This window comes from Haloferula sp. A504 (assembly GCF_044385805.1).
Taxonomy (GTDB): Bacteria; Verrucomicrobiota; Verrucomicrobiia; order Verrucomicrobiales; family Akkermansiaceae; genus Haloferula.
Genome location: NZ_JBISBU010000010.1, coordinates 1 through 57671, shown reverse-complemented (window position 1 = coordinate 57671; position 57671 = coordinate 1). Strand labels below are relative to the sequence as shown.

The window sequence follows — 57671 nt, the reverse complement described above, 5'->3', positions numbered from 1 at the left end:
TGCGCAGGAGCGAATCGTTTCCATACTGGCCTAATCCCAGAAGGTGCCCTCACTGGCGACGGAATCGAGGAAGGCCTGGCGGAGGGCCTGGAGTTCCGCGACCTCGGCGGAGTGGCTGCCGGCCACGTTGAATCGCTCGTGGGGATCCTGCTCGACGTTGAACAGAAGCGGATTGGCCACGGAGGCGGAGAAACCGTAGTCGTCACCGGTCTGGGAGTAGAGCTTGGTGTGGAGTTTCCACGGTCCCTTGCGGGCGCCATAGACCTGGTTGTTGGAGGCGCCGGTGTAGATGAACTCGAAGTCGGACACGCTCCCCGGGAAGGTGGACGGATTGAGGTAGGGCCGGATGTCGCGGCCGTCGAGGGTGCGGTCGGTCGGCAGCGGCTCACCGGCGAGCGTGAAGGCGGTCGGCAGGATGTCGAAGGTGGAGGCCGGTTGGCGGACGACCGAGGCCGGCGGGATGGTGCCGGGCCAGTACCAGACGCCGGGCACCCGCACCCCACCCTCCCAGGTCGATCCCTTTCCGTCGCGGAACGGCAGCGCGGAGCCCACCAGCAGGCGGGCCTCGCCGTATTTCGTATGGCTCGCGGTGTCCTGAAAACGAATCCACGGGCCATTGTCGGAGGTGAAGATGACGAGAGTGTTCTCGGCAATGCCTTCGGCCTCGAGCGTGGCGAGGAGAGTGCCCATCATGGCATCGATCTCCTCGATGCAGTCGCCGTAGAGCCCGCGCAGCGAGATCCCCTTGAATGCATCGGAGGCATGGACCGGGAGGTGCGGCATGTTGGGCGCCACGTAGAGAAAAAACGGCTCGTCCTTGTGGTCCTGGATGAACTGGACCGCGCAGTCCCGGTAGCGGCGGGTGAGGTCCTCGTGGATGGCGGTCTTGAAGCAGATGTTCTCCTCGATCATCTCATAACCGGCGATCGGGTCGGTGCCGCCGGGGTTGGTGCGGATCAGGTTGGCACCGGGATTGTAGTCGTTGGAAACGTTGGTCCCCTCCCAGAGGTCGAAGCCGTGAGCGAGCGGAAAGCTGTTCGGGGTGTTGCCATTGCTCGGGTTCGGGTTGCCGAGGTGCCACTTGCCGAAGAAGCCGGTGGCGTAGCCGCGGTTCTTCAGCCCCTCGGCCAGGGTGATCTCGTCCGGGTGGAGGTGCTTGGCGGCGTTGGGGTTGAGCACCCAGGTTCCAAGTCCCGAGCGGGCGGGATTGCGGCCGGTGAGCAGGGCGTAACGCGCCGCCGTGCAGGCGGGCGAGGCGGTGTAGAACTGGGGGAAATTGAGCCCTTCCCGGACCATTCGCGAAACATGGGGCGTGTGGATGGTCGGGTTGCCGGTATGGGAAAAGTCACCGTAGCCGCAGTCATCGAGGAAGACCACGACGAGATTCGGCTTGTCGAGGGCCGGGCGGGCGGCGAGCGGGGCGACGAGAAGCAGGAGCAGCAGGAGCTTTCGGATCATGGAGGCCTGGCGCGCGGGGGCGAGTGGTCGTACTACAGTTTCTGCCCGTCGTCCAGTAGTTGAGGTTCGAGGTCGGCGTAATCGACGGCCTGGACGGAAATGCCGCTGTCGCTGGCGATGGCCGCGGCGGTCCCGGCACTCTGGCCGAGGATCATGAACACCGGTTCCATGCGGATCGACCCGTAGGCGACGTGCGAGGCGGAGAGGCAAACGGGCACCAGCAGGTTGTCGCACTCGCTCTCCGTGGGGACGATCGAGCGGTAGGAAATCGGATAGGGTTGGGGGACGGCCTTGATCAGGAAGCCTTCGTTGCGGACGGTGGTGACCCCGTCCTCCTCAACCACCACCCGCTGGCAGATGTGCGAATCCATGGCGTAGGATCCGAGACCCACGGAGTCGGCGACGGTCACCGTCGATTCGCAGTTCGCCTGGGTCATGACGTAGTCGGAAACCATGCGGCGCCCTTCGCGGATGTAGAGCTGGTGCGGCCAGTTCGCGGTCTGCACGAACTCGTCCGCCCGCAGTCCCCAGGCATTGACCCGATCCTGAAGCTCGTCCGGAACCTGCGGGTCGTTGGCGAGAAAATACATGTATCCCTGCTGGTAGCGGAGATGCTCCTGGAAAAGGTCCTCGCGCAGGAGATAGAGTTCATGGAGCGCAACCGGCAGGCCGCGCCGCGGTGCCGGGAGCGTGGAGAAGGCGGCGGAATCGAAAGTGCCGTCGGGCCAGCGGTTGCTGCCGCCCGCGTAGTCCGAGGAGAAGCTGCCGGCGTTGTTCGAGTCGCCGTTGCGCATCTGCACCGGACCGTCGGTCATGGGGGCCCGCGTGGGGGAGAGCGTCCAGGTGATGCCCGGTTCGTTGAGAAAGCGTGCCAAGAGGCCGTAGCGGGCGGGGTCGTAGCCCGCAGGTTGCGGGAAAGGGACGCGCCCGGCCGCGTTGGAGAGATGCATGCGGAAGTTGTAGGCCTGCACCCGGTGGTCGCCCTGCCCTGGGGTGCCGGCCGGGTCGGTCATGATCTCCGGCAGCAGGCCGGAACCCGGGTCGCCGGCGACCACGTAGGGGCTGATCGGCAGGCGGCAGAATTGGTACACGTCCTCCATGTTGGCATCGCCGAATTTCCAGTGGCCCGCGAACGATTCGCCGTAGGTGGCCTCCGGCTCCCGGCCCACGTGGTGGGAGACGTTGGCCGCCCCCAGCAGGTCGCCTTCGTAGGTGGCGTCGATGAACATGTCCGCCCCGATCGTTTCCCCGGTCTCCATGGTGATCGAACCGATATGGTTGCCCTGCATCGCCACCGACTCGAGACAGCGGCGGAAGAGCACGGTCACGCCCGCCTCGTCGAGCATGGTGAGATAAAGGGCCTCCGCCGCCGAGGGGCTGAAATCCTTGAACACGCCGATGCGGGTGTAGAACTCGTGCGCCAGCCCTCCGATCGAGGTCTGGTCACCCAGGTCGGTGGCGGTCAGTCCACCGGAGGTCAACCCGCCGACGTGCCGGTTGAAGGAAAGCAGGACCACGCTCTTGCCCATGTCCGCAGCCTGGATGGCCGCGGTCACCCCGGCCGAGGTGCCGCCATAGACGGCCACATCGTAATTCAGCGTCACGGGATCGGCGGCGGCGACGGGCATGTAGTATTTCGGCCCGGCGATGCCGACCTCTTCCGCTCGGATGAAATCCCTGCTCTTGCCCGTCGCGAGCCGGAAGGACACCTGCGCGCGGCCCGTCGCATCGGTGACAACCTGGTCGCCGCTTACCTCGAGGGTGCCCGCCGTGGCCCCGGTGAGAAGCACGGTCGGCAGGTCCGGGCGGCTGAAATCGAGGTCCTCGGACTCGACGAGTTGGTAGCGGGTGTTGGGTTTCCCCAGGATCTCGACCTGCGAGTTGCCATTGGAGGGGTCGTGGGAAAAGTTCGCCAAGCGCGGTGCCGGAGGATCCGGAATCGTCGGAGCCTCCGACTTGGACAGCTCGAAGGAGGCGAAATCCGCGCCGGTGGTTCCGCCGCCGATGCCCACCGAGCGGAAGGTCGAGTTGGTGGCGTCGAGTTCGCCGGCTGCGATCTCGGTGTAGGTCGAGTCCGAAGACAGCTTGGCGAAATAGGTCACGCTGCCCCAGTTGTCGGTGCCGTTCCAGTCGGTCAGGTCGAGGACGACCTTGAAGTCCAGGGTTCCGGCCACGTTGTTCGGCGAGGCCGTGGACTCGGTGAGTGTGCCACCTAAACCGACGCCCCTGAAAACACGGATCTGAGCGTTCTCCCGGCGCAGCATCCAGGCGGTGCCCTCCGCGGTGTTCGACCCGCTGACGTTGCTGCCGAAATTCTCGGCCGGTGTGTCATTGTTCCAGAAACCGATGGCCTCCCAGGCGGTACCGGTCCCGGACGAAACGCCGAGGGTCGCCGAAAGCGTGTAGATCGCGTCGGGATTGCCGCGGTTGCCGTCGATCAGGTTTCCCAGAGTCAGGTAGGCGCGGCGCGATGCCTGGCCGGACGTCGCCGAACCATCGGCCGCATATTCGGCATCCGCCACCCAGGAGGCGGCACCCTGGGTGATGTCGGGGGCGGTGCCGTTCAGGGGGCTGGTGCCCGAGCCGCTGAAGTCATCCTGGACAAGGATCTCGTCTCCATTGGCAAGGGCGAGCCCGGCGAGCAGGCTCGCCAAGACGAGGCGGGCGGATGGAATTCGGCGTGGCATCTTGTGGGGTATGGCGAATGGCGTTGCTGTGAAAAGACGGCCCAGGGCCGAAGGCCTTGCGGCTCGGCGGACAAGGGAGCCTCAGGGCTGTTCCTCAGCCCGAATGAACGCGGACGCCCCGGTGCCAAGGTTGAATTGCACCGTCGCATTGCCGCCGGGGTCCGTGATCACTCCACCGCCATCGAGGCCGCCGACCGTCGCGCCGGTCAAGGGCAACGGGTCCTGGTCCGGGGTGGCGAAGTCGAGGTCGTCGGCACGGACCAACTTGTAGCGGGTATTGGCCGCCCCGATGATCCGGACCTCCGCGTTGCCGGTCGTGCCGTCGTAGGAAAAGTCGGCGAGTTCCGGCGGCGCGAGGCTGAGCTTCGTCAGCTCGAAGGAAGAAACCTGTGCTCCCACCGTGCCGCCGCCCAGGCCTACCGCCCGGAAGGTCGAGTTCGCAGCGTCGAGTTCGCCGGCGGCGATCTCGGTGAAGGTGGAGTCCGTGGACAGCTTGGCGGAATAGGTCACGCTTCCCCAGTTGTCGGTGCCGTTCCAGTCGGTCAGGTCGAGGACGACCTTGAAGTCGAGGGTCCCGGCCACATTGTTCGGCGAGGCCGTGGACTCGGTGAGTGTGCCACCCAAGCCGACGCCCCTGAACACACGGATTTGAGCGTTGTCCCGGCGAAGCATCCAGGCGGTGCCGCGCGGTTGGCCGCCCAATTCGCCTCCGCCGGTACCAAAATTCTCGAGCGGTGTGTCATTGTTCCAGAAGCCGATGGCCTCCCAGATGCCGGTGGTGCCGGGCGGGACGTTGATCGTGGCCGAGAGTGTGTAGAGCGCGTCCGCGTTGCCACGGTTGTCGTCGATCAGGTTTCCCAGAGTCAGATACGCACGCCGCGATGGATTCTCCGTGTTGATCAACGCCGAGCCATCGGCCTCGTATTCGGCATCCGCCACCCAGACCGTGGAGCCCTGGGTGACATCCGGCGTGGTGCCATCGAGAGGACTACCGCCTGCGCCGTCGAAGTCATCCTGGAAGATCAGGGTGTCGGAGACGGATGGAGGAGCCGCCGGAGGCCCCAGCACCGCCTGCAGCTCAGGAAAAAGAACCTGGTCCTGTCCGAGTGGGTTGGGGTGCACGGCATCTTCCATGTAGCTTTGCCAGGTCGCGAGGTCGTTGGTGTAGAGGTCCAGCCAGTTCGGATAATGGTCGATCAGGATCGCGCCCCGGGCCGCCGCGACGTCGCGATAGATTTGATAGTAGCCGTTCAGGTTGACCCGTGGGCTGAAGGGCGAGGTGTCCGGAGGCAGGTTGTTCATCGTCTGCAGGACGATGATGACGTCCGGGTTCTGGGCGACGAAGGCGTCGATCATCGCGTTCAGGTTGTCCTCGGACTGCTGCAGGGTGATGTTCTTCGAGGTGGCCGCGTCATTCATCGAAAACTCGATGAACACGCAGTCCGGGTTGTCCAAAAGGGCGGCGGGCGTCTGTACGGCGAGGCCGTGATCCGAGGCCTCGCCGCCCGCGGCGCGATTGACCACGGTGACCGTTCCCGGCCCGGGCGACTCGCTGGTGAGCCAGGTTTGGAGGGACGCCGGCCAGGTCCCGTTGTCCGTGAGACTGGTGCCGAGCAGGACGACCTTCACGTCATCCCCGTCCCGCACCTTCGCCAGCAAGGCGCTTTCGGCATGCGCCTGCGGCGTCAGGCCTGCCAAGGCGATCAGCGTAAAGGCGAGCCGAAACACCACAACGGAAAGGGTCTGGGTTCTCACTGCGGCACGGGATCGCGGCAGGTCAGCGTGTCTGCCGCCGGCGACGCATCAGCAGCGAGACCCCGGCGATGCCCAGCAGGCCAAGAGACGAGGGCTCAGGGATCTGTGAGAGTTCGAAGGAGTCGAAGTCAGCAGCAACAAGCCCACCCCCGATGCCTACCGCCTGAAAGGTCGAGTTCGCGGCGTCGAGTTCGCCGGCTGCAATCTCGGTGTAGGTGGATACCGATGACAGCTTCGCGAAATAGGTCACGCTTCCCCAGTTGTCGATGCCGTTCCAATCGCTCAGGTCGAGGACGACCTGAAGATCCACGGTGCCGGCAGCGTTGTTTGGCGATGCCGTGGACTCGCCGATTCCGCCACCTGTACCAACACCTCTGAAAACGCGCAATTCAGCGTTGTCCCGGCGAAGCATCCAGGCGGTGCCTTCCGCGGTGCCAGACCCGCTGACGTTGCTGCCGAAATTCTCGGGCGGTGTATCGTTGTCCCAGAAGCCGATGGCGTGCCATTGCCCGCTCGTCCCTGCCGTGACGCTGACTGTGGCCGAGAGCGTGTAAATGGCGTCGGCGTTGCCGCGGTTGTCGTCGATCAGGGAGCCCAGCGTCAGATAGGCGCGGATCGAGGGGTTCGTATCCGGCGTCGCCTCCCCGCTGCCATCCGCCTTGTATTCCGTATCGGCCACCCACGCGGTGGTCCCCTGCGTGACGTCCGGAGTCGTGCCGTTCAAATTGTCACCGACCAAGCCGCTGAAATCGTCCTGGAAAAGCACTGCGGCGTTGGAGCATAGCGAGCCGGCGAACAAGGCGGCGGCGATGGCTGGAAGGCGGTTGGTGGTCTGGAACATGGTGTGCCGTGGGGTTTGTGGTTTGCCGTGGGGTTCGATTGACAGGAAACTATGGCGTGGTGACCGGAAACAAGCGGACTCTCAATCCAAAAGCTCCGAGGTATCTGTTGCCATTGTTAGCACAGGCAATCGAAGTATCGCTTTCGCCTCTCCTCCAAGCACCTATCGCAGGTGCTGGAAGACACGGTGCGTCACACTGCAGCACTCCGCGTTGCTGCCGAAAGCGTCGTCCACGCAGGGGATCGCGGCGACTGCGGTGACCTCGCAACAGGCCTCGTGAAAGGCCGACCAAAGCCCGCAAAGGGTGCCGCCGGTCCCCAAGCTTCCTCCCACCCCGGGAGCCCCCTTAAATTGGGTGGGGAATCCCATCATGATTTGATCATCCGCCTGGTCGGTGGTGGCATGTTACCTTGCTCTTCGTTGCCACGTTTCGCCTCCGGGGTGCGCGACGGCGGAGTCGATGAGTTCGTGGAGGTTGTCTCCCGGCGTGTCGGGAGCCAGGGTGCATCCGGAGCTGAGAACGAATCGCTTGCGCCCCGTTCTCCGTGCCGCCTCGAGCGCCTGCCCGGCGGCGGCCCGCACCTCCACGGGCGACCCGTTGTAGAGCGGGGAAACGGCGTTGATGTTCCCCCAGATCGCAATGCTCTCCGGCAGAACATCACAGGCGTGGCCGAGATCGACACCGTAGTCGAGCTCAAGCACGTCGGCTCCGGAGCTTGCCATGTCGGTCAGGATCTCGGTCGAGTCGCCGCAGATGTGGAGCGAGAGCCTGCAGCGGGTCGTGTCGCGAAGGATTTCGAAGACACGCTGCTCGAAGGGCAGGGCGTATTGCCGGTAGGTGGCCGGCCCGAGCATGACGGCGGGCGAGTCGCCGGTGCTCAGCATGTCCGCACCTTCCGCCGCGAGAGCCTGCGCGTAGGCAACGACATGCTCAGTGCATTTCTCAAGCAGCGCCCGCGCAAAGTCGGGGTCGGCGACCGTCGCCATCATCATCTCGTTGATCCCGCCCAGGGCGCAGGCGAGCGAGAAGGGCGCCTGGTCGATGCAGGCGACCACGAAGGTCTCGTCGCCGATCTCCCGGACCACCTTGCGCAATGCCTGACACATGAGCGGCTGCCGGCCGAGGCTCGTGGGATCGGGAGCGGGGATCTTGGCGAGTTCCTCGATGCTGCGGTAGGTCGGCTCGGGATGGCCGCACATCGGTTGATCGTCACCCGGAAAATGGACCGCAGCTCCCATGGCCTCCGCGGTGATCCAAGTGTCGGCCGAGATCCAGACCGCATCAGGGCGGAACTCATGATGGTAGCGGATGACGCAGTCGGCCAGGGTGTCGGCGTTGAGCGTGTAATCCTTGAGCGGGACGCCGTAGTAACGCCCGCAGAAATGGCAGGCAAGCGGGCCGCACACGGGTCGCGGCACGCTTTCGCCGCGGAGGGTGGCGTGGATCAACTGTTTGGAGTTCATTCCGTCGCCTTGTTGCGATTCCGGCGGGTGTTGTCACTCTTCCCGTGATCGAACCCGAGTTCACGTTCGAGCCGGATCATCTCCGTCGGCCGGAAGTTGAGGATCAGGGCGCGGCGGTGGCCGGGAGTGGTATTGCCGCGACTGTAGTGGAGGGTGGCCCCCTCCTTGCGGTCGGTTCCTGCGCCGAGGTCGGCCCGCATCGAGCCGACTTTGATCGAACCGTCGAGGAAGCGGTCATACAAGGCAAGCAGGCGATCCACCTCAGCGGCCTGCAGCAGGGCATTGACTTTCACGAAACCGTCGCGGGCGAAAGCAGGGGCGTGATTGGATGAGTTCATGGGTTGATGCGCTATTTGACTGCCGAAAATGCATCCGAGATCGACATGAGGAGCTCTGACGACCGGGATTGGAAGGGGGGTGCCAAGGATCCGCACGATGACAGCCGTGGCGAAAGGCATCGGCGTGGACCAGACCACCACCCGTACTGGTGATCAATCCGGAACCCCTCCATCAACTATTTCCATTTCCAGGACAGCTGATTCAGTGCCCCTCGTCGACCCCCGCCCACCCGGCAGGCGGGATTCCTTCCCCCGTTCCTTGAACCTGCGTTCGTGCCAGCGGGACAAGCTGCGGAGCTTCAGCCCCATCCTCCCCTCCCCGATCTCAGGTGCTGGAACACCCGGTGCGAGAAGTAGCGCTCCATGCGGTCGGGAAACACCGTCACGACCCGGGCCTCGCGACCGTGGCGGCGCTTCGCCTCCAGCGCCGCCGCGTAGTTGAGCCCCGAGCTGGGGCCCACCGGGAAGCCCTGGCTCCAGAGCCGCCGGGTGAGTTCGAGGCACTCCCGCTCATCGATCAGCACTTCCTCGAGTCGCCCCGGCGGGCATTTCGCCTTCCAGTCATCGTAGAGCTTCGACAGGCACTCGATGACGCCCGGGACTTCCTTGCTGAAGGTCACGCTGCAGCACTCCGCGTTGCTGCCGAAGGCATCGCCCTCGCAGGGGATCGCGGCGACTGCGGTGACCTTGCAGCAGGCCTCGTGAAAGGCCGACCAAAGCCCGCAAAGGGTGCCGCCGGTCCCCACGCCGCTCACCACCACGTCCACGCACCCGCACTCCATCTGGCTGAGGATCTCGGGGCCGGTGGCGCGCTGGTGGGCCTCGGCATTGTCGGGATTCTCGAACTGCCGGGTCGCAAACCAATGATTTTCGGCGGCGGCTTCCATGGCGGCGTCGAGGACCTGCCGCATGCCGCCTTCGACCCGTCGCACCTCCCCTCCGTAGGCCCGGATCATCAGGCCACGCTCGGCGCTGGCCGAATCCGGGATGAAGGCCACGAAGCGCAGCCCCATCTGGGCGCAGGCCAGCGCGAGGGCGATGCTGGTCGAGCCGCTGGAGGCTTCCACCACCGTGTCGCCCTCGTTCAGCTCACCCCGTCGCCACGCCTTCTCGAGCATGTGGCGCGCGATGCGGTCCTTGGTCGAGCCGCTCGGGTTCAGGAACTCCAGCTTGCAGAACACCGGCCCGAGCACGGGGTCGAGTTCCACCGGCACGAGCGGCGTCGGCGGCACCTGCCGGATCATCCGGCCGCTGGCCGGGAAAATGCGAAGAGAGGAATCGTGCATGCTCCGGGTTGGCTCGTCGGCGAAGTGGGCGATCGCCGAATGAGGAGGATGGAACCGCCAAGACGCCAAGGACGCAAAGCCTCGACCGATGGCTCTTCGATTCTTCCTACCTTTGCGACCTTGGCGTCTTGGCGGTGAATTCCATTTCGTCGGGCAATCGGGAAAAGCCGGTATGAGAAGGCCGAAAGACCGGACCTCACTCGGAGCTCTTTTCCTTCTCAAGCTGGCCCTTGATTCCTTCCAACAGGCGCACCCATTTGCCATCGGGAGCGATGGCCACCGCTTCCTCCGCCGCCTGGATGGCTGCGTCGTTCTTCTTCATCGCCCGCAGGACCCGGACCTTCTCGTAGCCGACCTGCTGCTTGATCTCGCCCTCGAAGTCACCGGAGGCGAGGGCATCGTCCAACAAGGCCAGGGCCTCGTCCATTTTCGACGCGCGCCCCAGAGGTTTCAGCTCGGCGAACAGTTCGCTCAGCTTCTTCCGCATCCCGAGTGCCCGGGTAGCGCCCGATTCGTCATCGGGATCGGCTTCCTTGATCTGTTCGATCAGGTTTCCGTAGAAGCTCGCGATATGCTCGTCCCTCAGCTTCATGGATTCGAGGGCTTCGAACAATGCCCTCGCCTTCTCGGGGCCTTCCAGTTCTCTGGCCTTGGCGAGGGCCTCGTCGCGACGCGTGAGGGCGGAGATCTTCTCGTTGACCTCCTTGGCATACTCCTCCGGCTCCATTCCGAAACCGGTCATCTGGGCAAAGGGACGTCCTTCGGCATCCGTCAAGAGGACCGTGGGAAAGCTCTTGATCGAGTAGAGCTGGGCGAGTGCCCGGTTCTGTTGGACGGTCTCCTCGGTCTGCAGCGACTTGTCGCGCGGGTAGTCGAGTTCGACCAGGATGTAGGTGTCCTTCACGCCCTGCTTGAAGGCATCCTTGCCGAGGATGGTTTTCTTGAGATTGATGCATGGCCCGCACCAGTCGGAACCGGTGAAGTCGAGAAGCAGGTTCTTGTTTTCCGCGGCCGCCTGCTTGCGGGCGGCCTCGAAGTCGCTGGTCCAGCCTTCGCTGAGGGGCATGGGCTTCGCGCCTTTCACGGCGGCGTGGGTGGCGGGCGAAAGGCTGCCATGGATCGCGAGGCCGATGGCGGCGAGGGACAGGATCGATACTGAGTGCTTCATGGTTTTCTCCCGGATGGAGAGGTGATGGCTCCTTGCCTCCGCTCCCGCATATCATCGGGACAAGATTCGCGAGCCGGTTGCGCGCGACGCGGCGGAAGGGAGTCACCCACCCCGGAGCAAACTGGCGGCGGGACCAACGTTCCCTCAACCGGATAATCAAAAGGCAACTGACGCCATTCTTAGGACAGTGCCTTCTGGGGTGCGAACCCAGAAGATCGATTCTTGATCCCGGCAGGGATCGAAGAGTGTAGCCCCGGGTCGAGGATCCCGCGCATGCGGGAGACGAATACCCGGGGAATGCCAACAATCAGAAGATTCGACCCCGGCAGCGGGTCGAAGAGGGCGCGGTCGATTCCGGTGCATCCGGCATTTCTTGCACGCCTTTCAGGGTGCGGATTCAACCCACCATCCAACCCGGGGTGGTCGTCTCCCGCATACGCGGGATCCTCAACCCCGGGCTATCGCCTGCAATCCTTTCAGGATAGGGAATCCAAGAGGAGCGCAAGAGGAAACCCGGGCGATGGGTGTCACTGAAAGTGGTGGGCACGTTCGTGCGACTCAGCGGATGCCTCACGGAACCGTGGCCGGGGCTTCCAGCCCCGTTGCCAAGGCTCACCACGAAGTGGGCGACGGGCCTGGAAGGCCCGGCCACATGTGCTTGCCCACCACTTTCAGTGACACCCGCGGACGATCCCGGAGGCGAAAGATTTCGCTCCCCGGATCCGTGTGAGCACCATGACCCGATCAACCATCGCCGCGCTGCTGGCTCTCCCGGGCATGCTCGGTGCCGTTCTTCACGCCGAAGTGGTCGAGACGGACGTCTGCGTCTACGGCGGCACCCCGGGCGGGATCACGGCGGCGATCGCGGCCGCGCGGGAAGGAGCCTCCGTGGTCTTGCTCGAACAGACGAGGCACGTCGGTGGCCTGAGCACGAGCGGCCTCAACCGCGACGAAGGCGAACACATGCATCCGGACACGCTGGGGGGGCTGTGCCAGAAGTTCACCAAGGAGGCGGCGCTGCGCAGCGGATTCCCCGAACGGGCGATCATGCGCGGGGTGCGGCAGTGGCAGTCGAAGCATGCCGAGCAGGTCTTCCTCGAGATACTCGGGGAGGCGGAGGTCCCGGTTCGCTACGAGCAGTTGCTCGACAAGGTCGAAAAGAACGGGACGCGCCTCACCGCGCTGCATGTCCGAGGCGGGACGAGCTACCGGGCCCGGGTCTTCATCGACGCGACCTACGAGGGTGACCTGATGGCGGCGGCCGGGGTTTCCTACACCGTGGGTCGCGAGGCGCGGGACACCTACGACGAGGACCTGGCCGGCGTGCGCTACATGGACGAAAAGGTGAAGGTCTCGCCCTACGATGATGACGGAAATCTGCTCTTCGGTGTCATGCCGGGGCCGCCGCCCGAGGAGTTCGGCGCCAGCGAGCACCCGATCTGCTACAACGTCCGGCTGAACCTGACCACGGACCCGGCCAACATGGTGCCGATCGAAAAGCCGGAGAACTACGACCCGAAGCAGCACGAGCTGCTGGCGCGCTGCATCGAGGCCGGCTACCTCAAGCGGCTTGGCGCCATCATCGGCCTCTACGACATCCCGGGTTCCCCGAGGAAGAAGGAGCTCAACAACCGCCAGTTTTCCTATGTCTCGATGAGCATTCCCGGCGCGCAGACCGCGTGGTCGGAGGCATCGTTCGAGGAACGCGAGAAGATCCACCGGCAGTATCGCGACTACACCCATGGGATGCTGTGGTTCCTGAAATCGGATCCCCGGGTGCCGGAGAGCATCCGCCAGGACATGGCCAAGTACGGCTTCTGCAAGGACGAGTGGACCGACAACGACCACTGGCCATGGTACCTCTACATTCGCGCCGCGCGCCGGATGCAGGGTCCGTATGTGCTCACCCAGCACGACGTCACGACGCGGCGCCACAAGCAGGACGTCATCCACATCGGCTCCCACTTCATCGACTCGCACCATGTCACGCGCTACGCGGTCGACCGGGATCACTTCATCAACGAGGGCCGCATGTGGCAGGAGGGAATGCGCTTCGACATCCCCTACCGCGCCATCACGCCGAAAGTGGAGGAATGCACCAACCTGCTGGTGCCGGTCTGCGTTTCCGCCAGCAACGTCGCCTTCGCGGCGATCCGCCTGGAGCCAACGTGGATGCATCTCGGCGAGGCCGCCGGGATCGCCGCGGTCATGGCCGGCGAAGGTGCCGTGCAGTCGATCGACGTGACGCGGCTCCAGACCCGCCTGCGCGAATGCGGCATCCCCCTGGACCTGCCGGAGGATTAGCCTGGGACGGATACGAAGGCTCCAACTCCGCCATTTGGATTTCAGCAATTCCAGAACCTTCCACGGCACTGCTTGGGCTGATCGGCATGGGCCTGCTCCTGCGCCGTCAACGCGAGTGAGACCGCCGGCAGGCGGGCCCGATCACCAATCGGCAAACTGTTCTAATTCAGGAAACAGGCACTCTTTGCAAATTCTCTTGAGGACGCGGGAGTCGTGGCGACGATTCCTGCATCGAAAAGTCAATCCTGGTCGCGACATCTGAGGATTTTCACGGCGGATTCAAGCCTCAGGCTCCAAACGAACTTCGTCCCCTGAAATCCCTCTGCCCGGCACTTGGAACTGGCCATTGATCCATTCCCAACAGCATCCACCCCCTTCAGCCGAACCATGATGCACCCACGCCTTCCCCTGCTCCAAGGAATCGCCCTTCTCACCACACTGGCGCTTCCGTCGCATGCCGCCGACCTGTTCACGGAAGACTTCGAAGACTTAACGGCCGACGAAAACCTTTTCGGCGACAACAGCGGTGGCTTTGCAGTGACGTCCAACCTCCAGTCGGTGGTCCGTGACGAGAATACTTCCACCGTGTTTGGTGCCCCGAACCAATATGTCGAGTTTTTCGACGGGAACACAACCAATGGATTTCAAGTCCAATCGGCGGAGTATGTTCAGACTGCGAATGCGGTCACGACCTTCCAGTTCGATTTCTACGAGCCGTCCGGTGGCGGGGGAGATAACCTGAATGTCGGCTTCGCGCGGGGCGATATCAACACGAGTGGAAGCCGGGCACGCGCGTTTCTGAACGACGGAGTCGTTGAGGGCCTCTCCACCACGGGCACCACTTCCTACGACTTGGACACCGTCTACACCTTCTACATGATCCTCAACGACACGGACAATCCGGTGGCCTATGGCGGAGGAACGCTCGCCGCCAATACCGCCGACATCTGGCTGCAGCAAAGCGGAGGCGGGGCTCCCTTCTACGCGGGCTCCCTTGCGGCTACCGGTCAAAAGGATCCAACAAATGGATATTCCGTAGGCTTCAGAACTTTCAATAGTGATCTTCAGGATGTCATCGTCGACAATGTCAGCCTGTATGAAGGGGCCGCAGCCATTCCCGAGCCTTCTTCGGTGACCCTCGCCGGCTTCACCTACGATCCAAGCGATGGCAGCGCCGAGGTGAGCCTCGCGGGCGCCCCCAACACCAACTACAAGCTGGTCGAGGCCGACGACCTGGATTTCTCGAATCCGGATCTGGATCCGATCCCGCTGACCGGAGCCAGCGTGGGAACGCTCGTCGGCAACGAGGTGACCACCGATGGCAGCGGCAACGCCACGGTGCAGTTCAACCTCGGCACCGCCAAGTCCGCCACCTTCCTCCGGGCCGAAACGGCACCCTGAGAGATCGCTCCGACCGCGATGACCGCTTGCATTCTGTCTAAAATTCCCCAACAGCAACCAAACCACCGATCCGAACCATGATCCACCAACGCCTCCACCTGCTCCAAGGAATCGCCCTTCTTGCCACACTGGCGCTTCCGTCGCATGCCGCCGTCCTGTTCACGGAAGACTTCGAAGACTTAACGGCCAACGCGAACCTTTCCGGCACCAACAGCGGTAGCTTCGCAGTAACGTCCAACCTCCAGTCGGTGGTTCGGGATGAGAGCACGTCCACCGTGTTTGGAACCCCGAATCAGTATTTGGAGCTTTTCGACACTGTCGGTAACAACGGATTTCAAATTCAGTCGGCGGAATATTCCCAGACTGCCAATGCGGTAACAACCTTCCAGTTTGATTTCTACGAGCCGTCTGGTGGCGGGGGGGCCAACCTGAATGTCGGCTTCGCACGGGGCGATATCAACACGAGCGGAAGCCGGGCACGCGTTTTCCTGAACGATGGAGTCGTTGACGGCCTCTCTACGACGGGCACCACTTCTTACAGCCTGGACACCGTCTATACCTTCTACATGATCCTCAACGACACGGATAATCCGGTGGCCTATGGCGGAGGAACTCTTGCCGCCAATACCGCCGACATCTGGCTGCAGCAAAGCGGAGGCGGGTCTCCCTATTTCGCGGGCTCCCGAACTGCTACCGGTCAAAAGGATACGACCAATGGATATTCCGTAGGCTTCAGAACGTTCAATGGTGACCTTCAGGATGCCATCGTTGACAATGTCACCTTGTTCGAAGGGGCCGCCGCCATTCCCGAGCCCTCCTCCTTGGGCTTCGCTGCAATCGCTGGTCTATTCCTCCTGCGTCGTCGTCGCTGAGATCGCCAAAAGAAGCTCTCCTCCCAGGCTCGCCCAACGGGCGAGCCTTTTTGATGGAGATTCCTCAGACCTCGCCAAAGAGGGTCAGGTGGTGGTCCTTGCAGCGCACTTCCTGCCAGGTGCCCCTGTGATTGGAAACCGCGGATTTTCAGAGATCCGGAATCTGCGTCATCCCCCTAATCCGAATGGCACTTCGATAAGTGCGATGATCGCGATCCCAGCCAGGAAAATGCCTCAATCATCCGTGGCCTCTTGAGGGTGGTCCGGACTTCGTGAACCATCCCGGCGGGATGGCAGCCATTAGCCCGGCGGTCGCAGACCCCGGGAACCGTGTGTGGGCGGAGATCCGCATCCCATCGGGATGCCAGCCTGCTTCGAGCCGCCCTCCCATGTCGGAGCGGCTGCGATCCCGGCCCGGGATCGGAGACCTCTCTGCGTCCTTTTCCCGGGGTGCATCCGCAGAGCGGATGACCCCGCGCTAATGGCTGGGATCCCTACCGGGATCGAAACTCGACATGACAAGTGCGCTTAAGGAAGTGCCATTCCCTTTAATCGCCATCATCCGGGATTGAAAATGGTCGTGCAACGCCTTCAACTGCGGATTCCAGGATCATCTGGAATGGCTTGTCCCGGTCGCTGCGACGACGGAAGGCCGGTTGATCACTGCTCCGGCCCTGGCCGGAGGACAGGTTGCTCCGTAAAGGAAAGCGACAGGACGGAAACCATCTCGTGAGGCGGCTTCTGCGGCAGGCCCTCGACCACAAGTCCTTCATCGACGACACGGGCCTCCACCCCGACCTCCGATCCCAGAAGACGGCTCTCGACCGGCTCTCCGGAAACTCCCGACACCTCCAGCTTGCCGTCCTTGGGCCAGTCCTTGATGAAGAGGAAGATCCTCGTGTGTCCGTCCTCATCCACCTTGGTGCTGCTGCGGATGCCGTCCGGCAGCCCCTCCAGGAGGCTCGGGCCGCAGCCGTAGATCGCCTCGCCATGGGTCTCCATCCACTCCCCCACCGCCAGCAGTCTTGAAACACTCGGCGCGGGGATGTTGCCCATGCCGTCCGGGCCGATGTTGAACAGGAAGTTGCCGCCCTTGCTGGTGATGTCGACCAGCATCCAGAGGATCTCCTCCGGCGACTTCCAGTCGTGGTCGAAGCTTTTGTAGCCCCACGATTCGTTCATCGTCATGCAGGTCTCCCACTCGTAGTCGAGGCCGGTGTCGGGGATCTCCTGCTCGGGAGTCCGGTAGTCGCCCTCGATGCCGGCCCCGAGACGATTGTTGATCAGGGCATGCGGCTGGTGCTTCTCCACCAGGTCGAGAAACGGCTGCATCTGCTCGCGGGTGGCGGCGGGGCGGCGGACCCGTGGCGTGTCGAACCAGACGATGTCGATCCGCCCGTATTTTGTCAGGATTTCCTCCACCTGCGGCAGGGCGACGGTTCTGAGATACTCGTCATAGTCCCCGAGCTGCGCCTTATCCCAGTGACAGCCCGAGCACCAGCGACCCTCCCCGTCCGGAAGTTCGCAGCCGGGCAGGAACTCCTTCTTTCCCCGCCACGAAAACGAGCCCCAGGCATCGCCGCCGGGGTGACACCAATCCTGGTTGTGGGAGTAGTAGAAGCCCAGCTTGAGCCCGTGACGCCGGCAGGCCTCGGCCAGCTCGGCGATCGGGTCGCGCTTCATCGGAGTGGCATCGTGAATGTTCCAGTCGGAAACGTCGGAGTCGTAGATGGCGAAGCCCTCGTGGTGCTTGGTCGTGATGACGATGTACTTCATGCCGGCCTGCTTCGCGAGCCGGACGATGGCCTGGGCATCCCAGTTCTGGGGATTCCAGTCGGTGGCCAGGCTCTTGTATTCGGCGACCGGAATGCGGAGCGAGTTCATGATCCACTCGCCGATCCAGTCGGTCCGACGGGGTTTGTCGTCATCCGGCCCCTGGTACTCCCCGCCGAGCTTGGCGTAGAGCCCCCAGTGAATGAACATCCCGAAACGGGCTTCCTTCCACCAGGCAAGGCGTTCGGCTCGTTGCTCCGGAGTCTCCCCGGCACGCAGGCCGGTGGTCCCCTGGTCGTTGGCGATGGGTGGGTTCGCGGACATGGGTGAGGTGATGAGGGTGGAGATCAGCAGGAGACCGGACAAGGACGTCCGCGTTGGGAGGATCCTGTCGAGTGGACTGAAGATGGAATGAGTGCCTGGCATAAGAATATTCGTCAGCCCATGGGCAGGTGGGCCAGCGAGGGAGTCTCGGTCATGCTGGTGTAGTCCGCCTAACAGACGAGACATTATCCTCAAAGCCCGGACGGCGCTGTTTACCATGGATTTAGGGGATTTCCGGGATTACGCAGATTTCTGGATCTTGGAAATCTGCGTAATCCCCTTAATCTGCGGTTCTCAAAACTACCGATCTATAGGACGGCACATCCTACGGCACCTCGGTCACCTCGACTTGGAAGAACCGGGCGTCCGGGCCGCTGTCGAGGGACGGGAAGGGCACCTCCACCAGTTGGTAGTCACCATCGGTGCCCAGCGGGGTGGGTGCGACCAGCCAGGTGGGCGCGTCGTCGCTGGATTCCCAGTCGGCGAGGTCGGAGCTGAAGCGCCAGGCGTAGTTGACGCTGCCCGGATCGCCGGCGTCGGTCCGGCGAACGAAGCGGGCCCTGAATTCGCCTCCGGGGGAGCTCCGGGCGACGACGGGCGAGCCCGGTGTGAAGGTTGGATCCGTCCAGATGAGCGAGGACGAGTCGGAGACCGTCGGGTCGGTGCCGAAGGCGAACTCGAACAGGTTGGAGAACAGGTCGAGGTCGGGGTTTCCGGTCGGGGTCTGGTCGGGGCTGCCGTAGGCGGACCAGTCGAAGGAAGTCACCCAGGTGTCATACGGCCCCGAAGCGGCGATGGCGTCGATGACGAGGCCGGACTCGTCGCCATTGGCGATGACGAAGTAGCGGTCGAGCGTGGACCCGGACAGGTCCGCGCCTTCCCCGGTCTCGCCGGGCTTGATCAGATTGCTGAGATTGAAGCGAAAATAGACCGTGGTTTGGTCGGGAACGTGATCGCCGCCGTAGAAGCTCTGCATGAGGGCGAGCGCGTCACCGGTGAGGGTGTGGGAATGGTCCTGCTCGTCGGGGTCGTAGGTTTCCGAGGTTCCCTGTGGCAGCGAGATGTCGGTGGACCCGACCCGTTCGACCTCCGGATTCGGATCGGCCGGGCCGTGATAGAAGAAGGTGGTGCCGGTGGTCGACGGGTCGCTGCTGTCGAGCAGATAGACCTCGAGGGCGGGGTCGGCGCCACTGTGGTTGAAGTAGTTGCTGATCTCGAAGTTGAAGGTCGCGGCACCGACGGTGGTGCCGGCCGGGAGTGTCGGAAGATCGTAAGAGAGCACGAGGTTGACGTCGATCCGGCTGCCGGTGCCGCCGCCAATGCCTACTTGGCCACTGCCTCCATCCCCCGGGAAATAGCCGGTCGAAGTCGATTCCGCCCGCCCTTCGATGCGATCGGCGGCGCTGAAGGTAGCCGCGACGGGAGTCAGGGAAGTGGCGGTCTTGAAGCTCCAGGTGGTGGTGTCCGAGATTCCGGGGTAATCCACCCCGACGATGCTCTCGATGGCCCCGTTGTCGATCAGGACGTAGTATTCCGTGTCAAGATCGAGGGGGCTGGGCGGGAGGAGCCGCAAGCTGGAGCCGGAGAAAGCGACCTGGGCCGGATCGGTGACGTCCAGGGTGGCGACCGTGACGTCCCCGTCGGTCTTTTTGAGCGTGATGTTGCCGGAACCCGGAATGATCCTGCGATCGAAGGTCGCCGTCGGAGTGACGTCGGGGTGGATCGGCAACGTTGCCCCTTCCGGCTCCTTCGCCGTGAGGACCGGCGGATCGCTGTCGGGCAACGCGGCACCCGCGTCCAGCGAGACGTTGTCGATGAGCACCTGCTGCTCTTGGGTGCTGAAGCTACGGAATCCGACCCTGTATTGGTCCGAGACAGAATTCGCGGAGGGGTTGTCCCTCCCGACGAAGGTAAGGGAACCGCCAATGGGGTGGATCCACACACCCGCCTCCTGCGAGGCGATCAATTCGCCGGCGATGCTCTCCGCCGCTCCCGTGTCGTTGAACACCACGTAGAGGCGATAGGAGGTGTCGAGGCTGTAGCTGTCGGAGGTCCCGGGATTCGCGGCCGACGTGAGGTCCTTGATCACGCCGTCGTCGAGTTGCATCCGGAGTCGGTTCGTGTTGCTGTCCAAATCGCCATTCTTGTTGGCGTAACCGATGATGAGCTCGTCTCCCCCTCCTCCCGATGGTTCGTTGAAGTCGAATGAGTAGGTGGTCAGCTCCCCCACGGTGCCACTGATGTTGGAGGAAGTCAGTCGGACACTCGCGCCGCCGGCGTCGTTGTAGTCGAGATACTGGTTGGGATCTCCGAAGGGAGCGGCGGCCGCTTCGTCACGAACCGTCAGACCCGTGGTGGCCGTGGCCCACGGACCGGAAGTAGTGAGTGCGCTGCCGGCCGCATAGCTCTCGAAATCGTCGGTCAGCAACTGGCCCAGAGCGGCCGGGGAGGCGGAGATGAATGCGAAGGTGAGGACGGCAGGCCAGTGGCGGGGGCAGACGATGGTTTTCATGGGTTGTCGAGTGGAGTGAATCCACGCTCACGATGGCGTCCGGACAAGCCAGCCATCAATCGGCAACTCAGGAAGCAACTGGAACCATTTCTGGCACAGATGCCTGCGCCGCGTGACTGCCCGAACATCCGCTAAACCGCTACTGCGTGCCGTGCAGGCGTCCGAACAGCCGGCCGTCGGCGGCCTCCGTTGCCTCGATTGTCGCCTCCACGGTATGAAGCGATCCGGGCCCCGGGCTCACCACGAAGTTCACTCCGTTGATCGGCCCGCTGCTGGCGTCCGGCACGGCTGCCGAGACCCAGGGATCCGTCACCCCGAGATCGCCGCTGTGCTGGAGCGTGAGCAGCGCGCCACCACGCTCGGCGACCGGCCGGCAGGTGAAGGTGAGTTTCAACCCGCCGGAGACTTCCTCCGCAGTCGGGAGCAGGTCCCGGGCATCGGTTTCCATGGTCGGCGCCCCCAGCAGGAACGCGATCCCGTCGCTCACGCCGTCGCGGTTGAAGTCGCCGTCGAAAGGCTCGCCGCCGGACCATGCCTCGAAGGTCTCGTCCGACAGCACCGAACGCACGAAGCCGGCACCCACGGTTTCCACCACCACCGAGCCGAAATCGACAAAGTAAGGCTTGTTGCCGAAGTAGAAGTGGTTGTTCGGGGTGCTGCCGACGTAGCTCAAGCTGCCGCCGGCGGATCGGAGATAGACATTGTAGTAGGAGACGTCACCCGGGGCATGGTCCCACGCGACCTTGCCGTCGATGCGGTTGGACCTCACGGCGATGTCCAACTCCCGGACGTTGCTGACCGGCTCCGGCGACGGTTCGGATTCGTCGTAGATGGCCATCATGCCGACCCGCATTTCATACGAGGAAAGCGGCAGCGACGCACCGGATCCGAACCTGAGATTGAGGGCGGCGATCCGCTCGCCGGCATGGGATCCCAGGTCGATCACCACCTCGTTCCAACCGGTGGCATGGCCGCCGACGTCGTAGTAGGTGAACGCGGTGGGCGCGCTCGCCATCGAGACCCCGACCTCCATCGCGGCATCCGGGCCGCTGCCACTGCCGTCGCCGTACTTGAAGACGATCTTCACCTTGGTGTCCGAGGAAACGGGGAGGTCCATGAGGTAGAGCCGGAGGGTGTTGACGGCGTCGAGATCCCCGCTGAGACGCAGGCAGTTTCCGCCCTGATAGCTGTCCCCCAGCCAGAGTTCCGGAACCAGCTCCGAGCCGACGCTGTCGATGATCCAGCGCCAGGTCGGCAGCACGGGCTGGAGCGAGCGGTTCCACCACGCGTTGTTGAGTTGAGTGACGCCGTCGATGTTGAAACGCTCGCCGCGGCCGATGCTGAAATCGGTGGCGAAGGGCAGCGAGTCGATCGGCGACCTGGCCGCGATGTGGTGCGCAATGCCATGCCAGTTGCCCGTGCCCACCGTCGTGGAGGTGTCGCGCGGGTCGCCGCTGGAGCCGGTCCAGAAGAGGTCCTGGTCGGCCAGCGTTTCCGCCTGAGCGCCCGGGATGAAAAGCCCGGCCGAGGTGACGTGGTCGAGCCCGTCTGGGAAGGCGGTCGAGATGTTCTGGCGCGGTCCGGTGGACTCCTTGAATCCCGGCGCTTCCGCCATCTCGAAGCCCGAGAAGATCTTGTAGGGGTCGAGCCCGAGGTCGATGGCCCGGTTGCGCGAACTCTGCACGGTGGTGGCGTTGACCACGTAGTCGAGGAAGATCGAGTCCGCGATCCGGTTGCCGCCGGGGTTCTCGGGATAACGCAGGTACCAGTCGTTGTTGGTGTTGAGTTGGTCCTGCCAGCCGACCGCCCCGCTTTCGTTCATCGCATCGTACCACGAGATCCGCAGGTCGCTGTTTTCGCGGATGTAGCGGATCATGTCGCGCATGGCCGCCGCCTCGGCTGCGGTGGCGCCGTATTCCTGGTTGATGAACCATCCGTCGAATCCGATGAACTCGGCGACCTCGATCAGCTTGTCCGCCACCGGGTAGTTCCCGTTTCCATCGTCCTGCACGAAATCCTGAACCCATTCCAGGCGGCCGCCAATCGCCTGCCACGGGAAAAAGACAGTGCCCAGGATCGGCACTCCGTTGCGGTGCGCCGCATCGATCATCTCCGCCGTGGGCGGCACAATGATCCCCTCCCCCGCGGAGCCTCCCCATTGCACGGCCTCCTCGACATACTGCCAGTAGGTGAAGGCATAGGCGTCCCCTCCGGTGAAACGGCCGAACGCCGGCCGGCCGGCACTTCCGGGATTGTAGGTGTCGAGGCTCTGGATGCCGCCCTGACCGGACCGGGCATTGCCGTTCGCCTTCAGGGCCGGCAGCACCTCGAAGCGCTCCCGCAGGGCAACCGTGCTGCGGTAGAAGGGCGCGTCCGGGTCGGCCTGCGGGTCCCAGGCGAGCAGCGTGTCCGGCCACCAGATCGGCATCGTCGGCTCGGGCACGAAGTCGTCGGCCCATTTCGCCTTCATCGCCTCGCGCTCCGAGACAAACTCGGACCCGGCCAGCAGCCGCGAGTAGATCTTCACCTCGCCGATCATGCCGTCCATTCCCTGATCGCCATTGGGACTGCCGAACAGGCGCATCGGCCCCGCACCCGTGAAGTCGCCGGCCGGCACGATGGCGGTCACCGGCGTGTCGTTGTAGGAATCCCAGAACTCGGTTTCACCGGTGGCCGCGTCGTAGTTGAGGGCCAGCACCACGGTTCTTCCCGCGGCGAGATTGCTCCCGGTCTCCAGCACCGTCCCGTTGAGCGAAGCCATCATCGTGCCCTGCTCGCAGCGGATCATGAGTTGGTGGTCCGCGCTGGTGGGACTGGTGCCATGGTTGGCCATCACCACGTCGCGAACGCTCCCGCCGAGGAAGCTGTCGCATTGGACGGCGACCAGAATCGCAAAGCCGGAATTGCCGCCCGCGCTTCCGGCGAAGTCGAGCCAGCCGTCCTGGGCTTCCCTGGGTGAAAACAGGTCCATCCGCGCTCGGGCAGTCGAATGGTCGGAGTCCACGCCCGCGAGCCCCTTGTCCGAGAGGTTCTCCGAGGGGAAGGTGACCGGCGCGTCCCCCGGGGTCGGGACCGCGTCGTTGCCGTTCACCGTGAGGTCGGCCCAGGAGGTCACGTTGCCCGACCCGTCGACCGACACGCTGCCCGGCGAGGACGCGTCGAGGTGCACGATCAAGCCCTCGGTCGGAGAAACAAGCTCTGTGGCGCCGAGTTCGAGGCCCGACTCCCCCACTCCCAAGTCGATGAAGTAGCGATCGAACACGCTGCCGTCGAGACCGGCGTCGCCGCTGCCGGTGACCAGGTTGTCGAGATTGAAGCGAAAGAAGACCTCGGTGCGCTCGGGGATGTGGTCGCCCCCGTAGAATCCCTGCAGCAGGGCAAGGGCATCGCCGGAGAGGGTCATCGTCTGGTCCTGCTCGTCGTCGCCATAGTTGACCTGGCCACCCTGGGGTTCGGAAAGGTCGACGGTGCCAACGAAGGTGGTGTCGGGATTGGGGTCGTCGGGGCCGTGGTAGAAAAAGTCCGTTCCCGAAGAATCCGGATCCGCGGTGTCGAGGAGATAGACGTCCAGCGCGGGGTCGGCGCCGCTGTGGTTCTGGTAGGCGGTGATCTCGAAGTTGAAATCGGCCGACCCGAGCGTGGTCCCGGCCGGTAGGTTCGGCAGGGTGAAGCCGAGGACAACCTGCCGGTCGGTCCGGCTGCCGCTGGCACCCCCGATGCCCACCGTCGAGGAACTCGCATCCGGATAGTAGCCGACCGGATCTGCCGAGGCCTGGGCGCGGCCCACGATGCTGTCCTTTGAGGACGGGTCCGGGGTGGGCAGCACGACCCCGGCGTGCAGGGACACGTCATCGACGAACACCTGCTGGATATCCGGGTTGTAGCTCCGGAAGCCGACTCGGTAGGAGGAAGTGGGAGTGTTCGAGGCGTCGCGGGTGCCGGCGAACGCCAGCGGACCGCCGACGGGCTGGATCCACACGCCCGCCTGTTCCGAGGCGATCGATTCGCCCGCGACGATCACCGTCGCCGCCGTGTCATTGAAGACGACATGGACCCGGCAGGGCGTGTCGAGGCTGTAGCTGTTGGCGGCCGTGGTGGTGAGTCCGGCGATCAAGCCGTCGTCGAGATTCACGAGAAGGCGGCCGGTCGTGGAAATGAGGTCGCCATCCGCCTGCGTGTAGCCGAAGACGAGCCGCCCGTCCGCGGCGCCGGAAGGTTCGCGGAAGGTGAAGGCATAGGTGGTGACGGCCCCCGCGGCGGCGGCGATGTTGGGAGAGAGCGCCTTCAGGCTGACGGCGTCGCTCGCATCGTTCCAGTCGAGGAATTGGTTCGGTGAACCGAAGGGCGCGGCGGTGTTCTCGTCGCGGACCGGCAGGCCGGCGGTGACCGCATCCCACGGACCCGAAGTGCCGAGGTCGGCGCCGGCATCATGGCCTTCGAAGTCGTCGCCGAACCACTGGCCGTGGGCGAAGGGCATGAAGGCAAGCAAGAAGACGAGCATCCGGCGGCCCACACGCGCCGGGAGCATCAGGAATGGGTTGTTCATGGATTGGTTTGATGAGCTGAGCGCACACCGATGCACGCAACGCCCGGCAAGCGGCCTACTTCACCCGCAGGCGGTAGAAGCTCCGGGGCTCGCCGTTTGCAGGAGTCACCAGAACCTTCTCAAAGCCGTCGCCTTTGACATTGTAGAGGACGGTATCCCACTCGGAATCGGCAAGGTCGGGCGAGCGTTCCAGCTCGTAGCGCCAACCTTCGTCATCCCGGAAAAGCATGGAAACCTCGTTCGCCGTGACCTCCTCGATCCTGAACAACGGCGCAGGTGGCGGCACCTCGCCGGCCAGCTGATAGGTGGCGGTGACGGTGGCATCCGATGCCGGCATCCGCATCGTGGTGAAGCCGGCCTGGACGTCGACAAGCGTCTGCGTGTCACCGGTCCAGCCGGCGAAGACCTGTCCGGGCGGGGCGGGATCCGCGGCGATCTCCATGATGCCTCCCGCCTGCGCCGTTCCGTCCCCCGCCCCGCTGTTCACGGTCAGGGTGTGGGCCGGTTCGCCGGAGTCGCGGTAGGTTGCGATGAGATACAGGTCCCTTTCCGGCATGGTGACCGTGGTGCTGGCGCTGTTGGCGTCGGCAATGGCATCCCCCCCGCCGAGCCAGCGATCGAACACCTTGCCCGCAGGAGGCAATGAAGCGGTCACCGAGCGGACGCTGCCGGGAAACACGGGCTCCGCCGAGCCACTGCCGCTGTAGACCGAAATTCTGAACGACAGGTCGCTGCGGAAAGCCGCCGCCGGCAACCCGGCGGCATTGTAGAGCCGGTTGGTTCCATTCGACGCGGCCGAGTAGCAGTACCGCACATACCTGGGCGCCGGGACCGATGGCGCCGAGACCAGCACCGTGTCGGCGTCGATGACGGCTTGGGCCGGAACAAACGACCGGTCCGAGCCGGCGACCTCGAAGCATTCCAAGGGCCCGCCCACCACCTCTTCCACGGGATCGGTTCCATTCTTGATCCCGATCATCAGCCCGCCCTCGGCGTAATCGAAGATCACGCGAATCTGCGAGCCCTCCACGCGGGTCTCGAAGGGAACCGGACCGCTGTAAACGACGTTGGCTCCGTAAATGCCGGCCAGCGCCCATTGCGCCAGGCGGAAGCCGGGATCCAGCTTGTTGGTCGGATGAATGTTGTCGTCCTCGCCGACATCGATCAGCACCGCCATGCCGCTGTTCTCCTCCGTCAGGGCCCGCAACTGCCCGTCGCGGATGAGAGGATATCCCGTTTCAGGATAATTGATGTCGGTGTCCCGGAAAAAATGGGGCAACTGACAATAGTAGAACGGCAGGTCCCCATAGCCCCAGGCCGCACGCCAGCCACGCATGAGGGCACGCATCTTTTCCTCATACTGAATGGGGCCGTGGCGGTCGGACTCCCCCTGATACCAGAGAAATCCGCAGATGCCGAAGGGAAGCAGCGGGGAAATCTGCGCGTTGAAAACCTGGGCGAACTCGTTGACACCTCCCTGTTCGGCATTGGCGAGATAGCCCGCCAGTTCCGGCACCGCTGCCACCCCCTCGGAGTTCAGGAACTTGCGAATTCCCTGTCCGCCGTGGCTCGAATTCAGCAGACCGACCGGCACGCCGGTGCGGGCATGGATTTCCCGGGCGAACAGGTAGCCGACACCGGTGAAATCGGGGATGTCGGCGGGGTTGGTCGTGGCCCAGGCGTGTTCGATGACCGGCTCGTCCAGCGGCGTCGGCGACATGGTGCGCTCGATAGCGATATGCCGGATGTGCGGGTTGTTGTCGTCGGCATACTCATCGGCAAACCCAGCCACCAGATCCATCTCCCATTCCATGTTGGACTGGCCGGAACAGAGATAGACATCGCCGAAGATCACATCGGAAACGGTCTGGACGACCTCCCCGGAGGCCATGAGCTTCAGCTCGTGGGAGAGCCCGCCATCGTGCGCCTGCGGCGCAAGATGAACCGTCCATCTGCCATTCGCATCGGCCACCGCCGAACCGGCGGGCGCATCGTCGAGCAACACCTCCACCGAAGTCCCCGGCGCGGCGAATCCCCAGACGGGCACGGCCAGATCGCGCTGCAATACCATGTGGTCCTGGAACAGGTTGTGGAATCGGGCGGCTTCCTCGAGCGCAGTCACCACCAGGTCGTCGATCGCGAATTCCAGCCCGTAGGCCGTCGACAAGGAGGCAAACGAAAACCGGCCGATGTTGTTGCTTGAGTTGAAGACCGTTCCGGCGGCGGTCGTTCGGTCTTCCATCGCGGTCTCGAGCTTGAGCGCGCCATTCAGCCAGTAGGCCACCGAATTGGCACCCAGGGATCTCGTGCTGGAATCCGGGGCGGCATAGCTGATCGACCTGGAGTCGTCGTCATTGACGAAAATGCTCAGCGTGTTGCTCGAAGCCAGCAACGGGTTGTTGGTGCTGTCGGGGCCGGTGGATGAAATGAAATCGATGGTCCCATCGGCATAAAGTCGGCAGTCCAGAAAGCGCTTCGTCGAGCTGGATTGGCTCACCCCGAATTCTCCGACGGAGGCACTGACGTAGAATCCACTGCTGGAAGTGCTCAGGGGGGCGAAGGAGAAGTCGATCCGCACCGCGGAGAGTTGTTCCGCGGCGCTGCCGACGAGGTCGTAGCCGAGACGGACACCGGCGCCGGAGACCGTGCTGTTGTCCCACAGGCGGACCCCATTCCCGCTCCCGGCAGCGTTCGATCCGGAATCAATGATGAGCGTGGAAATGAAATCCGTCGGCGTGCCCGGCAGCACCACCGTCGCGCCGCTCGGCAGCTCTCCGACGGTCTGCCCCGTCTCATAGTCCTCGGAGACCAGCACCTCCGACCGCCCCGGCAATGCAAGGAATGCCGCCAGCAACAACAGCCATGCGGCTTGTGACCGGAGTGGCATGGGACGTTTCGGAATTCGGATGGGTTTCATGAGAGTCGGTTCTGCTGCGGAAGCCGTCACGGAAACCCGTCAGCGGCGCGATCCTGACACCGGGCCGAGACCATGCTCGAATCGAAGGCGGTGAGTGACTGAATCCGATTCTATGACAGAGGCTCGGCTTGGATGTTTACTTGAGCCTCAAGACCGGAACGGACCCGAAACCCTGGTGGGGCTGTCGCCCGGATCAAGACGCCCGGCGACGGTGAAGCAAGAGGAGTCCGCCCGTCGCACCAAGGAGAATAAAAGCGCTGGACGGTTCCGGAATTGCCGCGGCACCCGTGAAAGCGGTTACATTATCCACATACACCTGCTGCGTCTGGGTGCTGAAGGATCGAAAGACCACGCGATAGGAAGCCGTTTGTGATCCGGTCGCGTTGACCGAGCCTGCGTAGGTCGCGTTTCCACCCCCAAAATCCTCAATCCACACATCCGCAGTGCCGGCGGCCACGGTGCCTCCGGCGTAGTTCACCGCCGCGCCGGTGTCGTTGAAGATCAGATACATCGTGTAGCTCGTATTCAGGGAATATGTGTTAGATACGGTCGTTGTGAGCCCGGTAATCCTCCCGTCGTCTAAGTTCACTCTCACCCGGTCGGGAAGTGTTCCGCCACTCTCGGCGTAACCGACTGTGAGAACGTCACTGCCACCGGTCGAGGTTTCGTGAAAATCGAACTGGAAGGTGCTCACCGCACCACTCAGCTCCGTGTAGGTGTTCGACCGGAGTGTGCCCCAGGTGTTGCTACTGTCATTGATATCGGCATAGGTGTTGCTGGCACCAAATGGACTTCCCGAATTGCTGGCAACCTGCTGGTCCGCTGATGAAGACCCCGCTCGATCACCACCGGGACCCAAGCCATCAGTGATGATTGCGCCCACTGTCTTGTCGGAAAAGTCGTCGGTGAACAGGGTCGCGCCGCGGACTGCGGTTGCGGTGGAACACGCCGCCAGCAATGTGGCGATCAAGGGTCGTTGGATGGTCATGCTCATGATCAATCTCCTTCCGGGGAAAACGTTCCGAAGGTGCCGGCCGGCGAACTTATCGTCAATGGGATCCGAAATACCACCTGTCACCAATCTTAGAACAGCTCACGACGCCTGACCCGGGCGCGTCCCTCACTCGGGCTTGACCGCCGGGATGAACTCGTCGACGGCCCGGTAGTCCACGCGGCCGGTGCGCGGGTTGTTGAAGAAAAAGACGTACGAGCGGACCTCGGAATCGACAGGCCAGCGGGTCATGCTGAGGGCGCGGGTGCCGGCATCCTCCTCGACGCCGAAGCCGACCTGATGGAAGCCCTCGTCCGCCCTGCCGGAAGGCCGGACCACGCGGCCGGCGCCGGGTTTGAGACGGAAGCGGGTGGTGCCGACGTAGCCGACGACGCTCTTGCCCGTGCGGTTGAAGAGGTAGTTGTCGCCGGGGCGGAATCCGGGCTGGTCGGCGCGCAGGACGATGCCGTGCAGGGTGCCGTCCGGCTTTGACAGCAGCAGCAGGATGAAGCGGTCGCCTTCCTCGGGAAGCGCGATCCTGCCAACCAACCGGCGATCCGTCGAGGTGCGCAGTTCGAAGGCCCGAGCCGGTGGCTCGATTTCATCGGAGAGATACTTGGTCGGTGGCTTGAAGGGCTCGCTGGCCTTGTCGTCGGCGAGCATCACCAGCTCCTCGACCCCCGCCGGCAGGCTCTCGGAAAGGACGCGCACCGTCGGCCCGGCATGAGCAAGCTGAAGCAGCGCAAGGAGCGGGACGGCGAGGCGGATCAGGCGAAAAATCATACCTCGTTCGGGTGGAGCCAGCGGAAGGACACCAGCTCGAAACGACGTCCGAAGCGGCGGTTGACGTCCGACACCAGATCGGCGGCGGCGGTGTTCGGCTCGTCCTGGGGGCTGACGAACGCGGCCTGCCTCTCGACCACGGCCTCGCACCAGGCGCGGGCGACGACCTTGCCGCCGCTGACCGATTCGCCGTAGGCGCGAATGACGAACGAGTCCGAGCGCGCCGAGAGCATGGGGGCGATGGGCGTGAGGATGTCGGCTTGGCGGACGATGCCCGGCGCCCCGTAGGCAGCGGCCCCCGCCTCGGCCTCGGGGAAGGGATAGCGGTTGGCGTCGGCATCGGGGACGGCGCGGGGCCCCTCGACGTAGGCGCTGTTGATCCCGGCCTGCTCGGAGTCGAGGGCGCTCTGGACGGCCCCGGCGGCCGCCAGGTCGCGCTCGCTGCCGGGGCGGCGATTGATGAAATCGGCGAGCGAGAGGAAGGGGCCGCGCTTGCGGATCTCGCGGACGAGCGCCCTGGCCAGCGCGTCGATCTCGTCATCGTCGAGCGTGCGGCGACCGATCCACTGGGCGGGATCCTTGACATCGACATTGCCGTCGCCGCTCGCGATCAGGTCTTCGGAAGTGACCAGGTTGGCGACGGGGGTGATGGATTCTTCGCTGGAAGTCACGTCTTCGGCCCCGCTCTGGTCGCGCGTGACGACCGGATGTTCACGCAGGGCGGCGAACATGGCCTTCCACGCCTCGACCGAGGTCGAGTTGACGTTGAAAAGCCCGTCGACCCGCAGGGCGGCGGCCGTGAGGAGGTGGGCGTCGGCAGCGGGCTGGTCGCCGTCGAACCACTCGTCGATGAGGCCGTCGGGCTGCCCGGAATCGGACGTCAGGCGGTAGCGTGCGACCGAGAGGGGCCGGTCGCCGCTGAGGAAGTCGAGGGCGACCTGGCTCTGGGTGCGCCGGCCTTGCGGGTCCGGGGCGATGCCGGAAAGAAACCAGTCGTCCCACAGCGCCCGGTTGGCGAGGTAGGAATGGTCGGCGAGGGTGCGGCGACCGTCGAGGGTGCCGTCGGTCTGTTCCGGCGGCAGCACCGAGGGGGCCAAGGAGTTGCCGATGGGGTGGCAGATCTGGGGAAGCATCGGACGCCGGGGTCGGACCACGGTGGACCCGGAGGACGTCGAACCGGCATCGAAGCCGTTGGCGAAGGCGTGCTGAAAGGCCGCCAGCGAGAACACCGGCTGGCGGGGCACGAAGTGCGTGACGAGAAAGTTGGTGCCAAATTCGGCGTTCATCCCACCGCCGAAGAAACCGTTGCCGTCGGGACTGACCTCGAGGTTCCGGTTTTTCCAGCCATCGAGGGGCTCGACCTGGATCTCGAAGGGCAGCAGATCGAGTTCCTCCTCCGAGAGGGTGCCGAAGTCGTGCTCGGTTGACTTGGGGTTGTGCCGGGCGAGCCAGCGCCCGCCACGGTCGGAGCCGAACTCGGTCTTGGCGTTGTGCGCGTGGAGCATGAACGGCTCCTTGCGGCCGTCGAGCCGGGCAAAGGTGAGCGGTCGGGTGTCCGCCGAGTTGAACTTGTCGAACACCTGCGGGGCCTGGGTGGCCACGAGGCGATAGGCATCCGGCTTCGGCGAGCTCGAGCTGTAGGGATCGCCGTAGATGCCGTCGATCGTCGAGCTGCCGATCCTCAGGGATTGCCCGCGGGACGACCGGTCCTCCTTGTAATAGAGCCCGTAGTCGGTAAGTGAAAAGTGCCGGGAGCCTCGCGAAACCTCGTCGTTGGGCCGGATCCGGTAGCGGATGATATCATTCGGGTCGCCCTCGATGTAGCCGCCGGATGGATCGCGGAGATCGACGGCGACGCCCCCGCCGAGGTTCCAGCCGGCCTTGCCGTCGACGTAGTTGAGCCCCGGATTGTACCTCCTGATGGTGGTGTTGGCCGCCTGCGAATAGACCAGCACCTCGCCGGGCTTGAGCACGATGGGCTGCACCTTGCCGGCGATGAGGGTGAGAAAGTGCCAACTGCTGGCGGCGAGGGCCCGACGCAGGCTGGTCGTGACCGTGCGTCCGCCGACCGTGAGGGTCAGGTCGTAGGGGAGCTGCCAGAACTTGACCGAGTTGTAGGCGGGCTGCAGCGAAACCGGGACGTCGAGCGGATTCCAGTAGGTGATGATCGGATCGCAAACCACCGCGAGCCGCTTTTTGGGACCGTTCGAAGTGTTCACCGTCCGGGCATGAAACGAGAGCACGGACTTGTAGCTGATGAGGGTCGGTTGCTTGTAGAGAATGGCGTGATCCTGGGACACCGCCGCCAAGCTGCCATCGATCTCGAAAAACGGCGTATCGGTCGAGCTGCTGCCGCCGGTGGTGAAGGCGAGTCTGCGACCGGACTGGAGATCCTTGTAGACCTGATAGTAGAGCCAGAGTTCGGCGAAGTTGATGCCGGCGCGTCCGTCGATCTCGTAGAGCGGCTCGATCGGGGCCTCGGAGGGTTCCCTTTCAAGATACATCGAGAGATCCTTCCGGAAGCCGCCGGCCCGCACGTTGGTCAGCATGCCGGAGGAGCTGGCCGCGAGATCGTGGAAGAGCCCACGAGGTAAGGCGGGATCGTCGGCGAGGAAGGCGGACTGGGGCCAGTCCGTGACCAGACGGCGTCGCGCATCATCCGTCTCCAGTTCGGCGAAGGGTTGTCGTCCGCTTCCGTCGGCGGCGAGCTGAACCCCCATCTGGCGGGCGGCCTGGAGGCTTGCGCGGATTTCGGCTGGCGATCGAGCTTCGGACGTCTCGGGAATGTCGAGGACCGCCTTGACGCCCTGGTCGCCGGTCCACCAACCCAGGCGCGCCGCGCCCCGCTCGTCGGCGACCGCGAGGGCGGGAACCGTCACCCGGCCCGATGGCGCATCGCCGAGCGTGCCCCGATCCACGAGGACAACCGGGTCGGCGGTCTCGCCCCCGGCGGTTTCTTGGCGGGCCGCGGATTCGGCCTGCCCGGAGACCAGCCACGACACGAACTCGGGTTGCGGGCGCTGCTCGGTCTCGGCCGGCCAGGCGCGATAGACGCCGGTCCAGTGGCGGTTTTCCTCGGCGGCGGACGATTCCGCGCCATCGCCGCCGGCCTCGGTCCACTGGTCCGCAGTGGTGGTGACCCGCTGGTCCGGCCCGGCGGTCTTCTGCAACTGCCCGATCGCCAGCGCCAGCGCGAGGCGCGCATTGGCCCGCGCCTCGGCCTGCGCGGCTCCCTTGGACGACGCACGCAGGCTCACCGTCGAGAGACTCAGCAGGCCCACTGCCAACAGGGCCAGCAGCACCATCAACGAGACGGTCACCACCAGCGCAAAGCCCGGTGGGCCGGCCCGGCGTATCCGTGTGGGTTTTGAAATCATGGCTTGGCGGAAACCAGGGCGCTCTCCCACTGCGGCAAGGAGGGACGCGTCCTGCTTTTTCGACATTGTGCCGACCGGACAAGCCCGCCCTCAACTTGAATCCCATGAGCGACTGATGTCATTCTTAGGACAGCCACGCTCGCGAAGCCGGCGGCACCGGCACGCAGAAGACGCGCCCTCCCAGGAAGTCCATTCGGAGCTCGGCTGGGGCCAGTGGCGTCCGCTCACCTCCGCGCCAGCTCCAGCCACTTCGTCCCGATGCCGGCCAGGTCCGACTCGGGGGACTCCGCATCGGGCCGGAAACTCGTCCGCTCGATCCTTCGCATGTCACCGGCCAGTTGGGCACGCTGGTCATTGGACAGGCGAACCGACGGATCCCTCGCGATGGCACGCAGCAGGCACAGGATGCTGAACCCGTTCACCTCTTCCGGCATCGCGAGCGAGTGCGGGTGCATCTCGGGCTCTTCCTTGCGCCGGTTCCGGACGACCAGCACGACGACGATCGCCATGAGCAACAAGCCGACCAGACCGATCGCCAGGTATCTCCAGCGACTCACGGGAACCTCCGGCACTTCCTGCGGGTTCAGGGCGACCGGCTCTCCATCCGGAACGGTGACGTAGTCCATGTTGCGTTGGACCTTGCTGACCAACTCAGGCGTGTAGAGTTTCTCGGTCCGGCTGACCGACCCGGGATCGGAAACTTCCAACCGGACAGCTTCCGCGCGGGTTCGCTCGGCTCGATCCAGGAAACCGGAATTGAAGCCGGGAAAGGAAAAGACCGGTTGCTCACGGTCGAGCGATTCGTCCGGACGGTATTCGAGGACCCATCCGCGCCGCGATTCCGCGAAGAACCGGCCGTCCTCCAGCTTGAACTTCTCGACGAGCGCCGGCTCCGCCTCAGTGACGACCGGCGCTGCGAATCCGGGCACGGCGAGATCCAGCATTTCGTCGATCCCGGGGATCAGGCCCCGCGCCACGGCGGAGATACGCAGCTCGACGTGGCCGTTCTCCTCGAGCAGCTTCTGCGGGTTGGCGATCTGGGTGATCCTGAGGCCGGACATCCTGCGGACCGGGGAGGCGCCGGCGTCCGGCTTGCAGTTGATCTTCACCTTCCGCGAGGGCACGGGCAGGACCACCTTGCCGGTGCCGTCGTTGAAGGTCATGTCCATGTAGATCCGTGGGATCCAATCGACCGCCGCATCCATCGGCCGCGCCACGACGTAGGCGAGGGCCTGTTCGCGCCAGCGGCGCTCGCCGAACTCCTGACCGCCCGACGACTTCGCATTCGGGATGTCGCGAACCGCATTCCTCGTCTTCTCGAAGACGATCTGCTCGATGAGAAAGTCCTCCTCCAGGGCGTTGCGGATCCGCCGCTCGAGGTTGTCGCGGTAGTCGATGAGTGCGAAGCCGGTATTGCGCCCGGCGTACTGGCTCTCGGTGGTTTCGTTGACGAGATAGCGGCTGAAGCCGCCGCTGCTGGCCTCGACCTCCTCGGTGAACTGAAGTTTCACCATCATGCCGAAGCTGGCCCGGGGGTCGATGCGCTCCGATCCATCGACTTCCACGGCGAGCCTCAGTTCGGTCAGCACGTCCTCGTAGTCGGCGATGATGCCGCGAACCAACTGCCCCTCCGGCAGCTCCGTCCAACCGGCCTTGTCGATCAACTTCAGCCCCGCCCCGAGATAGCGCTGACGCATGTGGGGCGGCAGTTCGGGTAGGGACTCCTCGAAGTAAGTGCACAGCGCCCCGAGGTGCCAGCGCAGGAGGTCGCTCTTCTTGCGCCGCTCCTCGAGCTTTTCGTAGTCGTCGAGGAGGGATTTCTCCTCCGCGCTCAGGTCCAGCGAACGGAGCATGGCAGGCGTGACCTCGTGGGGGGCTGTGCGCTCGTCGGCGGCCCTTCCCCGCAGCTTCCAGATATCCCGGTCGATCCTTTTCGCCCTGGCATGTTCCTTGAGCACCGCGGCACGCAATTGGTCGGGCGTCAGGTCACTGCCCCGCAGCTCCTCGACGAAGGCCATCGACTCCAGCAGCCGTCGCAGGTCCCGCAGCCGGCTGCTCCACGTGTGACCACGGAGATCGGGCATGACCTCCACCGTTAGACCCGCCAAATCGCTGCTGCCGAGGATCACGTTGAGCCAGGCGACGAAGGGCTCGATGGTCCGATTCGCCGGCTCCTTGCCGGAAAGTGAAAGGAGATAGGTCCACCCGGCTTCCTCGAAACTGTCGAGGGCTGCGTCCCGGGCAGCGCAGAAGGCGGCGCGATCCTCGTTGTTCAAGTAGGCATACTGTGCCTTGTCGTGCAGGAGCGAGCCGCGGAAGGCGTGCAGCTTCCAGTCGTCCGGCCTTTGCTCACAGGCTCTTTCGAGCATCCGGGCCGCCGTTTCGTAGCCTGCCTTCACCGACTCGACGATTTCCTCGGGCCCGCGCCGGGTGAGCTGCTCCTTGTTCGCCTTCTCACTGCGCCAGATATCTCCGAGCCGCGTTTTCATCGCCCGGGTCAGCCCGATGATCTGGCGGGTGGACATTTCATCGACCGGGCCGAACACCGCCCGAATGTCCGCCGGCTGGAAGACCTCGGTGATGGCATGACTCTCAATGAAAGCCTGCACGAAGGCGTCGCTTTGCGCGAGGTTGACGCCGTGGTCTGCCAGCTCGTTCGCAAAGTCGCGGAGGAATGTCAGGTTCGCCTTCTGGGTCGCATGGGTGAGCGGGATGCCGACCTCCTTCCGACCGAACGGGTCGGGGGCGATCTGCGTGAACAGCCCGGGGTTGTATTGACGGGCCCGGAAGCCGAGGTATTCCTCCGCCAGTTCCCCGGCCAATCGCGGGTTGGTCTCCGCGATTCGCAGGATGCGGGCCTGCACCTCGCTGCCGTAGGCCTTGTGCTGTCGCATCGCGAGGCGGGCGAGGGTCGCGTCGATTTGATCCCGCATGTCCGGGCTCACCCATTCGATCCATGACCCGCGCGGAACGGTACGGTTGAGCACGGAAAAGGCGAGCGCCGGGGGACCGGGCGAGTAGCGGTAATTGCTCGGGCGGAACGACCGCTGCTTTGCCTTTTCGGCCTTGTCGCGCTCGACGACCATCGCGTGTTCCGCCTCCCGCAGCCAACCGCCGGCAAGCTGCGTCAGGCCGGTGCCGAGCAGCGGCTCCTCCTCGCCCGACGACCGGATCAGCGCCTCGGCGATCAGCTCTTGCAGACGGAGAAGATCCCCGCGTTTTGCCTCGTCGACCCGATTCCGGCGCAACTCCTCCATCGTGCGGCCCGTGCCCACCCGCTCGACGAGTTGCATGCGTGATTCCGGGCTGCTCTCGAACCGCTCTTCGAGCCACTCGATCGCCTGCGACCGGGGAAGCTGGAGCAGGTGTTGAAACATCTCATCCCGAGTGTCTTGACGATCTCCCGTCTGATCCGCGCGAGCCATGGAACCCGCTCCGAGCATCATGATGCCGAAGACAAGCAGAAGAGCGATCCGGGGACAGGCTGCCACGAAAGCGCGAGGCTGAAGGGATGGTGAATCGTTAGGGATCATGATCATTAGTGTCCTGGTGCCGAGGGTGACTTCATGAAGGCTTCCTTGCCGCTCGCGCCCGGCCGCCTCATTCGGGTCGGCCCGGGAGGATCGGGCAGTGGGTCGCTCTCCATCCGGGCCAGATCCATCCGCACGAGACGGACGGACTCCTCAAGGTTCTGCTTGAGGATGCGGGCCGTGGCGGTGTCGGCCTCGTCGTACTTGTCGGTCAGCAGACAGTACTGCTGCCGCGCATCGTCCGCGGCCGGCACCCATTCTTCCCGGGTATATCCCCGCATTCGCATCTCGGTTGCCGCTTGATAGGCGCCGGAGGCGGCGGCGGCGCGGAAGTTGTCTTCGAATCCCTCGGGCCACTCGCCGGATTGGATGGCCTCCATGAGTCCCTCCAGTTCGTGCAGTCCTTCCTCGATGAATCCCTGCCGGATCACCACCAGCGCCTTCTCCAGCGCGATCTGTTGGCGGGGGATGACGCTTTCTTCCGACTTCGGCAGCAATCCGAGCGCCTCCTCGTACTTGGATCTCGCCTCGGCAAGCAGCCGCTCACGCTCACCACCTTCGCCAACCTCCGCAGCCGCCTGCACGGCCTCGCGTGCCGCGTCCCACTGTCTGGATACCACATCGTTCCGGCGGGCGACCGCGCCCTCCGGGCTGAACCAGTGATAGGCCAGCCCGATCGGAATCATCAGCCAGATCATCGTGATCCATCCTCTCATGCGATCTTCTCCCTTCCCTTGATGTAGTTTGCGGATTCGCCGAAGAACTCAAGAGCCAGCGGAATCGCCGCCAGAACCGCGGCGCCGATCACCACCGCGAGGATGGCAAGCTCCCTTCGGGTCCAGACAAGCACACGGCCGAGAGGCTGCGGTTTGGTCAGGTCCCCAAGAAGCTGGTCGGACACCCAGGTAAGGTTCCCGTCATGATAACTTCCGCCCAGTCGCCGGGACAACTTGGTCAGCTCGCCGCGGTCCTGTCGCGACAGGTGTTCGTGGATCTCGGTCGGCTGCCGCGGGTCCCCCACTCCGACCACTACCACCCGGCCGATGGCCTCGGGCAGCACGGGGATGGCGGTTTCCTCGACCGTATCGCCATCCGAGATGAGCACCATGGTGGCACTGCCCGTCCTCCAATCCCGGGCCACATCACAGGCGAGCGCCACTCCGCGGATCATGTCGGTTGCCCCCGGCTCGAAGGCGTTCGAGAGCGGGCGGTCCATCATCTCCAGCACGAGGGACGGATCGGGGCAGTCCACGACCACTGGTCTCGCTTCGGTGTAAAAGGCGAGCAGCGAGAAATGGAGCTGGTCGTGGGCCATGCGGTTGATCAGGTCGGCCGCGATGGCCTTCGCCCGGCTGGCGCGGGAGATACGCCCCCCTCCCGCCCCCTTATCCTCCCCGGCATCCGCGATGCCTTCCATGCTCGGTGAAACGTCCAACACGAAGATCACGTGACGGAGCTTCTCTTCGGGAAAGTCCCGCTCGCCTCCCGCAATCGGTTTGATCAGCAGGAGCGTCGTGCACCCCCACACGAACACCCCCACCGCAAGGGCCCGCAGGTAGGGCACGTGCTTCACCCATGGCCGGGGGGCCTCCGCCGGGCCGAAGGCCAGGGCCGCCACCACCCGACAACGCCGGGCATGCAAGGCCTCGGCTACGAGCACGAGGACCATGGCCAGCAGGGCAATGACGGGGGCGATCACCATGGCGTGTAGCGGAAGCCGAAGAGAGTCATGACGAACAGGGAGGCGAGAAAAAGACCGATGCGTGCGAAAGGTCCGTAGTTGTCGATGGAGACCGGCACGGTGGCGATCATCTCGACGGGCTGCATTTCGTCGATGCGCCGGAACACCTTGCCGAGTTCCTGCTCGTCGAAGGCGGGCAGCACCGCGCCGCCGGTCTGGTGGGCGATGTATTCCACCTCCGGGTTGACCCCTTCCTCGCACAGCGAAATCACGAATACCCGGACGCCGTGACGGCGCAAGGCCCCCACCACCTCGTCCTCCGCGCCTCCCTCCAGATCCTGCGGCTGACCGTCGGTGACCAGGATGATCATGCGGCTCGCAGCTTCCGGGTTCGTCCGGGTCGCCTCGATCCGCTCGTCGCGGCGCTCGAATTCTTCGATGCAGGCCAGCAACGCCTTGCCGGCATGGGTCCCGCGCTTGTTCGTCGGCAGGTGGAGCGGATGGATGAAGGTATCGGCGTTGGCGATCGCAGGCGTGAAACGCGTCAACGGAACCCAGTGCATGCAATCCTCGGCGAACACGGTCAGGCCGAAGGCATCGCGCTTGTCTTCGCGGAACTCCATGAAGTTGCGAATGGCCCGCATCGCGGCCTCGTAACGGGTGATCCCCATCCCGCCGTAGTTCATGCCTTGACCAGTGGCCATGCTGCCGGAGATATCGAGACAAAACTGGATGTTGGTCAGGCGGCGCTGGTTTTCCGGCGTACCCTTCCGCCGGGGACCGGCCGCCACCAGGATGGCCACGGCCAGGAGCAGAGGCGTGAGCAGGGAGCAGGTGTTGATGAAGCGGGCATACCCCGTGCCGACCGCCTGGGTCCCATGATCGAAGGGCATGACCACGGGATGGCCGCGACGCTTCCATTCCCAGAAACCCATCATCACCGGCAGGCACAGCAGCAGGATCACCCACGGCGAGGCGAACGACAGCTCGCCGAAGTCCAGGCCGATCTTCTTGAGAAACGCTTCCATGCCCGGGTGATCAGTGGTTCTCAGCCTCCGCAGTCGCGCGACCTTCGACTTGCAAGGCCGCGATCTCCCGGTAGGGCTCCATCAGGGCCGGCACCTCGATCGCCGGCGACTGCGAGGGGTGGTGAAACCACTCGGTCAGATGCTTCATCAGTTCGCCGGCCACCTCGTGCTCGCGGAGGCGATCCATGACCCTCGCCATCGAAGCGTCGCCCAGGCCGAGCTTCTCCCTCCAGAAGGCGATGAACAGGCGCTCCAGCCGGGCTTGGCCATTCCGGTCGAGGGATCCTTCGGCAGCGCGCAACACCAGCGGCTGCAGAAGGTCGGCGACGGTGGGCTGCGATGCCTCGACGACGACCGCGGGTTTCGGGACCCGTCTTCTTCCTAACAAGATCAGCAAGGCCAGTCCGACCAGCCAGCCGATGGCAAGCAGCACCATCATTCGAGTGTAGCCGCCGATCCTCACTTCCTCGCCGATCCTCACCGACTGGACGCCGATGATCCCGTCGCCCGGCAGGAGCGAATCGACCTCGACCACCAGCGCCGGAAGATCATCCGTGGGGGATCCGTCCCGGCACTCCAGCAGCGCCGCCAGGTTGTGCCTTCCCGGCTCGAGCACGGTGTAGGCCAGCCGATACCGGTAGCCGCCATCGGCAGGCGTGGCGTCCTCGATGCGCAGTTCCACCGGCGCACGCGAGGAGTAGCCGACGACTTCGAGAAGCGATCCGTCGAGCTCGACCTCCCACGTCGCCTCCAGCCCGATCGCCCGGCTAGGCGCCCTCCGCTCATCGACCGTAGCCTCCCCGGCATGACAGAGAGTCGCTATCAGAAGCAGCGCCGACACGGTGCAGGCCCCGAGATCACCTCTCACCTCGCCCCCCTTCCGAGCCTGTTCCTCCGCGCGAGAAAATGGACCAACTTGGGCACGAAGGAGGTTTCGGTTTTCAACAGAACATGATCCACCGCCGCCCGGTGCAGTTCGTGGGCCATGCGGTCGTGATCGTCGAACCAGGTGTGGGAGCCATGCGCCACGAAGGCTTCACCCGTTTCCGCCTCGCGGGCGCGGAAGAATCCCCCGCCCCGCACGCCCCTTTCGGCGGGATCCTGCAGTTGCAGCGCCGCCACATCGTGCTCCTGGGCGGCCAGCTTGAGGGCGGCGACCGCCTCGGGATCGTGCAGGTCACTGAGCGCCAGGATCAGGCAGCGCGACTTGAGCGAGGCGGTCAATTCCCGCAAGGCCACGCCGAGCGAGGTCCGTTCATGGAAGTCGAAGTGCCGCAGATGATACGACCACTGCATCACCAGCCCACTCGACAAGGTCGGCTTGATGTGCAGGTCCCGCTCCCCGCAGGCGAGCACGCCCACCGGGCTCATGCGATCCAGCGCCACCAGGGCCAGCGCGGTCGCGATCTGCACCGCCCAGGCGTACTTGCTGACCGGCATCGAGCTCACGCACATGGAGGCCGAAGTATCGACCAACAGATAAACCGGGGTCATCTTGGTCGCCTCATACTCCTTCACGTGGGGCTTGCCGGTGCGCCCGGAAACCCGCCAGTCGATCTGCTTGACCGGATCCCCCGGGACGTAGGGACGGCTCTGCACGTAGTCCATTCCCGAACCGAGAAACCGCGAGCGGTCCGAACCGTAGCCCAAAGACGTCGCCAGCCGCCGCACCGCGATGGTGAACTGCCGCTGGTTGAGGCGGTCGTGGGCGTTGGCAAGCCGGTAACGCATCGCCATCAGCCCAGCTCGGCCAGAATCTCCTCGAGCACCCGGCCGGCCTCGTGCCCCTCGGCAAGCGCTTCGTAAGTCAAACGAATGCGGTGGAGGATCACATCCCCGGCCAGGGCGAAAATGTCATCCGGCACCACGTAGTCACGGTCGTGAATGAAGGCCCGGGCCCGCGCCGCCGTCACCATCGCCAGTCCCGCACGCGGCGAGCACCCGAGTTCGATCCATTCATGAGAACGCGTCCGCCCGATGAGCTCCACCACGTGCCTGGTGATCACCTCGCTGACATGGACCTGCTGGACGAATCCCATCACCTCCACCAGGTCCGCAAGCCTCGCCACCGGCTCCCGGCCCTCAAGACGGTCGAAGGCGGACTCGGGAACGGCTCCCTCGCCCTGCCGCTTGAGCTTCATGCCGAGCTGCCGGCGGATGATGTCCTCCTCGTCCGCGGCCGGAGGATAGTCGAGGCGGTGGCACATCATGAAGCGGTCGAGCTGCGCCTCGGGCAACTCGAAGGTCCCCGACTGCTCGACCGGGTTCTGCGTCGCGATCACCAGGAACGGCGCCGGCAGCGGATGCGTCACGCCCCCGATCGTGACCTTGCGTTCCTGCATCGCCTCGAGCAACGCACCCTGCACCTTCGGCGCGGCCCGGTTGATCTCATCGGCCAGCAGCAGGTTGGTGAAGACCGGACCCTTGACCGTGCGGAACTCGCTCGTCTTCTGGTCGAGGATCTCCGAGCCGATGATGTCGCTCGGCAGCATGTCGATCGTGAACTGCACCCGTCCGAACTTGAGATCGATCGCCGACGCCATCGTGTTCACCAGCAGCGTCTTGGCGAGGCCCGGCATGCCCTGCAGCAGCAGGTGTCCGCCGGTGAAGAGGGCGATCAACGTGCGCTCCACCGTTTCCTCCTGCCCCACCACCGTTTCCCCGACCCGCTCGCGGATCCTCGGGACCAGATTGGTGATTCGATCCGGTCTTACGGCTTCACCTGTGTTTGCTGTAACCATCGTTGTCAGTTCGGATTTCAAGAGCTCAGGGGGCGGAAATGGTGAGGCCGCGAAGTGCCGGGCGGCCCTGCCGTTCGTCCCAGTGGAACACGCACACCTCCTTGCGGGTCGGACGCAGGCGCCACGTGGTGCGAGCCAGCACCTGCCAGCGTTCCTTGGTCCCAGCCGGTCGGAATGTGATCATCACCGGCGAGTTGCGCGGCTCGTCGAGATCCTCGGGGTCGTGAAGGTTAACGGCTCCCTTCCTGATCCCGAAGCGTTTGCCGTCGAAGCTGACCGCGAACTCGAAAGGCGTTAGGTTGATAAACAGGAAATCGCCGGGCCTGAACCGCTCTTCGTCGATCACCTGCATGCTGAAGGGATACGAAGCCTCTTCCCGATCGAGCTTCGGCACCAGGATCGCCAGCAGGCGGCGGGCGTCGGCGGGTTTCCCGCCCAGGGCCATCGTGACAAAGGCGTCCGCGGGATCGGCCGGCTGGTGCCCGAGCCGGATGACCGCGCCCTTCGGCAAGGGCCGATAGTCGCCGGGCGCCCGCCTCAGCAGCGGAACCTCGACGCTTTCCCCGGACTCGGGATCGAGCAACAGGTCGAGCGAGGGTGGACTTCCGGCGGGCAGGTCGGTGCAGACGAAGCGAATTCCGCTGGCCGGCGATTCTCCGGCCTCCTGCGCGACCAACGCAGCGGAGCCTGTTAGGATAACTGCGGCGAGCGCCGTCTTGAGTGGAACCCGGAACATCATCGGCATCATATTTCCTCGGGGCTCAGCCAGCGGAAGCCGACAATTTCGAAACGCCGACCGAAACGCAGGTTGGTGGCTGCAAGCGTGCCGCCCGCATTCGTTTCATCTCCATTCTCGTCACGGACCACGGATGGGACGTCACGCTCGTCCGCCGGATCGACATAGGCGGGCCCGCGCTGCACGATCGCCTCGCACCAGGCGCGGGCCAGCACCTTGCCCGAGCGGTCACGGCTCTCGCCATAGCCACGGATGCGAAAGGTGTCGTCGCGCACGGTGAGCGAGTTGCCCAGCGCCTGCAGCAGGTCGGACTGGACAACATAGCCGGGAATGCCCGTGAAGCGGGAGCCGGTTGCTGCCTCGGGAAAGGCGTATCCCAGCCCCGAGACATCGGAATCCCGGATCATGTCCTCCCGGCTCTTGAAGGCGTGGTTGATCGACCCCGGCTCGGGAGAATCGTCGTCGTAGTCGATCGCCGCCTGCAAGGCCCCACGCACACCGAGTTCGTCGTCGCTCAGCCGCCGGTTGACGAAATCCGACATGTTGAGGAAGGGACCGCGCAGCTTCACCTGGCGCACGCATTCCTCGGCGAGACGCGCGAGCTGGTCGCGATCGAGATAGCGGACGCCGGACCACCGGCTGAGGCCGGTTGTACCGTCGAAAGCGCCGTTGCGAGGGTCTTTGCACTCCTGCCGTGTCGTCGGCAGATGGAACCGGCTCAACACCGCCTCGTCCTCGTCCGGAGTGATCGTGCCGATCGATCCATCCTCTTCCTGATAGACAAATGGCCGGCCGAGCAGGCCGAAGAAGAGCGCTTTCCAGGCATCCACGGAGGTCGAGTTCACATTGAAGCCGCCATTGATCATCAGGTAGCCCGCCAGCCGGTCCCAGCCGCCGTCCCCGAGCACTTCCTCGATGACCACGTCGGGGTCCTCGCCACCCAGCCACGGCTCGAGCCTCACATCGTCGAGCGGATCGCCCTGCTTGAAGAACGCTTCAAGCCGCTCCTCGGGCGGACGCGAACCATCGACCGGCGTCGCCACCGAGGACAGGAAATGGCCGTCCCACAGCGCGTCGTTGGCCAGCAGCAGATGATCCCAGTAGTCGGAAAACGCCTCGGAGTAGTTCCGGTTGTCGACCCGCGAGACGTCGTGATAGGTGTAGATGTCATCCGGCTCGAGCATCGGATGGGCGAAGGAGTTGCCGATCCCCACCCCGGGCACGCCGCTGTGGTAGGACAGGCGCTTCACCATCCACGTCAGGTCGCTGCGCACCGGAGACTCGCGGGAGAGCGGCGACTCGTCCCACCATCCCGGCAGCAGCCGACATCCGGCAAAGCCGGCAAGACTGGTGATCGGCCGGGTCGGGATTTCCATCACGGGCGCGAAGGAGATCTGCTCGGCACCGGCAACCCCCGAACCGAGAATGGCGTTCACGCCGCTGTGGGGGGTGACCGCCGACAGGTCCACGCCTCCGTCCAGCTCGGTGAAGTGGAGGAAGTACGGACACTGCGCGCGGTTGCGGTCGGTCGGGTTGAGCAATTGCGTGCCGAAGAAGGCAGGGCTGGCGTTGAGCCAGTTCTTGCAGCGCCAGTCGCCCACCCACCCGACATGGCCGGGATAGGACGGCTGGGCGGCGGTCTTGGCCGTGATGCCCACCGACGCGATCGCATACGGCTCGCTGTCGCCATACTGGAAGGGAGCGGCATTCTGGGGATCATCGGCGATGATTTCCTGGTTGGCCTGATCAGGCAGGAACCAGTCGATGCCGAACCAAGACGGCATATGGGCGTCGGCATCCGTCACCTCCCCCGAGCCCTCGACCACCTGGAGTAGACCTCTCGTTCCCTTCACCGTCGTGTAACGCACTGCAAAGGAGCCGGAGTTCGAGCCAGCATGATTGGCATTGTGGCTGACGGCGTTGGAGAAACGCAGCGAGATTCCGACGCGGGGCCGGCCGGTGAGGTTTTCCATGCCCGGAACCTTGAGCCGGCGCTTGTCGAAGTTCTGCGGCTGATAACCGAGCTGGAACTTCGCATTCTTGTACTTCTCCGCACTGTCCTCCGAATGGGAGAAGAACAGCATCTCGCCGGGCTCAAAGATGATCGGCGGCCCGGTGGAAGTGCCGTTCGATGTGAAGTGGGTCTGAAGATCGCCGCCAAGCCTGTTTTCGTTGCTGTTTGGAGACCGATAGTCGAACTCGACCCAGTTACTCATCGGCTGCCCGTTGAGCCACACACGATATTCCATCTCCAGGTTCTTGTAAAAGAGCGTGGTCTGCCCGAGAAAGTCGTTCGGCAACCTGAGCCGGATGTTGTACGGGTTCCACAGTACCGTCACCGGCGAGAAGGTGATGTAATACTCGAATCGCTCGGGCGAACTCGACACTCTCTCGGTCTGCAGGCCGATGTTCGCATAGTGCTTGAGAATCACCGGCATCCGCGCATAGGCGGCGTCGTTGTAGCTCCCCACTGCGTGCCTCTTGTTCTTGTTCAGGAACATCGAAACGAAGGCCGCGGATCCGTCATACTGCACCGAGGGTTCGAAGATTCCCGCCAGCGTCGGGTTCGGGATCGGGTTCGGCTGCGGACGGTACATCCGGTAGAAGGCATGCATCCGCCCCCAGGAAAACAGGGTGCGCTGCGGCAGCTTCGGCGAGTAGCCGGCGAGATCGCGGCTCGTCGGCCGGACGGCGGGCTCGTGATCGCTTTCGATGCGATAGCCCTCCGGGAGTTCGTCGTTCTCGAAGAGGAGGTTGAGGTCGGTCTTCAGCCGGCCGTCGCGCACGTCGATCGGCAGGGAACGGCTGAAGGCGGTGAGGGCATGGAAGCGTTTCCGTAGCGGACTCGCACTGCCGCCCGCCGCCACGACCGCCACTTCGGCGGTGGGCAGGGAAACGTAGCGCCGGGCCGATACCTCCCCGGGTGCCAGCGCCTCCAAGCCTTCCAGCGGACGGGCGTCGGCATGCGACAACGAGCCGATGCCGGTCCGGATCTGCTCGATCGACCGCCGCTCGACCGCCGGATTGGCGATCGAGGCCTTCTGGTTCTCCGCCCCGACCCACCAGGCCAGCGCACCCGTCCCACCGGCCTCGATCAGCCCCGCCCGCACCCGTTCCTCCGTGGGCGGCGATGCGCCGAGCGTGCCCTCGCCGACCAGCAACACGGAGTTTTCCCCATCAAACCCGAAGCCCCCGCGGGACGGCGCGTCGATCTCGCTCAGGACATCCGGCTCCGGGTGCGAGATCAGCCAGCGACGGAAGAGACGCTCGTCGCGCCCCTTCTTGTAGGTGTCCCCGATTGCCAGACGGCTCCCATCTTCCAGCTCCATCTCTCCATTGAGCCAACTGCTCCAACTGTCCCACACGCCGAGTATCTGGCCGGAAGTCCGAAGCCCGTCCACCTCAGGCGTGTCCGGAGTCGAGTCGAAGATCGCGCTGTTGGCGGTGATGCGCCGGTCTGGCCCGGCCTGTTTCTGCAACTCACCGAGCGCGACCACCAGGGCCAGCCGGGCATTGGCCCGGGCCTCTGTCATCGCAAGGCCCTGGCCGCCGGCACGGAGGCGAATCGTCGCCAGACTGAGCAGACCCACCGCCAGAAGCGAGAGCAGCACCATCATCATCACGGTGACCACGAGGCTGAAACCCCTGTGGCGTCCGAAACGGGATCGGGAAAGGGACTCCATCGGCCAAATGACGAAACCTGATTACACCGCACCGAGGCCTCGCCTCCGATAAAAAAACAGAATGCATCTGACACCATTTCTAGGACAAGGATCCATTCTACAACCCTCGATTGCAGGCTTCCCAGCCGACTCGCAGGCGAGTGGCATTTCCGGGACGCTCCCGAGTTGATGTCAATTGGAGTCGCCTTCTTTCTCGAGGCCATTACCCTCCGCGGCATGCGACCGGTTTTGGTCATTCTCTCAATGGCTGGCGTCCATGCCGCCTCGCTCCATGCCGAGGTCCGGCCACCCGAGGGTTTCACCGCCCTCTACAACGGCAAGGACCTCAGCGGATGGTGGGGCGCCAACACCGAAAACCCGGAGAAGTATCTCGCGCTGCCACCCGAGGAGCTGGCCGCAAAGATGAAGGGCAGCCTCGAGGACATCAACAAGCATTGGAAGGCGCAGGGAGACGAACTCCACAACGACGGACACGGACTGTTTCTCACCACCGAAAAGCTGTATGCCGACTTCGAGCTGCTCGTGGACTACAAGACGGTTCCCAAGGCAGACAGCGGAATCTACCTGCGCGGGATTCCCCAGGTCCAGATCTGGGACTCGACCGAAAAGGCCAAGTTCAAGCTCGGAGCCGACAAAGGCTCCGGCGGCCTCTGGAACAACCGCAAGGGAGCGGCAGGAAAGGACCCGCTGGTGCTCGCCGACAAGCCCTTCGGGGAGTGGAACCACCTCCGGATCATCATGGTGGGCGAGCACGTCACCGTCTTCCTCAACGGGAAGCTGGTCGTGGATCACGCCAGGATGGAGAACTACTTCAACCGCAAGGGCCGCGTGCCCGACAAGGGCCCGATCCAACTGCAGACGCACGGCGGGGAGATCACCTGGCGGAACATATTCATCCGCGACATCGGCGCCGGGGAAGCGGCACGGATCATGGCGGAGGGCGGTGTCGAGTAGGCCAGCTCTCGCTCGTCTTTGGCATCATTCCCGCGCTCGACGGAGTGCTTCGCGCAGGTGTTCCCGGGCCGCGCGGTAATTTTCCGCCCCCACGTATTCGAGGATGAAGGGCGCATCGGGGGTGCGCTCGGCAGCCAACCGGGCGAAGCGGACGTAATCGAGATCACCCTGACCGGCCGGGACGCCGCGATCGACATGCAGCTTGCGGTCCTTGGCATGCAGGCAGTCGATGTGGTCGCCGAGCTGGTCGAACATCTCGTCGAGGTCGTTTACCTCGAGCAGGTTCGCCGGATCGAGCAGCGCCCGGAGGCGCGGTGAACCGACTGCCTCGAGGAACAATCGAGTTCGTTTCGCGCTGGTGAGAAAGCCCCGGAAAAAGGGCTCCAACAGAACCACCGAGTCGTGGCGCTCGGCCAGCCCGGCCAGATCCTTCCCGGTGGCCACCATCTGCTCCCAGACCGATTGCTGGAAATGATACTCCACCGCCTGCGGCTTCTCCGGCTGGTGGTGGCCCGCCTCGGTGATGAAAGTTCGCACGCCCATGTGCCGCCCGACGACCATCATGTCCTCGAAGTAGTCCAGGTTCGCCTTGCGCTCGGCGGGGTCCGGATGGATCAGGTTGGTGTAAACACCGAGGCTGTGGATGCCCACCCCGGCATTGCGGTAGGTTTCCGCGATCTCCCGGCAGCGTTCGGCGGTCAGGCCGGAGAGGTCGCTGCGCCCGTTGTAGCGCCAGAAGTTGCTGTCGGTCTGGCTGAGGAAAAGCTGGATGGTGGAGATCCCGGCATCCGCGAGTTCCCGGGCCAGCTCCGCGTTGCTGAACTTCGGAAAGCCGAAGGTGGCGATGCCGATGGTCGGCGTGCGTTCGGGTGTTGGAGTTGGCCCATCCGCAGCGCGGCCCGCGACCGGCAACGAAAAGGCGCCCGCCAGGCCGGTCTTCAGTGCCGCGCGCCGGTTGATGAGTGGAGTGTTCAAAGCAATTTCCCTGGTGACGAGGCCGCGACAGGCACGCCTCAAATGGTGAATGAGGAACGCCGCGGGCCGGAGCACAGGACATCGGCGTCGGGGGCATCCCGCCGATGACAAGCGGACGCATTCTGCCTGATCCCATCCCAGCGGTTCGTCCTCATGAGCGTCTCGATACTTGGACGAACGTGTGCTTGCATGCCGATATTTCACGGAGCACCGACTCCGATGCGCTGGAGGGAAGAATGCGATGGGCTTGAAGGACGATCCATTCTGATCGCTACCCTATTTTTGGTATCAGGCTTCAGGCATGAAGGGATTTGATGCCTTCGTCTCGATCGACGAATTTCGGCCCACACGTCGAGGCGATGGCGGCAAGGCCATCCTTCCGGCCTGCCTCCGAACCCACCCAGATGAAACGCTCCAGCCGACGGCACGACCGCCCGACCTTCCTCGCCCTCGCCGTCGTGCTCCTGATACTGGCGGCCTGCCCGAGTCGACTGCACGCCCAGCAGCTCGACATTCTGGTCATCGGCACCAGTCGCTCCTACTCCAGCGACCAGTATCCCTCCATCGCCGGCAATCAGAATGCCTTCAATCCCCAGCTGATTGTCGACGAGTTGCAGAACATTCTCGACGACGACGGCGCCTTCACCACCGTGAATGTGCGCTTCGAGAACATCTCGGACAACACCACCACGAGACTCCTGTACAACCCCACGACGAATGCCACGTCGAGAGCCTACAGTCTGCTCAACTACTACTATTGGCCGGACGGAAGAGCCAACCGCCTCGCCAACCTGCGGGGCGCGGGCACCGCACCGGAGGACAGGGCATGGGATTACGTCATCCTCATGGGCGACCCCTCCTTCATCGCCAACACGCCGGGGGTGTATGCGATGGGGGTGAAGCTCATCGTCGACACGGTCAGGCAGGGAACGGCCGAGCCCGTTCTCATGATGCAGTGGCCGCACGCCGGCTCCTCCGTCCCTGTCGCCGATTTCGGGGAAGTCTCCTACCGGGTCGGTGACTCGGGCGCTATCACGGTCGCCCCCGCCGGCTTCGCCTGGGACGACTACACCTCGAAGGATTCGGGCACCCATCCCACCGCCGATGGGGCCTATCTTGCCGCCGCCACCCTCTACCACAAGATCCTTGGCAAGGATGCGGCCAGCGACTCCACCTACACCTACAAGAACCATCCGACCACCAGTGCACTGGCGACCCTAGCCAACAACACCGTCCAGACCCACAACACCCAGAGCCACTACTCGGGAGTCTTCAATCAGGAGAATCCCCACAAACGTCTCGATGACAAGGACCGGGTCATCCGCGGATCGGGCGTCCAATCCAGTTCGGAACAGGGCTTCCTCAAATACACGCCTTACGCCAACCAACGGCACTTGTACGGCCTGCTTCAGCCGCAGTTGTCGCTGGAAAACTACGACGACAACCCCTCGGGATTCAGTGGAAAACAGCACCTTTACATCGGCCGGAACAACCCGTCCGGTTCCACGCGCTACGTGGTGCAGCCGGCCACCTACCGGACCACCTATGCCTTTCCCTTCGCGATCCGCGATCAGGACGACCCTGAGGGCGATGGCGGCTTGGAGATGCTCTACGGCATCGACACCATTACGGGCAGCTACCGTGGAGACACGCGCACCGCCTTTGACCTCATCAACCTGAATCACGTTGCAAGCGGGGTGCGCGTGCTGCCGATTCAAACCATCTGGGCCGCCGCCAAGGATGCACTCGGTATTACCTCACCATTTTATTCGGACGGCAACCACTACGGAGCCGTCGTCAATGAGGCCGCCGTCGCCTACCTGATGACCAACCTCACTGGCCGCTGCCCGATCGGCAAGAACGGCACCGCGGATGAACGCACACGTCGCAGCATCGGCTATGAGACCTCTTGGATCATGTCCACGCTCAACCTGCGCCCTCCCGGCTTCACCACCCAACCGAGCTCCCACACGGCCAAGACAGTGACCCCGGGCACGGAGGAGACGATGTCGGTCTATTTCGTCAATCCACCCGAATCGCCGGTGACTGTGGATGTGTCACTCAGTGCGGGGACGGCAGCCATCGTCAGCCCCAAAACCCTGACCTTCGACGGCACGAATCACGACACCATCCAGAACGTCAGCGTGGTCGGGATTCCCGGTGCCAGCAGCGCGGAGAGCTTTGACGTGCTCTTCCAGTCCACCTCCGCGGATATGAACTTCGCGGATCTGTCGGATTCCTGGAGATACACCAACAATCGCGCTGCCACCGAATCGCTCAGCATTTCCGAGCAGGCAGATCGCCAGGTGGAAGCGACCACCAATGTCTCCAAAACCATTGACCTCCAGGTCGCCGGCAGTTCTTCCAGTAATACCGTCCTGACCCAACCGACTCATGGTTCCCTATCCTGGTCGGGCTCCGACGTGATTTACACGCCCGATACCGATTACAGCGGTCTGGATTCCTTTGCCTTCGCCGTGAACACCGGTGGCACCCTGACCAAGGGCTACATCGAGATCACAGTGAGTAATGCACCCACGGTCGTCATCACGGAATCCGGTGACTCCACTGATGTGGCCGAGGGCGGCGCGACGGATACCTACACCGCCGTGCTCAGCGAAGCTCCCAGCCAGGATGTTGTGGTCACCATCAGCACGGATGCCGAAGTCAACGTTTCCCCCACCACACTCACCTTCACGACTGGAGATTGGAACACGCCCCAGACCGTTACCGTCACCGCAGTCGATGATTCCGATCACGAGGGATTCATCCACACCGGCATCATTTCCCACTCAAGCAGCAGTTCCGACCCCGATTGGGAGGCCGTCGCGATCAATAGCGTAACCGCGAACATCCAGGACGACGACAACAATGCGCCCACCGTCGATGCCGGTGCGAATCAAACCGTCGTTCTGGGCAACTCCGGCCCATGGACTCCGGAAGAGCTGACCACGACCGTGGTCTGGTATGACGCCAGCGATGCAGAAACCATCACGGAGAACAGCGGCTCGGTCAGCGCGTGGAATGACAAGAGCGGCAGTGGCAACCACGCCACCCAGGGCAACGCCGGCAACCAGCCGGAAATCGGCGTCCAAACCCTCAATGGGCTCCCCCTGATCACCGTCCGGGCTGGCAACAAGCACATGGCGGTCGCCAATGGTCCCAACCGGCTCATGGGCGTCGGCGTGGTCAACATCCGAAGCACCGACGCCTCGACCATCCTCAATATCGGCAGCAGTACGGGCGGCGCCAATGAGTTCTTCATCAAACACAACCAGGTCTCCTTCGATGGCACCAATGCGGCCTCGGGAAAATACAATCTGGATGGCGGTGCCTTCTCCGGGTTTGCGACCAATCATTCGCTCACGACCTCCGGGGCGCACATCTGGGGAGGCGCTTATGGTTCGACGAGTTCGCTGAACACCATCCTCAACCGCATCGGACTGAACTCCGACAACACCGGTCATGACGTGGGTGAAATCCTCTGGTTCAGCAACGAGCTCTCCACCGAAGACCGCCAGAATCTCGAAGGTTACCTCGCCCACAAGTGGGGCTTGGCCGGTAACCTTCCCGGAGACCACCCCTACAAGTCGGAGGCGCCGGGAGCCGCCGGGGTCATCGTCACCCTCGACGGCACGGTCCTGGATGGCGACAGCGATCCGATCACCGCAAGCTGGCAGGTGACGAGCGGCAATGCCGCCGCCGTGAGCTTCGACGATGCCACCGCCATCGACACCACCGCCACCATCACCGAAGCGGGCACCTTCGTGCTCAGGTTGACCTGCAACGATGGCTACGGTGCGGTCTTCGATGAAGCGACCATCACCGTCACCACCGCAGCCCCCGATCCCTTCGCGTCCTGGATCGCGCTCCACGACGTCGGCGGAATGACCGGACTCGATGACGACTACGATGGTGACGGCAGCAGCAACCTCCTCGAGTTCGCTTTCGGCACCAATCCGGCCGTAGCGGACGCGCAATCGCTGGAATGGGACGGTTCGACGGTGACCCCGGGCAATCCGGTGGTTCAGCATGCCTTCCCGGACGGCGGTGGTGTCGACTTCACCGTTCGCTTCATCCGTCGCAGGGATCATGGAAGCCCCGGCAGCGTGAACTACTCATGGCGCTTCAGCTCGGACCTGACCGACTGGGAATCCAGCGACGCCTCACCGGCCCCTGGGTGGCTGCAAGCGCCCACCCCGTTGGGCACATTCACGGGCGTCGACGGCGCCACCTACGACCTCCTGGAGCTCAACTACCCGTTCTGGCTCGACTCCTCGAAGAAGGCCCGATTTTTCCAAGTGGGGGTCGGGTTGGCACCGTGAGCTCCTGCGACCTCCGATCGGAACCCCGCCCCATGTGCCGAATGCCTACCACTTCAACTCCCCGGATCGGACAGGCCCGATGGTTTCGCCCTCGTGAAGCCGTGCCTCGATGAAGCACTTCCGGGTGTCCTCCCGACCTCTGGCGATGTTGCTAGCCCACCTCACGGCCCTGCGCACCGCCGGGCGATGATCCCAGCGAATGTGCGAGACCTCGGGGCGCGTCCACAGAAAGCTGGGCTCGTAGTCGTTGCAGAACAACGACACATCCCTCGGTGCCAGGACCCCCTTGGCCGCCAGCTTGAGTTGGACAGCATGAAGGGTCACCGGATCACTCACCAATAGTGCCGTGGGAGGGGTGGTGTGAAACAGGGAGTCGATGACCCGATCGAGGCCTGCCGGTGTATCGTCCCAATCGGGGACGTTGTAGGGTCCGGTCTCAATTCCCTGCTTCTCCAGCGCTTCGATGAAAGATCGCTCAAAGAAACCCAATTGCGGCTTCCTCCGGTATTCCCGCGTCAGCAGCACGATTCGACGGTGGCCGAGGGCGTGGAGTCTTTCAATCAAGGCCGAGATCACCGGAACCTTTCGGATCCCGGCACCGGCAATCCTGATGTTCATCTGTCGGCCATGGAGCCCGAAGGTGGGAATCTCCTGCTGCTTGAACCATCCAAGAATTTCACTCGACCCGGTGCCGACGACCCAGGCATCGACACCGATGGCCCGGACCGCCCGCGCAACCCTGTCCACATTCATTCCCAGGTCCTTCATGCTTTTGGGACATGCGATAACATCATGACCGGCATTCATCAGTTCCTGACGAATGGATAGAATGTCATGGCTCGCGGCACTCGCGGCACTGAAGTTCAGCACGCCCACCTTGAGCGTCGCCGCCTTTCCCCGGGCCGCCTCGACAATTAGTCTTCTCTTCCGACCTCCCTGATAAAGGATGAGTCCCTCGCGCTCCAACTGCTGCACCGCCTTGCCGACCGCCACGGAGTTGACCCCCAGGGTCTTGACCAACTGCTGCACCCCTGGCAACGCACCCTTGAGCGTGCCGCCGTGGATCTGCCGCCGCAGATGTTCGGCAAGTTGTTCACTGGTCGATAGCTTGCGGAATAGCTCCATGTCTTGTTCTGTTCTGATTCAGGTGCCGAATGCCAATGGCGGAAGCCGTGTGAACCCCAGTCGATCGTCCCATCATGCCATTGGCCCGACCGGCCCGATGGTCCCACCTTCATACAAGTGCGTCTTGATGAAGCTCTTGCTGGTGTCCTTCCTGCCTTCGACGATGTGATTCGCCCATTTCGCAACGCGACGCGCGACGGGACGATAATCCCATTGGATGTGGGAGACTTCGGGACGCGTCCACAGGAAGCTCGTTTCAGAATCATTGCAGAACAGGGAAACATCCCTCGGAGCAAGAATGCCCATGGATGCCAGATGAAGCTGGATGGCCTGAAACAGCATGGAGTCACCGACAAGCAACGCCGTTGGCGGGGTGGACCTGAACAACGAGTCAATGACCTGCTTGAGGCCTTCCGGCGTATCCTCCCAATCCGGAACATTGAACTTACCGGTTTGGATGCCGTGCTTCTCCAGCTCCTCGATGAACGACCGCTCGAGCAGGCCCAACTCCGGCACCCGCCTCTCTTCCCTGGTCAGCAAGACGATCCGGCGATGCCCGAACCCCACCAACTTCTCAATCACGGCCGAGATCACCGGAACCTTGCGGGTGGCCACGGACGCCACGTTCGCCTCGTTGAAACGCCCATACATGGCAAAGGTCGGCTTCCGCTGCTGCTCGAACCACTGCAGGACCGGGCCCGAGCCGCCGAAGACGATCCACGCATCCGCATCCAACGAAGTGACTTGCCTTCGGATCCGGCCGAGATCCCTCCCCAGCTCATGCATACTCTTCGGACAGGAAAAAACCGTGTGTCCCAGCCTCATCAATTCCTGCCTGACGGCAAGCACATCACAACGCCGTGCATCCGATGTCTCGTAATCCAGCATGCCGATCCGCAGCAAATTCGACTTTCGGACCACCCTCTCGGCCACCCTCCTGCTCTTGCGGTCTCCCTGATGGATGATCAGCCCCTCGTGCTCCAACTGCTTCACCGCCTTGCCGACCGCCACGGAATTGACCCCGAGGGTCCTCACCAGCTGTTGCACACCGGGCATGGTGCCCCTGAGCGTGCCGTCCTCGATCTGTCGCCGCAGGTGTTCAACAAGCTGCTCGCTGGTGGATCGGCGACAGAATGGCTCCATGGGTTGATCCTATCCTAGATTCGGTGCCAGAAGTCAACATCCATTCCCCGCAAGACGACCCGTGACAGGCCGTAGTCGAAGCCAATTCAGTCCGACAACCACCCACCAGACCATCCATGACGATTCCGCAGCTGATCCTTTCCGTGCTCATTGTGGCCTCCTCCATCCACGCCGCGGAAAAGCACAAGCCCCTTGCCTTCGGCGCGATCGGCATCGAGGGCCACGCCTTGCCCCGATGGCCGAAGACCGCGGACACCATTCACGTCACAAGCTGTGAGGAAGGCTCGCCAGCCTCCGGCAAGCTCAAGGCCGGCGACATCGTCGTTGGCATCGGGAACGAAAGGTTCACCGAGCACCCGATTGTGGCCATCGCCCGGTCCCTCGATCAGGCGGAGGCCCCGGGCGGAGAACTCGTTCTGCTCCTCGAGGATGGAGACAAGGTTTCCCTCCAACTGCGAACGCTCGGCGCCTACAGCCCGACGGCGCCCTACAACTGCCCGAAAACCGATGCCATCATCGAGCAGGCGGCCGGTCGACTGATGAAGGAGGAAGGTTTCGGCTCAAGCCCCACACGGACCGGGCTCCTGGGACTCATGGCCACGGGGGAACGGAAGCACCTCGATGCGGTTCGGGACTACATCCACCGCTCGGACATTCTCAAGGTGGATCCAGAGGTCGTCGACCAGTATTTGGAGACCGGACAACCCGACATGGGATCCACGGGCTGGACCTGGGGCTACAACTGCATCGCGCTGGGAGAATATTACTTGCTGACCAGGGATGAAGCGGTGCTGCCTGCCCTCCGCACCTACGCACTCGGCCTTGCGCGTGGACAGGACGGGGTCGGCTTGTGGGGTCATCGCATGGCCCGGGGAGACCTGAGACGCGCGCCCGGCTACGGAATCATGAATGCCGCGAGCATTCCCAACTTCGTCGGCCTGCTCATCGCCCAGAAATGTGGCCTCAATGAACCCGCACTGGATGCAGCGATCGAGAAAACCTACGCCTATGTGGCCGACCACATCGGCAACGGCGGCTTCCCCTACGGAGTGCACGGGCACAAGCCTGAGATCTTCAACAACAACGGATCGAGCGGCTCGGCGGCGGTCAGCATGGCGCTGAAGGGCGACCAGCGGGGCGCCAAATACTTCTCCCGGGTCTGCGTCCCCACGCACGATCAGTTGACCGTGGGCCACGCCAGCCACTTCTTCAATCCGCTCTGGACGCCACTCGGTGCCAGCCTGTCCGGACCTGAAGTCACCCACGAGTTCTTCATGCGCTCGCTGTGGTATTTCAACGGCAAACGCCACTGGCAGGGAGGCTTCCCGGGCCAGGGCCGTGGCGGGTTCTTCGCGGGCCAGGCTCTGCTGACCTACTGCCTTCCCCGCAAGGTGCTTCTGATCACCGGCCGGGAGGCCGACCCGTCCATCTGGGTTCGTGACCGCGAGAAGGTCCACAAGCTCATCACGATGGCCAAGATCGACTACTCGGCCAAGAGCACCGACGAACTCTTCGAGATGTTCAACCACCCCTTCCCCCAGGTGCGGGTGGGCGTGGTCCGGGAGGTCCAGGCACGACGACGGGCCAGCACCCACAAGGCCGAGAAGGACCGTTCGACCGACCCGATCAGCCCCCGGCTGGAACGTCTCGCCACGCACGGCAACGAGCGGGAGAAAATCACGGCTCTCGAATGCCTGGGAGGAGTCATGTCCCGGGAGGCAACCCCGGGCACCGCGTCGTTCCTCGCCAGCGTGCTCAATGACACCAGCGAATCCCTCGACGTGCGGGTCGCCGCCGTGTCGGCGCTGGGTCAGGGAAATTGCCGCCAGGATGCCCTCCCGTTCTACGACGACATCATGAGGCTGGCCTTGGAGGAGCGGTCCGAGCCCGATCCGTTCGGGCATGTGGACACCAAGATCGCCCAAGCCCTGGAAACCATGACCCGGGCAATCAAGGCGCCGGAGCTGGAGGAAGGCATCGAAGTCGAGAGCCGGGTCCGCTACCGGGTGGCCGAACAATTTCTCGCCCATCCCCGGCAACCGGTCAGGAGTTTCGGGGCCTCGCTTCTGCAGGACATTCCCCTTGAGGACTTTCACATCGTCGCGGACGAACTGCTGCATGTGCTCGAGGACAAGGACCCCGGCTATCACACCTACAGCAGCACCTTGAACGCCGACGGCATCAAGGTGCTCGCCAACCTGAACATCAAGGAAGGCCTGGACTTCCTCGAGGAAGGGATCTTCCACCGGGGTGGCAAGTGGGGTTTCAAATATCAGGCATTGATGGGTGCCCTGCCGAAATACGGTGCCAATGCGAAGCCCTACATTCCCAGATTCGAGGCTCACAAGGACATCAACAAGGAAGGCGACCGATTCACTCCACGCTGGCAGAAGGTGGTCGAGCAGATCATGAATGACACCAACCCGCGCAAGCTCATCACGGTGGAGGAAGCCAAGCGGATCGGACTCAATCTAAAGCAGGAGTCCGACAAGCAAGCCGAGTAGCCCCCCCTGCCCCGACCCAAGCTCTCAACGGACATGAACCCATCCGGACCCTTGCCCAAGTTCGCCGCCACGCTCCTCACCCTGTCCCTGATGGGGGCCATCCCGGTGAGCGCCGCACCCAATGACCCATCCTCGAAGGAGGTCAAGAGTCCCGCCATCAAGTCCTACTGCATCGACTTCAACTGGGCACTCGGTCGCAGGGCGGGCTTTGCCAGACCCGGCACCTGGGCCGAGGCCGATCCGAAAGAGCACGCTCAGTGGTACAAGGACATCGGGGCCAATGTGATCCAGACCTTCGCCGTGTCCTGCAACGGCTATGCGTGGTACAAGAGCGACCTCATCCCCGAGCAACCGGGCCTCAAGCACGACTTCCTCACCGAGATGGTCAAGCTCGGCCACGCCGAAGGCATGAAGGTGATGGGCTACTTCTGCATCGCGGCCAACACCCG

The 57671-nt window shown here is 64.0% G+C and carries 35 protein-coding genes; 8 read left to right on the top strand and 27 right to left on the bottom strand.

Annotated elements, in window-relative coordinates:
- Positions 1-30: 30 nt before the first annotated feature.
- From ACG2LG_RS07245 to ACG2LG_RS07210, 8 genes are all read right to left on the bottom strand, one after another.
- Positions 31-1458, bottom strand: a complete 1428-nt coding sequence (locus ACG2LG_RS07245) for a sulfatase (RefSeq protein ID WP_396257668.1) — start codon at positions 1456-1458, stop codon at positions 31-33.
- Positions 1459-1490: 32 nt separating this feature from the next.
- Positions 1491-4145 (bottom strand): FAD-dependent oxidoreductase, encoded by a 2655-nt coding sequence (locus ACG2LG_RS07240; RefSeq protein ID WP_396257666.1) that lies wholly within the window; start codon positions 4143-4145, stop codon positions 1491-1493.
- 81 nt (positions 4146-4226) lie between these two features.
- On the bottom strand, positions 4227-5900 hold the full coding sequence (locus tag ACG2LG_RS07235) for an SGNH/GDSL hydrolase family protein (RefSeq protein WP_396257664.1): 1674 nt from the start codon (positions 5898-5900) through the stop codon (positions 4227-4229).
- A gap of 22 nt (positions 5901-5922) precedes the next feature.
- On the bottom strand, positions 5923-6741 hold the full coding sequence (locus ACG2LG_RS07230) for a PEP-CTERM sorting domain-containing protein (protein WP_396257662.1): 819 nt from the start codon (positions 6739-6741) through the stop codon (positions 5923-5925).
- A gap of 405 nt (positions 6742-7146) precedes the next feature.
- On the bottom strand, positions 7147-8205 hold the full coding sequence (locus ACG2LG_RS07225; RefSeq protein WP_396257660.1) for a uroporphyrinogen decarboxylase family protein: 1059 nt from the start codon (positions 8203-8205) through the stop codon (positions 7147-7149).
- Positions 8202-8543, bottom strand: a complete 342-nt coding sequence (locus tag ACG2LG_RS07220) for a hypothetical protein (protein ID WP_396257659.1) — start codon at positions 8541-8543, stop codon at positions 8202-8204. Before ACG2LG_RS07220 ends, ACG2LG_RS07225 begins: the two co-directional genes overlap by 4 nt.
- Positions 8544-8842: 299 nt before the next feature.
- Positions 8843-9829 carry a PLP-dependent cysteine synthase family protein gene (locus ACG2LG_RS07215; protein WP_396257658.1) on the bottom strand — a complete coding sequence of 329 codons (987 nt, stop codon included), beginning with the start codon at positions 9827-9829 and terminating at the stop codon, positions 8843-8845.
- A gap of 196 nt (positions 9830-10025) precedes the next feature.
- On the bottom strand, positions 10026-10997 hold the full coding sequence (locus ACG2LG_RS07210) for a thioredoxin family protein (RefSeq protein ID WP_396257656.1): 972 nt from the start codon (positions 10995-10997) through the stop codon (positions 10026-10028).
- A 735-nt stretch (positions 10998-11732) separates the two neighbouring features.
- Here ACG2LG_RS07210 and ACG2LG_RS07205 point away from each other — a divergent pair.
- The 4 genes from ACG2LG_RS07205 to ACG2LG_RS07190 all read left to right on the top strand — a co-directional run bounded on the left by ACG2LG_RS07205 (position 11733) and on the right by ACG2LG_RS07190 (position 15574).
- Positions 11733-13301: an FAD-dependent oxidoreductase gene (locus ACG2LG_RS07205; protein ID WP_396257654.1), complete on the top strand. Its 1569-nt coding sequence runs from the start codon at positions 11733-11735 to the stop codon at positions 13299-13301.
- Positions 13268-13420 (top strand): PEP-CTERM sorting domain-containing protein, encoded by a 153-nt coding sequence (locus tag ACG2LG_RS07200; protein ID WP_396257652.1) that lies wholly within the window; start codon positions 13268-13270, stop codon positions 13418-13420. Before ACG2LG_RS07205 ends, ACG2LG_RS07200 begins: the two co-directional genes overlap by 34 nt.
- A 268-nt stretch (positions 13421-13688) precedes the next feature.
- Positions 13689-14702, top strand: a complete 1014-nt coding sequence (locus tag ACG2LG_RS07195; protein WP_396257650.1) for a hypothetical protein — start codon at positions 13689-13691, stop codon at positions 14700-14702.
- A 77-nt stretch (positions 14703-14779) separates the two neighbouring features.
- On the top strand, positions 14780-15574 hold the full coding sequence (locus ACG2LG_RS07190) for a PEP-CTERM sorting domain-containing protein (protein ID WP_396257648.1): 795 nt from the start codon (positions 14780-14782) through the stop codon (positions 15572-15574).
- Positions 15575-16234: 660 nt separating this feature from the next.
- Here ACG2LG_RS07190 and ACG2LG_RS07185 read toward each other — a convergent pair.
- From ACG2LG_RS07185 to ACG2LG_RS07110, 16 genes are all read right to left on the bottom strand, one after another.
- Positions 16235-17671, bottom strand: coding sequence for an alpha-L-fucosidase (locus tag ACG2LG_RS07185; protein WP_396257646.1), 1437 nt, complete (start codon positions 17669-17671; stop codon positions 16235-16237).
- 325 nt (positions 17672-17996) lie between these two features.
- Entirely contained in the window at positions 17997-20183 is a 2187-nt protein-coding gene (locus ACG2LG_RS07180) for an Ig-like domain-containing protein (protein WP_396257644.1), read from the bottom strand.
- Positions 20184-20322: 139 nt separating this feature from the next.
- Positions 20323-24729 (bottom strand): hypothetical protein, encoded by a 4407-nt coding sequence (locus tag ACG2LG_RS07175; RefSeq protein ID WP_396257642.1) that lies wholly within the window; start codon positions 24727-24729, stop codon positions 20323-20325.
- Between the two features lie 55 nt (positions 24730-24784).
- On the bottom strand, positions 24785-27616 hold the full coding sequence (locus ACG2LG_RS07170; RefSeq protein WP_396257641.1) for a sialate O-acetylesterase: 2832 nt from the start codon (positions 27614-27616) through the stop codon (positions 24785-24787).
- 223 nt (positions 27617-27839) lie between these two features.
- Positions 27840-28640, bottom strand: coding sequence for a PEP-CTERM sorting domain-containing protein (locus tag ACG2LG_RS07165; RefSeq protein ID WP_396257639.1), 801 nt, complete (start codon positions 28638-28640; stop codon positions 27840-27842).
- A gap of 126 nt (positions 28641-28766) precedes the next feature.
- Positions 28767-29420, bottom strand: coding sequence for a hypothetical protein (locus ACG2LG_RS07160; RefSeq protein WP_396257638.1), 654 nt, complete (start codon positions 29418-29420; stop codon positions 28767-28769).
- Positions 29417-32797 (bottom strand): hypothetical protein, encoded by a 3381-nt coding sequence (locus ACG2LG_RS07155; protein ID WP_396257637.1) that lies wholly within the window; start codon positions 32795-32797, stop codon positions 29417-29419. Before ACG2LG_RS07155 ends, ACG2LG_RS07160 begins: the two co-directional genes overlap by 4 nt.
- A gap of 224 nt (positions 32798-33021) precedes the next feature.
- Positions 33022-36174: a hypothetical protein gene (locus tag ACG2LG_RS07150; RefSeq protein WP_396257635.1), complete on the bottom strand. Its 3153-nt coding sequence runs from the start codon at positions 36172-36174 to the stop codon at positions 33022-33024.
- A 161-nt stretch (positions 36175-36335) separates the two neighbouring features.
- The gene (locus tag ACG2LG_RS07145; protein WP_396257633.1) at positions 36336-37043 is read right to left on the bottom strand and encodes a hypothetical protein; all 708 of its coding nucleotides are present in this window, start codon (positions 37041-37043) and stop codon (positions 36336-36338) included.
- Positions 37040-38029, bottom strand: coding sequence for a VWA domain-containing protein (locus ACG2LG_RS07140; RefSeq protein ID WP_396257631.1), 990 nt, complete (start codon positions 38027-38029; stop codon positions 37040-37042). Before ACG2LG_RS07140 ends, ACG2LG_RS07145 begins: the two co-directional genes overlap by 4 nt.
- The gene (locus ACG2LG_RS07135; protein ID WP_396257629.1) at positions 38023-39036 is read right to left on the bottom strand and encodes a VWA domain-containing protein; all 1014 of its coding nucleotides are present in this window, start codon (positions 39034-39036) and stop codon (positions 38023-38025) included. The genes ACG2LG_RS07140 and ACG2LG_RS07135 overlap by 7 nt, the downstream gene beginning before the upstream one ends.
- 10 nt (positions 39037-39046) lie before the next feature.
- Positions 39047-39904 (bottom strand): hypothetical protein, encoded by an 858-nt coding sequence (locus tag ACG2LG_RS07130; RefSeq protein ID WP_396257627.1) that lies wholly within the window; start codon positions 39902-39904, stop codon positions 39047-39049.
- The gene (locus ACG2LG_RS07125; protein WP_396257626.1) at positions 39901-40767 is read right to left on the bottom strand and encodes a DUF58 domain-containing protein; all 867 of its coding nucleotides are present in this window, start codon (positions 40765-40767) and stop codon (positions 39901-39903) included. Before ACG2LG_RS07125 ends, ACG2LG_RS07130 begins: the two co-directional genes overlap by 4 nt.
- A gap of 5 nt (positions 40768-40772) precedes the next feature.
- Positions 40773-41777, bottom strand: a complete 1005-nt coding sequence (locus ACG2LG_RS07120; protein WP_396257768.1) for an AAA family ATPase — start codon at positions 41775-41777, stop codon at positions 40773-40775.
- A 25-nt stretch (positions 41778-41802) separates the two neighbouring features.
- The gene (locus ACG2LG_RS07115) at positions 41803-42513 is read right to left on the bottom strand and encodes a hypothetical protein (protein WP_396257625.1); all 711 of its coding nucleotides are present in this window, start codon (positions 42511-42513) and stop codon (positions 41803-41805) included.
- An 8-nt stretch (positions 42514-42521) separates the two neighbouring features.
- Entirely contained in the window at positions 42522-46196 is a 3675-nt protein-coding gene (locus ACG2LG_RS07110; protein WP_396257623.1) for a hypothetical protein, read from the bottom strand.
- A 168-nt stretch (positions 46197-46364) separates the two neighbouring features.
- Between ACG2LG_RS07110 and ACG2LG_RS07105 the strand changes: the two genes are divergently transcribed.
- On the top strand, positions 46365-47150 hold the full coding sequence (locus ACG2LG_RS07105) for a DUF1080 domain-containing protein (RefSeq protein ID WP_396257621.1): 786 nt from the start codon (positions 46365-46367) through the stop codon (positions 47148-47150).
- A gap of 24 nt (positions 47151-47174) precedes the next feature.
- Here ACG2LG_RS07105 and ACG2LG_RS07100 read toward each other — a convergent pair whose 3' ends face one another.
- Positions 47175-48125: a sugar phosphate isomerase/epimerase family protein gene (locus tag ACG2LG_RS07100; protein WP_396257619.1), complete on the bottom strand. Its 951-nt coding sequence runs from the start codon at positions 48123-48125 to the stop codon at positions 47175-47177.
- 404 nt (positions 48126-48529) lie between these two features.
- On the opposite strand from ACG2LG_RS07100, the gene ACG2LG_RS07095 reads away from it, so the two are divergent.
- Positions 48530-52450 (top strand): hypothetical protein, encoded by a 3921-nt coding sequence (locus ACG2LG_RS07095; RefSeq protein WP_396257617.1) that lies wholly within the window; start codon positions 48530-48532, stop codon positions 52448-52450.
- Positions 52451-52495: 45 nt separating this feature from the next.
- Here the strand turns inward: ACG2LG_RS07095 and ACG2LG_RS07090 are convergent, their stop codons facing one another.
- Both ACG2LG_RS07090 and ACG2LG_RS07085 read right to left on the bottom strand, forming a co-directional pair.
- A complete protein-coding gene (locus ACG2LG_RS07090; protein WP_396257615.1) occupies positions 52496-53575 on the bottom strand; it encodes a substrate-binding domain-containing protein in 1080 nt (359 codons plus the stop codon).
- 72 nt (positions 53576-53647) lie between these two features.
- Positions 53648-54718 carry a substrate-binding domain-containing protein gene (locus ACG2LG_RS07085; RefSeq protein ID WP_396257613.1) on the bottom strand — a complete coding sequence of 357 codons (1071 nt, stop codon included), beginning with the start codon at positions 54716-54718 and terminating at the stop codon, positions 53648-53650.
- 116 nt (positions 54719-54834) lie between these two features.
- Between ACG2LG_RS07085 and ACG2LG_RS07080 the strand changes: the two genes are divergently transcribed.
- Together ACG2LG_RS07080 and ACG2LG_RS07075 are read left to right on the top strand one after the other, a co-directional pair.
- Complete coding sequence (locus tag ACG2LG_RS07080; RefSeq protein WP_396257611.1) at positions 54835-57222, top strand: DUF6288 domain-containing protein; 2388 nt, start codon at positions 54835-54837, stop codon at positions 57220-57222.
- A gap of 33 nt (positions 57223-57255) precedes the next feature.
- On the top strand, positions 57256-57671 hold a 416-nt coding region (locus ACG2LG_RS07075; RefSeq protein WP_396257609.1), incomplete at its 3' end, for a hypothetical protein.

Coding starts and splice junctions, on each gene's coding strand:
- ACG2LG_RS07245 (WP_396257668.1), bottom strand. CDS start 1,458: ATGATCCGAAAGCTCCTGCTGCTCCTGCTTCTCGTCGCCCCGCTCGCC.
- ACG2LG_RS07240 (WP_396257666.1), bottom strand. CDS start 4,145: ATGCCACGCCGAATTCCATCCGCCCGCCTCGTCTTGGCGAGCCTGCTC.
- ACG2LG_RS07230 (WP_396257662.1), bottom strand. CDS start 6,741: ATGTTCCAGACCACCAACCGCCTTCCAGCCATCGCCGCCGCCTTGTTC.
- ACG2LG_RS07225 (WP_396257660.1), bottom strand. CDS start 8,205: ATGAACTCCAAACAGTTGATCCACGCCACCCTCCGCGGCGAAAGCGTG.
- ACG2LG_RS07220 (WP_396257659.1), bottom strand. CDS start 8,543: ATGAACTCATCCAATCACGCCCCTGCTTTCGCCCGCGACGGTTTCGTG.
- ACG2LG_RS07215 (WP_396257658.1), bottom strand. CDS start 9,829: ATGCACGATTCCTCTCTTCGCATTTTCCCGGCCAGCGGCCGGATGATC.
- ACG2LG_RS07210 (WP_396257656.1), bottom strand. CDS start 10,997: ATGAAGCACTCAGTATCGATCCTGTCCCTCGCCGCCATCGGCCTCGCG.
- ACG2LG_RS07205 (WP_396257654.1), top strand. CDS start 11,733: ATGACCCGATCAACCATCGCCGCGCTGCTGGCTCTCCCGGGCATGCTC.
- ACG2LG_RS07200 (WP_396257652.1), top strand. CDS start 13,268: ATGCGGCATCCCCCTGGACCTGCCGGAGGATTAGCCTGGGACGGATAC.
- ACG2LG_RS07195 (WP_396257650.1), top strand. CDS start 13,689: ATGATGCACCCACGCCTTCCCCTGCTCCAAGGAATCGCCCTTCTCACC.
- ACG2LG_RS07190 (WP_396257648.1), top strand. CDS start 14,780: ATGATCCACCAACGCCTCCACCTGCTCCAAGGAATCGCCCTTCTTGCC.
- ACG2LG_RS07185 (WP_396257646.1), bottom strand. CDS start 17,671: ATGTCCGCGAACCCACCCATCGCCAACGACCAGGGGACCACCGGCCTG.
- ACG2LG_RS07180 (WP_396257644.1), bottom strand. CDS start 20,183: ATGAAAACCATCGTCTGCCCCCGCCACTGGCCTGCCGTCCTCACCTTC.
- ACG2LG_RS07175 (WP_396257642.1), bottom strand. CDS start 24,729: ATGAACAACCCATTCCTGATGCTCCCGGCGCGTGTGGGCCGCCGGATG.
- ACG2LG_RS07170 (WP_396257641.1), bottom strand. CDS start 27,616: ATGCCACTCCGGTCACAAGCCGCATGGCTGTTGTTGCTGGCGGCATTC.
- ACG2LG_RS07165 (WP_396257639.1), bottom strand. CDS start 28,640: ATGAGCATGACCATCCAACGACCCTTGATCGCCACATTGCTGGCGGCG.
- ACG2LG_RS07160 (WP_396257638.1), bottom strand. CDS start 29,420: ATGATTTTTCGCCTGATCCGCCTCGCCGTCCCGCTCCTTGCGCTGCTT.
- ACG2LG_RS07155 (WP_396257637.1), bottom strand. CDS start 32,797: ATGATTTCAAAACCCACACGGATACGCCGGGCCGGCCCACCGGGCTTT.
- ACG2LG_RS07150 (WP_396257635.1), bottom strand. CDS start 36,174: ATGTTTCAACACCTGCTCCAGCTTCCCCGGTCGCAGGCGATCGAGTGG.
- ACG2LG_RS07145 (WP_396257633.1), bottom strand. CDS start 37,043: ATGAGAGGATGGATCACGATGATCTGGCTGATGATTCCGATCGGGCTG.
- ACG2LG_RS07140 (WP_396257631.1), bottom strand. CDS start 38,029: ATGGTGATCGCCCCCGTCATTGCCCTGCTGGCCATGGTCCTCGTGCTC.
- ACG2LG_RS07135 (WP_396257629.1), bottom strand. CDS start 39,036: ATGGAAGCGTTTCTCAAGAAGATCGGCCTGGACTTCGGCGAGCTGTCG.
- ACG2LG_RS07125 (WP_396257626.1), bottom strand. CDS start 40,767: ATGCGTTACCGGCTTGCCAACGCCCACGACCGCCTCAACCAGCGGCAG.
- ACG2LG_RS07120 (WP_396257768.1), bottom strand. CDS start 41,777: ATGGTTACAGCAAACACAGGTGAAGCCGTAAGACCGGATCGAATCACC.
- ACG2LG_RS07115 (WP_396257625.1), bottom strand. CDS start 42,513: ATGTTCCGGGTTCCACTCAAGACGGCGCTCGCCGCAGTTATCCTAACA.
- ACG2LG_RS07110 (WP_396257623.1), bottom strand. CDS start 46,196: ATGGAGTCCCTTTCCCGATCCCGTTTCGGACGCCACAGGGGTTTCAGC.
- ACG2LG_RS07105 (WP_396257621.1), top strand. CDS start 46,365: ATGTCAATTGGAGTCGCCTTCTTTCTCGAGGCCATTACCCTCCGCGGC.
- ACG2LG_RS07095 (WP_396257617.1), top strand. CDS start 48,530: ATGAAACGCTCCAGCCGACGGCACGACCGCCCGACCTTCCTCGCCCTC.
- ACG2LG_RS07090 (WP_396257615.1), bottom strand. CDS start 53,575: ATGGAGCTATTCCGCAAGCTATCGACCAGTGAACAACTTGCCGAACAT.
- ACG2LG_RS07085 (WP_396257613.1), bottom strand. CDS start 54,718: ATGGAGCCATTCTGTCGCCGATCCACCAGCGAGCAGCTTGTTGAACAC.
- ACG2LG_RS07080 (WP_396257611.1), top strand. CDS start 54,835: ATGACGATTCCGCAGCTGATCCTTTCCGTGCTCATTGTGGCCTCCTCC.